At 59.7% G+C, this 56,286-nt stretch carries 57 protein-coding genes (1 of these 57 cut by a window edge); 27 read left to right on the top strand and 30 right to left on the bottom strand.

From position 1 onward, the window contains the following. Positions 1–18: 18 nt before the first annotated feature. From def to AACY52_RS00295, 3 genes are all read right to left on the bottom strand, one after another. Positions 19–558 (bottom strand): peptide deformylase, encoded by a 540-nt coding sequence (gene def / locus AACY52_RS00285; protein ID WP_339417096.1) that lies wholly within the window; start codon positions 556–558, stop codon positions 19–21. A gap of 3 nt (positions 559–561) precedes the next feature. Continuing rightward, positions 562–1,512, bottom strand: coding sequence for a YihY/virulence factor BrkB family protein (locus tag AACY52_RS00290; RefSeq protein WP_339417097.1), 951 nt, complete (start codon positions 1,510–1,512; stop codon positions 562–564). A 180-nt stretch (positions 1,513–1,692) separates the two neighbouring features. Further along, complete coding sequence (locus AACY52_RS00295; protein ID WP_339417098.1) at positions 1,693–1,878, bottom strand: CsbD family protein; 186 nt, start codon at positions 1,876–1,878, stop codon at positions 1,693–1,695. Positions 1,879–2,077: 199 nt separating this feature from the next. On the opposite strand from AACY52_RS00295, the gene AACY52_RS00300 reads away from it, so the two are divergent. Continuing rightward, entirely contained in the window at positions 2,078–2,455 is a 378-nt protein-coding gene (locus AACY52_RS00300; protein ID WP_339417100.1) for a hypothetical protein, read from the top strand. Positions 2,456–2,533: 78 nt separating this feature from the next. Here AACY52_RS00300 and fadD1 read toward each other — a convergent pair whose 3' ends face one another. Together fadD1 and fadD2 are read right to left on the bottom strand one after the other, a co-directional pair. Further along, on the bottom strand, positions 2,534–4,225 hold the full coding sequence (gene fadD1, locus AACY52_RS00305) for a long-chain-fatty-acid--CoA ligase FadD1 (protein WP_065873541.1): 1,692 nt from the start codon (positions 4,223–4,225) through the stop codon (positions 2,534–2,536). Between the two features lie 381 nt (positions 4,226–4,606). Then, complete coding sequence (gene fadD2 / locus AACY52_RS00310; protein WP_339417102.1) at positions 4,607–6,295, bottom strand: long-chain-fatty-acid--CoA ligase FadD2; 1,689 nt, start codon at positions 6,293–6,295, stop codon at positions 4,607–4,609. 234 nt (positions 6,296–6,529) lie between these two features. On the opposite strand from fadD2, the gene AACY52_RS00315 reads away from it, so the two are divergent. Together AACY52_RS00315 and AACY52_RS00320 are read left to right on the top strand one after the other, a co-directional pair. Next, positions 6,530–7,474, top strand: a complete 945-nt coding sequence (locus AACY52_RS00315) for an alpha/beta hydrolase (RefSeq protein WP_339417103.1) — start codon at positions 6,530–6,532, stop codon at positions 7,472–7,474. 71 nt (positions 7,475–7,545) lie between these two features. Further along, on the top strand, positions 7,546–8,016 hold the full coding sequence (locus tag AACY52_RS00320; protein ID WP_339417104.1) for a MaoC family dehydratase: 471 nt from the start codon (positions 7,546–7,548) through the stop codon (positions 8,014–8,016). Positions 8,017–8,161: 145 nt separating this feature from the next. Here AACY52_RS00320 and AACY52_RS00325 read toward each other — a convergent pair whose 3' ends face one another. Continuing rightward, positions 8,162–8,629, bottom strand: a complete 468-nt coding sequence (locus AACY52_RS00325; protein ID WP_339417105.1) for a PA2169 family four-helix-bundle protein — start codon at positions 8,627–8,629, stop codon at positions 8,162–8,164. 206 nt (positions 8,630–8,835) lie between these two features. On the opposite strand from AACY52_RS00325, the gene AACY52_RS00330 reads away from it, so the two are divergent. Together AACY52_RS00330 and AACY52_RS00335 are read left to right on the top strand one after the other, a co-directional pair. Next, complete coding sequence (locus tag AACY52_RS00330) at positions 8,836–9,072, top strand: DUF3820 family protein (protein WP_010208204.1); 237 nt, start codon at positions 8,836–8,838, stop codon at positions 9,070–9,072. A 9-nt stretch (positions 9,073–9,081) separates the two neighbouring features. Beyond that, positions 9,082–10,257 carry an aminotransferase class V-fold PLP-dependent enzyme gene (locus tag AACY52_RS00335; RefSeq protein ID WP_339560155.1) on the top strand — a complete coding sequence of 392 codons (1,176 nt, stop codon included), beginning with the start codon at positions 9,082–9,084 and terminating at the stop codon, positions 10,255–10,257. A 142-nt stretch (positions 10,258–10,399) separates the two neighbouring features. On the opposite strand, the gene AACY52_RS00340 is transcribed toward AACY52_RS00335, so the two are convergent. Genes AACY52_RS00340 through zwf form a run of 3 tightly spaced genes read right to left on the bottom strand, consistent with a single transcriptional unit; the run spans position 10,400 to position 13,249 of the window. Beyond that, positions 10,400–11,065 carry a bifunctional 4-hydroxy-2-oxoglutarate aldolase/2-dehydro-3-deoxy-phosphogluconate aldolase gene (locus AACY52_RS00340; RefSeq protein ID WP_065873545.1) on the bottom strand — a complete coding sequence of 222 codons (666 nt, stop codon included), beginning with the start codon at positions 11,063–11,065 and terminating at the stop codon, positions 10,400–10,402. A gap of 17 nt (positions 11,066–11,082) precedes the next feature. Then, the gene (pgl, locus tag AACY52_RS00345; protein WP_339417107.1) at positions 11,083–11,796 is read right to left on the bottom strand and encodes a 6-phosphogluconolactonase; all 714 of its coding nucleotides are present in this window, start codon (positions 11,794–11,796) and stop codon (positions 11,083–11,085) included. Next, positions 11,783–13,249, bottom strand: coding sequence for a glucose-6-phosphate dehydrogenase (gene zwf, locus AACY52_RS00350; protein ID WP_339455862.1), 1,467 nt, complete (start codon positions 13,247–13,249; stop codon positions 11,783–11,785). The genes pgl and zwf overlap by 14 nt, the downstream gene beginning before the upstream one ends. A gap of 219 nt (positions 13,250–13,468) precedes the next feature. Here zwf and AACY52_RS00355 point away from each other — a divergent pair, with 219 nt between their 5' ends. Further along, positions 13,469–14,329, top strand: coding sequence for a MurR/RpiR family transcriptional regulator (locus AACY52_RS00355; protein ID WP_339417331.1), 861 nt, complete (start codon positions 13,469–13,471; stop codon positions 14,327–14,329). A gap of 114 nt (positions 14,330–14,443) precedes the next feature. Here AACY52_RS00355 and AACY52_RS00360 read toward each other — a convergent pair whose 3' ends face one another. The 10 genes from AACY52_RS00360 to AACY52_RS00405 all read right to left on the bottom strand — a co-directional run bounded on the left by AACY52_RS00360 (position 14,444) and on the right by AACY52_RS00405 (position 25,653). Further along, on the bottom strand, positions 14,444–15,289 hold the full coding sequence (locus tag AACY52_RS00360; RefSeq protein ID WP_339438098.1) for a D-hexose-6-phosphate mutarotase: 846 nt from the start codon (positions 15,287–15,289) through the stop codon (positions 14,444–14,446). Positions 15,290–15,391: 102 nt separating this feature from the next. After that, on the bottom strand, positions 15,392–16,738 hold the full coding sequence (locus AACY52_RS00365; RefSeq protein WP_339436045.1) for a carbohydrate porin: 1,347 nt from the start codon (positions 16,736–16,738) through the stop codon (positions 15,392–15,394). 84 nt (positions 16,739–16,822) lie between these two features. Beyond that, a complete protein-coding gene (locus AACY52_RS00370; RefSeq protein WP_339436044.1) occupies positions 16,823–17,983 on the bottom strand; it encodes a sn-glycerol-3-phosphate ABC transporter ATP-binding protein UgpC in 1,161 nt (386 codons plus the stop codon). Positions 17,984–17,985: 2 nt separating this feature from the next. After that, positions 17,986–18,831, bottom strand: coding sequence for a carbohydrate ABC transporter permease (locus AACY52_RS00375; RefSeq protein ID WP_065873551.1), 846 nt, complete (start codon positions 18,829–18,831; stop codon positions 17,986–17,988). Continuing rightward, positions 18,824–19,732 carry a sugar ABC transporter permease gene (locus AACY52_RS00380; RefSeq protein ID WP_339417113.1) on the bottom strand — a complete coding sequence of 303 codons (909 nt, stop codon included), beginning with the start codon at positions 19,730–19,732 and terminating at the stop codon, positions 18,824–18,826. The genes AACY52_RS00375 and AACY52_RS00380 overlap by 8 nt, the downstream gene beginning before the upstream one ends. 108 nt (positions 19,733–19,840) lie before the next feature. After that, a complete protein-coding gene (locus AACY52_RS00385) occupies positions 19,841–21,127 on the bottom strand; it encodes an ABC transporter substrate-binding protein (protein WP_339417115.1) in 1,287 nt (428 codons plus the stop codon). 104 nt (positions 21,128–21,231) lie between these two features. Further along, on the bottom strand, positions 21,232–22,491 hold the full coding sequence (locus tag AACY52_RS00390; RefSeq protein ID WP_339560156.1) for an AGE family epimerase/isomerase: 1,260 nt from the start codon (positions 22,489–22,491) through the stop codon (positions 21,232–21,234). A gap of 208 nt (positions 22,492–22,699) precedes the next feature. Beyond that, positions 22,700–23,545 carry an ATPase gene (locus tag AACY52_RS00395; RefSeq protein ID WP_339560157.1) on the bottom strand — a complete coding sequence of 282 codons (846 nt, stop codon included), beginning with the start codon at positions 23,543–23,545 and terminating at the stop codon, positions 22,700–22,702. Between the two features lie 114 nt (positions 23,546–23,659). Beyond that, positions 23,660–24,658 (bottom strand): NAD-dependent epimerase/dehydratase family protein, encoded by a 999-nt coding sequence (locus tag AACY52_RS00400; RefSeq protein WP_339427468.1) that lies wholly within the window; start codon positions 24,656–24,658, stop codon positions 23,660–23,662. A gap of 98 nt (positions 24,659–24,756) precedes the next feature. Beyond that, positions 24,757–25,653, bottom strand: a complete 897-nt coding sequence (locus tag AACY52_RS00405) for a LysR family transcriptional regulator ArgP (RefSeq protein ID WP_339417123.1) — start codon at positions 25,651–25,653, stop codon at positions 24,757–24,759. Between the two features lie 96 nt (positions 25,654–25,749). Here AACY52_RS00405 and AACY52_RS00410 point away from each other — a divergent pair, with 96 nt between their 5' ends. The 7 genes from AACY52_RS00410 to AACY52_RS00440 all read left to right on the top strand — a co-directional run bounded on the left by AACY52_RS00410 (position 25,750) and on the right by AACY52_RS00440 (position 33,314). Then, positions 25,750–26,151 (top strand): ACT domain-containing protein, encoded by a 402-nt coding sequence (locus tag AACY52_RS00410; RefSeq protein WP_339417125.1) that lies wholly within the window; start codon positions 25,750–25,752, stop codon positions 26,149–26,151. 5 nt (positions 26,152–26,156) lie between these two features. After that, a complete protein-coding gene (locus AACY52_RS00415; RefSeq protein WP_339417127.1) occupies positions 26,157–26,756 on the top strand; it encodes a LysE/ArgO family amino acid transporter in 600 nt (199 codons plus the stop codon). 178 nt (positions 26,757–26,934) lie between these two features. Beyond that, on the top strand, positions 26,935–27,531 hold the full coding sequence (locus AACY52_RS00420) for a superoxide dismutase (RefSeq protein WP_017125974.1): 597 nt from the start codon (positions 26,935–26,937) through the stop codon (positions 27,529–27,531). A 153-nt stretch (positions 27,532–27,684) separates the two neighbouring features. After that, the gene (locus tag AACY52_RS00425; protein WP_049711790.1) at positions 27,685–27,873 is read left to right on the top strand and encodes a hypothetical protein; all 189 of its coding nucleotides are present in this window, start codon (positions 27,685–27,687) and stop codon (positions 27,871–27,873) included. Between the two features lie 208 nt (positions 27,874–28,081). After that, complete coding sequence (locus AACY52_RS00430; protein WP_339436040.1) at positions 28,082–30,133, top strand: EAL domain-containing protein; 2,052 nt, start codon at positions 28,082–28,084, stop codon at positions 30,131–30,133. A 126-nt stretch (positions 30,134–30,259) separates the two neighbouring features. Next, positions 30,260–31,603, top strand: a complete 1,344-nt coding sequence (locus AACY52_RS00435) for an imelysin family protein (protein WP_339417136.1) — start codon at positions 30,260–30,262, stop codon at positions 31,601–31,603. A gap of 256 nt (positions 31,604–31,859) precedes the next feature. Further along, positions 31,860–33,314, top strand: coding sequence for a TrkH family potassium uptake protein (locus tag AACY52_RS00440; protein WP_339417138.1), 1,455 nt, complete (start codon positions 31,860–31,862; stop codon positions 33,312–33,314). Here the strand turns inward: AACY52_RS00440 and AACY52_RS00445 are convergent. Next, positions 33,271–34,329, bottom strand: a complete 1,059-nt coding sequence (locus AACY52_RS00445) for an AraC family transcriptional regulator (protein WP_339560158.1) — start codon at positions 34,327–34,329, stop codon at positions 33,271–33,273. The genes AACY52_RS00440 and AACY52_RS00445 overlap by 44 nt on opposite strands. Positions 34,330–34,489: 160 nt before the next feature. Between AACY52_RS00445 and AACY52_RS00450 the strand changes: the two genes are divergently transcribed. The 3 genes from AACY52_RS00450 (at position 34,490) to AACY52_RS00460 (ending at position 36,653) form a co-directional block, all read left to right on the top strand. After that, positions 34,490–34,801: a DUF962 domain-containing protein gene (locus tag AACY52_RS00450; RefSeq protein WP_049711785.1), complete on the top strand. Its 312-nt coding sequence runs from the start codon at positions 34,490–34,492 to the stop codon at positions 34,799–34,801. A 367-nt stretch (positions 34,802–35,168) separates the two neighbouring features. Further along, complete coding sequence (locus AACY52_RS00455; protein ID WP_065873565.1) at positions 35,169–35,351, top strand: hypothetical protein; 183 nt, start codon at positions 35,169–35,171, stop codon at positions 35,349–35,351. Between the two features lie 105 nt (positions 35,352–35,456). Continuing rightward, positions 35,457–36,653, top strand: coding sequence for an MFS transporter (locus AACY52_RS00460; protein ID WP_339560159.1), 1,197 nt, complete (start codon positions 35,457–35,459; stop codon positions 36,651–36,653). Here the strand turns inward: AACY52_RS00460 and arfB are convergent. After that, entirely contained in the window at positions 36,650–37,063 is a 414-nt protein-coding gene (arfB, locus tag AACY52_RS00465) for an alternative ribosome rescue aminoacyl-tRNA hydrolase ArfB (RefSeq protein ID WP_016975416.1), read from the bottom strand. The genes AACY52_RS00460 and arfB overlap by 4 nt on opposite strands. Before the next feature lie 111 nt (positions 37,064–37,174). Beyond that, on the bottom strand, positions 37,175–38,596 hold the full coding sequence (locus AACY52_RS00470) for an amino acid permease (protein ID WP_339417148.1): 1,422 nt from the start codon (positions 38,594–38,596) through the stop codon (positions 37,175–37,177). 637 nt (positions 38,597–39,233) lie between these two features. Here AACY52_RS00470 and AACY52_RS00475 point away from each other — a divergent pair. Together AACY52_RS00475 and AACY52_RS00480 are read left to right on the top strand one after the other, a co-directional pair. Further along, positions 39,234–39,371, top strand: coding sequence for a hypothetical protein (locus AACY52_RS00475; RefSeq protein WP_003175756.1), 138 nt, complete (start codon positions 39,234–39,236; stop codon positions 39,369–39,371). A 73-nt stretch (positions 39,372–39,444) separates the two neighbouring features. Beyond that, positions 39,445–40,404, top strand: a complete 960-nt coding sequence (locus tag AACY52_RS00480; protein WP_339455868.1) for a leucyl aminopeptidase — start codon at positions 39,445–39,447, stop codon at positions 40,402–40,404. Positions 40,405–40,511: 107 nt separating this feature from the next. On the opposite strand, the gene rluB is transcribed toward AACY52_RS00480, so the two are convergent. The 6 genes from rluB to AACY52_RS00510 form a co-directional block, all read right to left on the bottom strand. Further along, complete coding sequence (rluB, locus tag AACY52_RS00485; protein ID WP_181080089.1) at positions 40,512–41,720, bottom strand: 23S rRNA pseudouridine(2605) synthase RluB; 1,209 nt, start codon at positions 41,718–41,720, stop codon at positions 40,512–40,514. 144 nt (positions 41,721–41,864) lie between these two features. After that, entirely contained in the window at positions 41,865–42,056 is a 192-nt protein-coding gene (locus AACY52_RS00490) for a DUF1289 domain-containing protein (protein ID WP_339417156.1), read from the bottom strand. A gap of 49 nt (positions 42,057–42,105) precedes the next feature. Next, on the bottom strand, positions 42,106–43,050 hold the full coding sequence (gene scpB / locus AACY52_RS00495) for an SMC-Scp complex subunit ScpB (protein WP_339417157.1): 945 nt from the start codon (positions 43,048–43,050) through the stop codon (positions 42,106–42,108). 12 nt (positions 43,051–43,062) lie between these two features. Continuing rightward, entirely contained in the window at positions 43,063–43,761 is a 699-nt protein-coding gene (locus tag AACY52_RS00500; RefSeq protein WP_175403020.1) for a ScpA family protein, read from the bottom strand. Between the two features lie 120 nt (positions 43,762–43,881). Next, positions 43,882–44,511 (bottom strand): L-threonylcarbamoyladenylate synthase, encoded by a 630-nt coding sequence (locus AACY52_RS00505; RefSeq protein ID WP_065873575.1) that lies wholly within the window; start codon positions 44,509–44,511, stop codon positions 43,882–43,884. 13 nt (positions 44,512–44,524) lie between these two features. Beyond that, positions 44,525–45,388, bottom strand: a complete 864-nt coding sequence (locus AACY52_RS00510; protein WP_339417158.1) for a PHP domain-containing protein — start codon at positions 45,386–45,388, stop codon at positions 44,525–44,527. An 87-nt stretch (positions 45,389–45,475) separates the two neighbouring features. Here AACY52_RS00510 and AACY52_RS00515 point away from each other — a divergent pair, with 87 nt between their 5' ends. The 7 genes from AACY52_RS00515 (at position 45,476) to AACY52_RS00545 (ending at position 51,001) form a co-directional block, all read left to right on the top strand. Beyond that, positions 45,476–46,072, top strand: coding sequence for a septation protein A (locus AACY52_RS00515; RefSeq protein ID WP_339436037.1), 597 nt, complete (start codon positions 45,476–45,478; stop codon positions 46,070–46,072). 1 nt (position 46,073) lies between these two features. Further along, a complete protein-coding gene (locus AACY52_RS00520) occupies positions 46,074–46,373 on the top strand; it encodes a YciI family protein (RefSeq protein WP_015885584.1) in 300 nt (99 codons plus the stop codon). A 106-nt stretch (positions 46,374–46,479) separates the two neighbouring features. Beyond that, complete coding sequence (locus AACY52_RS00525) at positions 46,480–46,887, top strand: translation initiation factor 2 (RefSeq protein ID WP_339417162.1); 408 nt, start codon at positions 46,480–46,482, stop codon at positions 46,885–46,887. Between the two features lie 7 nt (positions 46,888–46,894). Next, a complete protein-coding gene (locus AACY52_RS00530; RefSeq protein ID WP_339417163.1) occupies positions 46,895–47,572 on the top strand; it encodes a response regulator transcription factor in 678 nt (225 codons plus the stop codon). A 162-nt stretch (positions 47,573–47,734) separates the two neighbouring features. Then, positions 47,735–48,199 carry an LTXXQ domain protein gene (locus tag AACY52_RS00535; RefSeq protein WP_032890971.1) on the top strand — a complete coding sequence of 155 codons (465 nt, stop codon included), beginning with the start codon at positions 47,735–47,737 and terminating at the stop codon, positions 48,197–48,199. A gap of 68 nt (positions 48,200–48,267) precedes the next feature. Then, complete coding sequence (locus tag AACY52_RS00540) at positions 48,268–49,611, top strand: HAMP domain-containing sensor histidine kinase (protein ID WP_339417164.1); 1,344 nt, start codon at positions 48,268–48,270, stop codon at positions 49,609–49,611. 40 nt (positions 49,612–49,651) lie between these two features. Beyond that, positions 49,652–51,001 carry a CoA transferase gene (locus AACY52_RS00545; RefSeq protein WP_339427473.1) on the top strand — a complete coding sequence of 450 codons (1,350 nt, stop codon included), beginning with the start codon at positions 49,652–49,654 and terminating at the stop codon, positions 50,999–51,001. A gap of 97 nt (positions 51,002–51,098) precedes the next feature. Here the strand turns inward: AACY52_RS00545 and AACY52_RS00550 are convergent, their stop codons facing one another. Both AACY52_RS00550 and arcD (AACY52_RS00555) read right to left on the bottom strand, forming a co-directional pair. Further along, positions 51,099–51,962 carry a DNA-3-methyladenine glycosylase gene (locus AACY52_RS00550; RefSeq protein ID WP_339417166.1) on the bottom strand — a complete coding sequence of 288 codons (864 nt, stop codon included), beginning with the start codon at positions 51,960–51,962 and terminating at the stop codon, positions 51,099–51,101. Continuing rightward, positions 51,959–53,386, bottom strand: a complete 1,428-nt coding sequence (arcD, locus tag AACY52_RS00555; RefSeq protein ID WP_339417168.1) for an arginine-ornithine antiporter — start codon at positions 53,384–53,386, stop codon at positions 51,959–51,961. The genes AACY52_RS00550 and arcD (AACY52_RS00555) overlap by 4 nt, the downstream gene beginning before the upstream one ends. Positions 53,387–53,833: 447 nt before the next feature. On the opposite strand from arcD (AACY52_RS00555), the gene arcD (AACY52_RS00560) reads away from it, so the two are divergent. Beyond that, entirely contained in the window at positions 53,834–55,261 is a 1,428-nt protein-coding gene (gene arcD / locus AACY52_RS00560) for an arginine-ornithine antiporter (RefSeq protein ID WP_339417170.1), read from the top strand. Positions 55,262–55,302: 41 nt separating this feature from the next. After that, a protein-coding gene (gene arcA, locus AACY52_RS00565) for an arginine deiminase (protein ID WP_339417171.1) crosses the window boundary here: on the top strand, positions 55,303–56,286 show its 5' portion. It continues 273 nt past the right edge of the window; the window shows 984 of its 1,257 coding nt (coding positions 1–984); the start codon lies at positions 55,303–55,305; its stop codon lies off the right edge, out of view.

The following is a 56,286-nucleotide window of genomic DNA, read 5'->3' on the forward strand; positions in this document are numbered from 1 at the left end:
CCTCATTGGATCTGAAAGCTATTCGTCAGCAGTGGGCTCGAGCTCCGGGAACATCACGTCAATAAACCCGAACTTACTGAAATCCGTAACCCGTGACGGGTACAAACGGCCGATCAAGTGATCGCACTCATGCTGCACCACCCGCGCATGAAAACCATCGGCAAAACGCACGATAGGCTCACCCTTCGGATCGAAGCCCTCGTAGCGAATCTGCTGGTAACGGCTCACCGCGCCACGCAGGCCCGGCACAGACAGGCAACCTTCGTAGCCCTCCTCCAGCGCTGGGCTCAGTGGTGTGATCAGCGGGTTGATCAGGATGGTCTGCGGCACCGGCGGCGCGTCCGGGTAGCGTTCGCTGGACTCGAAACCAAAGATCACCAATTGCAGGTCGACACCAATCTGCGGTGCGGCCAGGCCGACGCCACCCACATGCTCCATGGTCTGGAACATGTCATCGATCAATTGCCACAGCTCGGGGCTGTCGAACATTTCCGGCGGAACCGGCGGCGCGATACGCAGCAGGCGCTCGTCGCCCATTTTCAGGATTTCACGGATCATCGATCAGACTTCGTCAGGGGTGGGCTTGGAATGGTCCCGGCCGAGGCCTGAGACGTGCTGTTTTTCAGTGGTATGAGCCGGCGCATCAAACTCTTTTTCACCCGGTTCCTTACCTTCGGCGGACATGTGTTCGATCACTGCATTCATCTCCGCACCCAGCAGCAGCACCGCGGCGGAAATATAGAAGTACAGGAGCAGCACGATAATTGCGCCGATACTGCCATACATGGCGTTGTAGTCGGCAAAGGTTTTGACGTAATAGCCAAAGCCCAGGGACGCGACGATCCACACCACCACCGCCAGCACCGAGCCTGGCGTGATAAAACGGAATTCCTGCTCGACGTCGGGCATCACGTAGTACATGAGGGCCACGGCGAACATCAGCAGGATCACGATCAGCGGCCAGCGCAGGATGGTCCACAGGGTGACCACGAATTCCTGCATGCCGATCTGCGCGGCGATCCACTCCATCACCTGCGGGCCAAGCACCATCAGCGCGGCGGCGGCCAACAGCATGCCGGCAATACCGATGGTATAGAGAATCGACAGCGGGAAACGCTTCCAGATCGGCCGGCCTTCAACCACGTCGTAGGCGGCGTTCATCGCACTCATCATCAGGCGCACGCCGGCCGAAGCCGTCCACAGCGCGATCACGATACCCACGGACAGCAGGCCACCCTTGGATTGCTGCAACTGGTCGATGACCGGGTTGACCTGCTCCAGCGCCTGGGGCGGCAACACCAGCTCCGACTGCAGGCGCAGCCAGGAGAAGAAATCCGGCAGGTGCAGGAAACCGATCAGCGCGATCAGGAACAGCAGAAAGGGAAACAGCGAGAACAGCATCTGGTAGGCCAGCGCCGAGGCGTAGGTGGGCATCTCGTCATCGACGAATTCCGTGACGGTGCGCACCAGCACTTTGTGCAGTTTGAGGCCTTGTAATACCGGAAAAAGCATAGCGTCTCCTTTCGCCGCAAAAGGTTGAGTTCGTGGGCGACTCAGGGGCCGTTTTCTACATCAAAGTAGCCCATTTGGCGACTTTGAAACAATTTCGAAAGTTTAGTTGCAACGGCGGATACAAAAACGGCCATCCGTGGATGGCCGTCGGGCTGCGTAAAGCCAGCCAGCGATTCGAAATTACTGGGTCGCTTTTTTCACAGCGTCTTTGGTATCGCCGACCGCTTTCTGCACTTCGCCTTTCTTTTCTTGTACCAGACCTTCAGCGCGCAGTTTGTCGTCGCCAGTCACTTTACCGACACCTTGCTTCACGTTGCCGGCCACTTCGTTCGCTACACCTTTTACCTTATCCGATGTGCTGCTCATGGTATTTCTCCTGGAACAATCGATGGTTTTTGGTCATCACGTAAAGATTGACCCGAGGCGGTTTGGCAGAGTTTCAATTATTTTTGCCTGTGCATTTCATCGCCATCCGCAGGTTGGGCTTTATGTTTTGTGGCCAACCCACGAGAATGCCCGGCACATTCAGGCTACAACGCTGAATAACAGATCCCGTAGGAAGGTTATGAAACTCAATAAAGCACAGGCTATCGCCCGCAGAAACACTGAACTGGGCGGTGCCGTACTCGGCGTCAACAACTGCCACTTCACCGAACTGGACCAGAAACGCAACATCTGGTGGTTCGACCTGCCGCTGGGCCGTATCGCCGTGGGCCAGTACGAGTGGATTCACTTGTTGATGCACAACGCCGAGACTGACCAGTTGCTGCACCTGAAGGTGCCGACGGTGTTTTTGCGTGAGAAGGTCGAAGGCCTGGTGGTGCGTAATGCGGGCAAGCGTAGCCCGGAGATCACCCTGGAGCTGAGTGCGGATAAGGATTCGTTCTTGAAGGACGTGCGCCCGGCGGGTGCAGGCGTGAGCTTCGCCCCGTTCGCCCTGTAAACACCGGATTAAAAATGTGGAGCAGGCTTGCCTGCGATAGCCCAATAAAAACCCCGCATTTGCGGGGTTTTTTATGGGTTACTTTTTCAGACCGAGCTTCTTCAACTCTTCATCGCGCAATTCACGCCGCAGGATCTTGCCCACGTTGGTGGTCGGCAACGCATCACGGAACTCCACCGCCTTGGGCACTTTGTAGGCGGTGACGTTGGCGCGCATATGCTCCATCACCTGCTCCTTGGTCAGGGTTGCGCCCGGCTTGACCACGATAAACAGCTTGATGTGCTCCCCGGACTTCTCGTCCGGCACGCCGATGGCTGCGCACTGCAGCACGCCCGGCAGGCCCGCCAGTACGTCTTCGAGCTCGTTGGGGTACACGTTGAAGCCCGAGACCAGGATCATGTCCTTCTTGCGGTCGACAATGCGCATGTAGCCGTCGGGCTGGATGATCGCGATGTCGCCGGTCTTCAGCCAACCTTCGCTGTCGAGCATCTCGTCGGTGGCGTCCTGGCGCTGCCAGTAACCCTTCATGACTTGCGGGCCCTTGACGCACAGCTCGCCGGTTTCGCCCAGCGCCAGCTCGGTGCCGTCGTCGGAAATGACTTTACACACAGTGGACGGCACCGGAATCCCGATGGTACCGAGCTGGATATGCTGGATCGGGTTCACCGTCGCCACCGGGCTGGTTTCGGTCATGCCGTAACCTTCGCAGATGCCACAGCCGGTCACGGCCTTCCAACGCTCGGCCGCCGCCAGTTGCAGGGCCATACCGCCCGACAAGGTGACTTTCAGCGCAGAGAAGTCCAGCTTGCGGAACGCTTCGTTGTTGCACAGCGCCACGAACAGGGTATTCAGGCCGACAAAGCCGCTGAACTTCCACTTCGACAGTTCCTTGACCATCGCCGGCAGGTCACGCGGGTTGCTGATCAGGATGTTGTGGTTACCGATCAGCATCATCGCCATGCAATGAAAGGTGAACGCATAGATGTGGTAAAGCGGCAGCGGCGTGATGAGGATCTCGCAGCCTTCGTTGAGGTTGGAGCCCATCAGCGCCTTGCATTGCAGCATGTTGGCGACCAGGTTGCGGTGGGTGAGCATCGCGCCCTTGGCCACGCCGGTGGTACCGCCGGTGTATTGCAGCACGGCCACATCACTGCTGGCCGGGCTGACTTCGTTGACCGCCTGGCCATGGCCCTTGGCGAGTACGTCGTTGAACTTGATCGCCTGTGGCAAGTGGTAAGCCGGGACCATTTTCTTAACGTACTTGATGACGCTGTTGATCAGCAGACGCTTGAGCGGCGGCAACAGGTCGGCGACTTCGGTGACGATCACATGTTTGACGGCGGTCTTGGGCACGACCTTTTCCGCCAGGTGCGCCATGTTGGCCAGGCAGATCAGGGCCTTGGCACCGGAGTCGTTGAATTGGTGTTCCATTTCCCGCGCGGTGTACAGCGGGTTGGTGTTGACCACGATCAGGCCGGCACGGATGGCGCCGAACACCGCGACCGGGTATTGCAGGACGTTGGGCAGTTGCACGGCGATTCGATCGCCGGGCTTCAAGTCGGTATGCTGTTGCAGGTAGGCGGCGAAGGCGCCGGACAGTTCGTACAATTCACCGTAGGTGATTGTCTTGCCCAGGTTGCTGAAAGCCGGTTTGTTGGCGAAGCGCTGGCAGGACTGCTTCAGTACCGCCTGAATATTCGGATACTCGTCTGGATTGATTTCTGCAGCAATCCCGGCGGGGTACTTATCCTTCCAAAAGTCTTCGTTCATGGAAGCCCACTCCTCAGCGACGCGAATTCATCATCGCATTTGATGCAATTATTATTGGTGTGTGTTTTTAGGTGAATCTGGCGCTTTAAAGCAGGCCGAGACGTCACAAAGCGCGCCGAGAGTAGCAGCTTTGCCAAGGGCCGCCTAGAGCCAAACGAGGGCCCTACGGTCATAAACATGACTCAAGAATAGCCAGTGGTCATTTTTAGAGCAAAGATTCTATAAGCTAGAAAATGGCTCTGGAATGCGCGCTACAGAGCGACAAATAAGAATGTGGGAGCGGGCTTGCTCGCGAATGCAGTGGTTCAGTCGATACATTTGGTGACTGATCCACCGCATTCGCGAGCAAGCCCGCTCCCGCATCTTTTACCCTGTTTCAAATCAGGCGATGTCGCGCAGCTCACGCCGCAGAATTTTCCCCACCGGCGTCATCGGCAACGATTCGCGCAACACAATATGCTTAGGCACTTTGTACCCCGTGAAGTTGATCTTGCAGTACGCCTTCAACTCCTCAAGGCTCACACCCTCCGCGCGCGCCACCACAAACAGCTTCACCGCCTCCCCGGTGCGCTCATCCGGCACGCCGATCACCGCGCAGTTGGCCACGGCCGGGTGGGCCATCACCACGTCTTCGATTTCGTTGGGGTACACGTTGAAGCCCGAGACGATGATCAGGTCTTTCTTGCGGTCGACGATGCGCACGAAGCCATCGTCATCGATCACCGCGATGTCACCGGTCTTCAGCCACCCCTCGGCGTCCAAGGCCTCGGCGGTGGCGGCCGGTTGCTGCCAGTAGCCCTTCATCACCTGCGGGCCTTTGATGCACAGCTCGCCGCGCTCGCCCAACGGCAGCTCGACGCCCTGATCATCAATCACCTTCATCGCCGTGGCCGGCACCGGAATGCCCACGGTGCCCAGCCGGGATTTGTTGCCGTACGGGTTGGTGCTGGCCACCGGGGAGGTTTCCGTCAGGCCATAGCCCTCACCAATCGCACAGCCGGTGATTTGCTCCCAACGCTCAGCTGTGGCCTTGATCAACGCAGTGCCGCCGGAGTTGGTGAGCTTGAGGTGGGAGAAATCCAGGGTCTTGAAGTCCGGGTGGTCCATCAACGCGACAAACAGCGTGTTTAGCCCCAACAACCCGGTAAACCGCCACTTCTTCAGCTCTTTGATAAAGCCGCCGATGTCCCGTGGATTGGTGATCAGCACGTTATGGTTGCCGGAGACCATCATGCACATGCAGTTCGCGGTGAATGCATAGATGTGGTACAGCGGCAGCGGCGCGATCATCACCTCCTGCCCTTCCTTGATCAGCGGGTGGCCGTCCTCGCCGGTCTGAGACATGCAGGCGCGCACCTGTTGCATGTTGGCCACCAGGTTGCCGTGGGTGAGCATCGCGCCCTTGGCCAGGCCGGTGGTGCCGCCGGTGTATTGCAGCACGGCGATGTCGTCCAGGGTCATCGGGTGACGGGTAAGACCCAGGCCCGAGCCCATGCGCAACGCCCGCTTGAAGGAGACGGCGCGCGGCAGACTGTAGGCCGGGACCATCTTCTTGACCTTATCGACCAAGGTATTGACCAGCCAGCCCTTGGCGGCGGGCATGAAGTCGCCCATCTTGGCTTCGATCAGGTAGTCGATCTCGGTGTCGCTGCACACTTCCTGCACCCGCGAACCGAACAGGTTGAGGTAGACCAGCGCCCGCACGCCAGCGTCCTTGAACTGGTGACGCATCTCGCGCGGGGTGTACAGCGGGTTGGTGTTGACCACGATCAGCCCGGCGCGCAGTGCGCCGAACACGGCAATCGGGTAATGCAGCACGTTGGGCATTTGTACCGCGATACGCTCGCCCGGCTTGAGGTCGGTGTGCTGTTGCAGGTAGCCGGCAAACGCCGCGCTCTGGCGTTCAAGCTCGGCGTAGGTCAGGGTGATGCCCATGTTGCTGAATGCCGGACGGTCGGCAAAAGTCTTGCACGAGCGCTCGAAGACTTCGATCACCGACTTGTAGGCCCCCAGGTCGATGTCATTGGGAACGCCCGCCGCGCGTTTGTCATTCCAGAAATCAGGTTGCATTATTCTTGTCCTCTTACCTGAGTGTGTCCGGCCGCTGCTGCTGCAAAAGTGTACAGCGATAAAAAGCGGAGCTTTGGGGACGTTAGCAGCTATGGCCAAACAGGCAAATACAGGACGGCGCTTCATTGATTGCGTGAATCTTCCTACACGTGCCCGCACTGATCAGACGCTTGCGTGGGATGAGCTATACACTGCAACGCAGACCTTGAGCAGAACGTGAGCAAAGGAACCGCCATGAACCACAGCACCTTCTGGCTGACCGCGAATGACCGCAGCCGCCTGTACGTCAACCAATGGATGCCCGACGGCTGCGCCAAGGCCGTGGTGATGCTGTCCCATGGCATGGCCGAGCACAGCGGTCGTTATGCACGCCTGGCTGAAGCCTTGTGCGGCGCCGGCTACGGTTTATATGCGCTGGACCAGCGGGGCCATGGCCGTACTGCCGATGAAGGCTCCTTGGGCCTCTACGCCGAAAAGGACGGCTGGAACAAAGTGGTGGGCGACCTCGCCAGCCTCAACCAGCATATCGGCCAACAGCAGCCGGGGCTGCCGATCATTCTGCTGGGCCACAGCATGGGCAGTTATATCGCCCAGGCGTACTTGCTGCACCATAGCGCCAGCCTGCATGGGGTGATTCTCAGCGGTTCGAATTTCCAGCCGGTGGCGCTGTATCGCGCCGCACGCGTGATTGCCCGGGCCGAACGCTTGCGCCAGGGTTTGCGCGGGCGCAGTGCGCTGATCGAATTCCTGTCGTTTGGATCGTTCAACAAGGCGTTCAAACCCAATCGCACCGCTTTCGACTGGCTCAGCCGTGACCCGGCGGAAGTTGACAATTACATCAATGACCCGCTGTGTGGGTTCCGCTGCACCAACCAACTGTGGATCGACCTGCTCGGCGGCTTGCAGCAAATCAGCAAAGCGTCCAATCTCGCGCAGATCGATCCGGGCCTGCCGATCCTGGTGATGGGCGGCGAATGTGATCCGGTGAGTGAAGGCAAGCGTCTCAAAAGCCTGGCCCATGCGTTGCGTGAAGCCGGCTGCCAGCACCTGCATCTGAATATCTACCCGCAGGCGCGCCATGAAGTGTTCAATGAAACCAACCGTGATCACGTTACAGCGGATGTGCTGACGTGGCTCGACCAGGCCCTGACATTACGCAGGCCAACTCGCTGCGAATGACCTCTTTGTGAAAATCAGCCTTTTAAAATCAGCCAATTAAATTACCGATTAGCCACAGGATGCACCTTTAGATGACCCAGGTAACCAACACCCCGTACGAAGCCCTCGAAGTCGGCCAGACCGCCAGCTACAGCAAGCGGGTGGAAGAGCGCGATATCCAGCTGTTCGCCGCCATGTCCGGTGACCACAACCCGGTGCACCTGGACGCCGAATACGCCAAGGCCACCATGTTCAAGGAGCGTATCGCCCATGGCATGTTCAGCGGCGCCCTGATCAGCGCGGCGGTTGCTTGCGAGTTGCCTGGGCCGGGCACGATCTACATTGGCCAGCAGATGAGCTTCCAGAAGCCAGTGAAGATCGGCGACACCCTGACCGTGCGCCTGGAAATTCTCGAGAAGTTGCCGAAGTTTCGTGTACGCATTGCCACCCGTGTGTTCAACCAGCGTGATGAATTGGTGGTGGACGGTGAGGCGGAGATTTTGGCGCCGCGTAAGCAGCAGGTTGTTACTTTGACCGAGCTGCCGCCAATCAGCATCGGCTGACCCAGATCTTAAGATTCACGCAATACAAATGTGGGAGCGGGCTTGCCCGCGAAAGCGATAGTTCAGTCAATAAAGATGAGACTGAAAAACCGCATTCGCAAGCAAGCCCGCTCCCACATTGTTTACAGCATTTACAGCCCGAAGCTTACGACTGAGCGCGAGCCTGGTTACGCAGGGCTTTTACTTGGTCGTGGTTGCGTTGTACGCCGTGGTACTGACGCTCAACCAGATCACGAATACCCAGCAGGTTGTGCTTGTTGATTTTCTCAATCGCTTCACGATAAGCCTTCAGTGCGTGGTCTTCACCGCGCTCGGCCTCATTCAGCACAGCTTCTTCGTCTTTACCAGTCACCATCGATTTAACATCGACCCAGCCGCGGTGCAGGGCGCCAGAAACACTGCCGGAATCTTCCGGATCGCCACCCAGGGCACGTACGGCGGTTTTCAGTTCAGCTGCAGCTGTCGCGCAATCGGTGGAACGTTTGGCAAACAGTGCTTTGAGTTCTGGGTGCTTGATGTCTTCAGCGCACTCTTTGAAACCTTTTTGACCGTCAATGCTGGTCTCGATCAGGTCGTTGAGTACGGAGATGGATTCTTTATTGATGTCAGTCATTTTTCAATTCCTTTGGCAGGTTAGAAGGTTGCAATAAGAATTGCAGCGTCCGTGCCAGCTTCTTTAAAAACTATTTATCTTTGTAAATCAACAGCTTAAAAATTCTTGAACCTTCTGTATTTGCGTTTTTTGCATGATCTGTCATTTGGCCTTCATGCAGAATGCCTGTATTTTCCACTGCTACGACTGACCCTCACGAAGCGCCCATGAACCCCGAAAAACTCGAACTACTGATCACCCGCGAAATGCCCTTCGGCAAATACAAGGGACGGATCATCGCCGACCTGCCAGGCCCCTACCTGAACTGGTTTGCCCGTGAAGGCTTCCCTCACGGCGAATTGGGCGGGTTGCTGGCATTGATGCAGGAAATTGACAGCAACGGATTGTCTGAATTGCTTGAACCGCTGCGCGCTAAACACGGTAAACCCGCCCCTCGTCATTAAGAGCGCCCTATGCCACGCAGTGCAGACAACGAACGTCACTGGCTGACCATCGCCCAGCGCTACGCCCTGGAACCCGGCCCGATCAATCTGGAAAACGGCTACTTCGGCCACATGAGCCAAGCGGTGCAAACGCAGTATCTGGAACACGTTGCGTTTATCAACCGCAGCAACTCGCTCTATGTGCGTCAGACGTTCGAAACAGGCGAAAACGTCGAGATTCGTCGGCAGTTGGCCGGGCTAATGGATGTCGACCCAGCGTCAGTGGCCTTTACCCATAACGCCACTGAAGCCCTGCAATCGCTGATCCGCAACTACAACCGCCTGCAACCGGGCGATCAAGTGCTCATCAGTGACCTGGAGTACGACACCGTGAAAGGCGCCATGCGCTGGCTGGCAGGCTATCGTGGCGTGGAGGTGATCGAACTGTCCCACACGCACCCGGCCAGTTTCGACAGTCTGGTGCACACTTATCGCGAAGCGTTCGTTAAGTACCCACGCCTCAAAATGATGGCGCTGACCCACGTTACCCACCGCACCGGGCTGGTCATGCCCGTTGCAGCGATTGCCCAGGCGGCGCGCGCGCATGAAATCGATGTGATCCTGGATGGCGCCCACGCGCTGGGCCAGATCGAGTTCAACCTCGCCGAATTGGGCATTCAGTTTGCCGGCTTCAACTTGCACAAATGGATCGGCGCGCCGTTGACCCTGGGCTTTCTGTACATCGCCCCGGAGCGCCTGGGCGATATCGACACGGACATGGGCGAGTTTCACTACCCGGCTACCGACGTACGCGCACGCACGTCCTACAGCACGCCGAACTTTCCAGCGCTGATGACCTTGCCGTTGGTGTTTGAAGAGCACCGGGAGTTGGGTGGCTCGGCGGCCAAGGGTGCGCGGGTGAACTACCTGCGGGATCGGTGGGTAAGCCAGGTGCGGGCGTTGCCGGGGATTGAAGTGCTGACACCGGATGATCCGAGGCTGTATTGCGGGATTACGGCGTTCAAGTTTGTCGGGCGGGATCAGCAGGTGATGGTGGATAGGCTACTCAAGGACTATGACTTGTTTACCACTACCCGCACCGGCGCAACATTTGGCACCTGTATCCGGGTGACGCCGGGGTTGCTGACTTCATCGGCAGATATCAATGTGTTGGTCCAAGCAATTACCCAACTGAACGCAGATTAAAAATGTGGGCGCTGGCTTGCCAGTTCCCACATCTGAACATCAGTGTTCTTGAGGTTTTCTGCAGGCAAAAAAAAGCGGCACACCGACCAAGTGCACCGCAAAAATGCCGTTAAGCACAGCAACAACGATTCGATAAATCAGATCAATCCAACAGTGCCAGCGCTTCGGCGGTGACTTCCTGGATGCGGGCCCAGTCGCCGTTCTTGATCCACTCAGGATCGAGCATCCAACTGCCACCCACGCACATCACATTTTTCAACGCCATGTAGCTTTTGATATTGGCCGGGCTAACGCCGCCAGTCGGGCAGAATTTCACTTCGCCAAACGGGCCACCGAGGGCCTTGATGGCAGCAACGCCACCGCTGACTTCGGCGGGGAACAGCTTGAAGCGGCGATAGCCCAGGCCATAACCTTCCATGATGCCCGACGCATTACTGATGCCCGGCAGCAGCGGAATCGGGCTGTGCACCGAAGCTTCCAGCAGGTCGCGGGTAATGCCGGGGGTGACGATGAATTGCGAGCCCGCCACTTCGGCCGCTTCGAGCATGTGCCGATCCAGCACAGTGCCGGCACCGGTGCACAGTTCAGGGCGTTGCTCGCGCAATACCTGAATGGCCTTGAGGCCGAACTCGGAACGCAGGGTCACTTCCAATGCGGTCAAACCGCCGGCTGCCAAGGCATCGGCCAGCGGCAGGATGTCCTGTTCGCGGGCGATGGTGATCACCGGCAGGATCCGCGCCTTCGCGCAGAGGCTGTCGATCAGGGCAACTTTATCCGCCATGGACACGGTCGGTTGAGGGCTTTTCATAGCGGCTGATCCTTGGCTCATGGGCACCAGTAAATCTCTAATGTAGGTTGCAAAAACGCGCGAATCGGCATGGCAGAGACATCGTCACTGGCCAGCGCGGCGCTCAAGGTGGTCAACTTCGAACTGCCGGAAATCGACAGGACGGTGTAATGGGCAGTGGCCAGCAGGGCGCGACTCATGGTCAGGCGCTGATGTGGCACGGTCGGCGCCAGCATCGGCCAGCAACGGCGGGTACCGTCGGCCTGCAAGGCTTCAATCAGGTTCGGGCTGTTGGGGAACAGCGATGCGGTGTGGCCGTCATCGCCCATCCCGAGCACCAGCACATCGATGGCTGGCAACTCGCCCAGCAGGCGATCAGCCTGCTCGGCAGCGTCTTCAAGATTAGCTGCGGCGCTGTACAGGCTGAGGAACCTGGCCTTGGCCGCCGGGCCCTGCAGCAGGTGTTGCTTCAACAGGCCGGCATTGCTGTCGGCGTGCTCAACCGGCACCCAACGCTCATCGGCCAGCGTGACCGTGACCTTGGACCAGTCCAGGCCTTGCTTGGCCAGGTTCTGGAAAAACGCCACGGGGCTACGCCCGCCGGAGACGACCAGGGTCGCTTCGCCACGGGCACTGATAGCCCCGCGCAGTTGTTCGGCCACGTCATTGGCCAGACCGTCCGCCAACAAGGCCGGCGTACGGTATTCATGGGCGCTGACACCCTGAGGCAGTTTCAATTCAGATATCGCCATACCACGACCTCCCATCCCGCGTGATCAGTGCAATCGAGCTCATCGGCCCCCAGGAACCCGCCGCGTACGGCTTGGGCGCATCACCGGATTTTTTCCACCCGGCGATCAGCTGGTCACACCACTTCCACGCGGCTTCGATTTCATCTTTGCGAACAAACAGGTTCTGATTGCCGCGCATTACTTCAAGCAACAACCGCTCATAAGCATCGGGAATCCGTGCGCTGCGGTAGGTGTCGGAAAAATTCAGTTGCAGTGGGCCGCTGCGCAGTTGCATGCCCTTGTCCAGGCCCTGCTCCTTGGTCATCACGCGCAAGGAAATACCTTCGTCCGGTTGCAGGCGGATGATCAGCTTGTTGCTGATCTGCAAGCGCTGCTCGGGGGCGAAGATGTAGTGGGACGGTTCCTTGAAGTGGATGACAATCTGCGACAACTTCTGCGGCATGCGCTTGCCGGTGCGCAGGTAGAACGGCACGCCGGCCCAACGCCAGTTGCGGATATCGGCGCGCAGGGCGACGAAAGTTTCAGTGTCGCTCTGGGTGTTGGAGTTCTCTTCTTCCAGGTAACCCGGCACTGGCTTGCCGGCGCTGTAGCCGGCAATGTACTGGCCGCGCACCACTTGGGTGGTCAGCCCGTCCGGGCTGATTGGCGCCAGGGCCTTGAGCACCTTGACCTTCTCGTCGCGGATGCTGTCGGCGGACAGGTCGGCCGGCGGGTCCATGGCGATCAGGCAGAGCAGTTGCAACAGGTGGTTCTGGATCATGTCGCGCAGTTGGCCGGCCTTGTCGAAGTAGCCCCAACGGCCCTCGATACCGACCTGCTCAGCCACGGTGATTTCCACGTGGGAAATGTAATTCTGGTTCCACTGGGTTTCGAACAGACTGTTGGCGAAACGCAGCGCGATCAGGTTCTGGACGGTTTCCTTGCCCAGATAGTGGTCGATGCGGTAGGTGCGGTTTTCCGGAAAATACTGCGCAACGGCGTCATTGACCTTGCGCGAGGACTCCAGGTCCGAACCGATCGGCTTTTCCAGCACGACGCGGGTGTTTTCCGCCAGGCCGACCTTGGACAGGTTCTCGCAGATCGCGCCGTAGACTGCTGCAGGCGTGGCGAAATAGGCGATCAGACGCTGCTCGGTGCCGGCGATTTCAGCCAGGACCACATAGTCATCAGCCTTCATGAAGTCAACGTGAACGTAAGTCAGGCGCGCGAGGAAACGCTGGGCGATGGCTTCGTCCAGTTCCTTGCCGACGTATTTGCGCAGTGCTTGCTCGATATGGGCCAGGTGTTGTTGCTCGGAACCGGCTTCACGGGCCAGGGCCAGGATGCGCGTGTCGTCGTGCAGCAGCCCGGCGCCATCGAGTTGATAGAGGGCAGGAAATAACTTGCGCAGCGCCAGATCACCCAAGGCGCCAAACAGGGCAAAGGTGCAGGGTTCTACGGTTATCGAAGGCATGATGTTTGTTCTTTTATCAAGTTAAGCTACAAATACCTTTTTTCAAGGCATCACTCAAGGAAAAATGTAGTAATAAACACAACATTTTCCCGAAATACGCATTGCGAGTGGTGGTGTTCAGCTACCCTCAGTAGGATAGGCCAGCGCAAAAGACCACTCATCGATTGGTCGCCACCTTTTATTTGCATCGTCGCCCGAAGGAAAGACTGAATGGACCGCGTGCGAAATCTTCTGGAACAGATCCGGAATCGCCTCGAAGAATTGAACAAGGCAGAGAAAAAAGTCGCCGAGGTCATCCTGCTCAACCCGCAGCAGGCGACCCGCTTCTCCATCGCCGCCCTCGCCCAGGCTGCCTCGGTCAGTGAACCGACGGTCAACCGTTTCTGCCGTTCGTTCGGCGTGAGCGGTTACCCTGAACTGAAATTGCAGCTGGCGCAAAGCCTAGCCAGTGGCGCGGCGTATGTCAGCCACGCGGTGGGGGCCGATGATAACCCTGAGGCCTACACCCAGAAAATCTTCGGCAGCGCCATCGCCTCGCTGGACAGTGCCTGCCAGGCGCTGGACCCTGCCCTGATCAGCAAAGCCGTGGATTTGTTGATCCAGGCACGGCAGATCCACTTCTTCGGCCTGGGCGCTTCGGCCCCGGTGGCCATGGATGCGCTGCACAAGTTCTTCCGTTTCAACCTGGCCGTTACCGCCCACGCCGACGTGCTGATGCAGCGCATGATCGCCTCGGTGGCGCACACGGGCGAGTTGTTCGTGATCATTTCCTACACCGGGCGTACCCGTGAGCTCGTAGAAGTGGCGCGGATCGCACGGGAAAACGGCGCTTCCGTGCTGGGCGTGACGGCTGAGAATTCGCCGCTGGCCAAGGCCAGCACGGTGAGCTTGAACATTCCGCTGCCGGAAGACACCGACATCTACATGCCGATGACCTCGCGGATCATCCAGTTGACGGTGCTGGATGTGTTGGCGACCGGCATGACTTTGCGTCGTGGCGTGGATTTCCAGCCGCATTTGCGCAAGATCAAGGAAAGCTTGAATGACAGCCGGTATCCGGTGGGCGATGAGTTCAACTAAACAGACATTTGCCGTGGCACTACCGGCCTGATCGCGGTCAAGCCCGCTTCCACACTGGAATGCATTCCCATGTGGGCGCCGGGCTTGCCCGCGATAGCGTCATCAGCCACACCGCTAAAACCCTGCCCGCGCCTGCAAACTCAAATGCGCCCTCTCCCCCGGCGCCAAACTGGCCCCGGGCATCGCCGACTCCACGCACACAAACCCCGACGCCTCGTTAAAGCTCACCCCCAACAGTGGCCGGCTGCCGGGATGCCACACCACCGTGTCGGCGCTGTCACCCGTATCAATGCACAGTTCACGCTGCCAGGCATGGTCCTTGAGCTGCAACTCACCGTCATGCTGAAACACCCGCTGGCACCCGCCCTCTACCCTTAGCTCACCTTCCTGCTGGCAAACCTGGCGATTGAGCTGGTCGTAACCTTGCGCGCCATCAAGCCCAGACAGCGCTACCTCATCAACGTGACCGATACGCCAATAAGCGTGCAAAGCATGGCTCAGCTGGCACGGCAGCTCGTCCTGGTGCTCGGTGCTCAGGCGCAGTTCCAGGGTCTCCCCCAGGTGCGCGTGCAAGTCCACCTGCCAGTCGCACAACTGCAATTGCCAGTGCAGGCGCACACCCTCGTCGTCAGTGCTGCTGTCGAGCAGTTTCCAGTCGATCAGCCGCGCCCAGCCATGGGACGGCCAGGCATTTTCGCTCGGGTGGCGGCCATACCACGGCCAGCACACCGGTACGCCACCACGGATGGCGCCGACCTGTGGCCACTTGGCTGCACACCACAACCAGGGTTTCTGGCCACGGGGTTGGAAGTGCAACAGCTGCGCGCCCTGGCGACTGAACACCGCCTGGCACAGCGGATGATCAATGACCAATACATCGCGCATCTGAAAGCGCTCCCAGGCGAACACTGGACGCTCGCGCAGGGATTTGAAAAAACGTTGCAGCGGTTGCTCATGCATGTGCCACGGTCCTGAATATCTTCACAATGCGACCCAAAAAAAAGCGGATAGCCATGGCTACCCGCAAAATGCGCACAGAGAGAGGAGCTTATCGCAACAGCGTTAGAACGTAGACTGAATTTTCAGACCCGCCACGAGCGCGTTGTCGACTTTATCCACGCCGCCAGGCTGGACGACGTATTGCAGGTTAGGACGCACGGTCAGCCAGTTGGTAACGTGGAAGCCGTAGTTGATTTCGAAGTTGTACTCGGTCTCGCGAATGGGCGAGAACAGCGCATTGTCGTAATCATTCACACCATTGGCGACGTTCAGCAGCTCAGCGTTCTTCTTCACGTCATCGTTGACGTGCAGGCGAGCAGCGCCAATGCCGACGTCATCTTTTGGACGTGCGTCGAATGGGCCTTTGTACACCAGCATCAACGACTGGTAGTTGTCGACCAGGTTGGTTTCTTTGTCGTGGAAGGTGGCGTTGGCCGCGATATTCAAGCCGCGGGAAGCGTCGCCGTTATGCGTGGTGAGTTGCTGTTGGGCAACAAACCAGTAGCCTTTCTTGCTGCTGCGGGTACGGTACGCGGCGCGAGTGGTAGCCGCATCGTTGCCGTTCACGTCTTCACGTACGTCGGCAGCATCAGCCGCGCTCTTGTAGTAACCCACACGGTATTCGCCCGGCAGGTTGTTGACCTTCGGCGACCAAACCAATTCCACAGGAATCACGGTGCCCTTGGTGCCGCTGCCGCTGAGCTTGAAGCCGTTGCCGTGCTCGAGCTGCGATGGGTTCTGGTTGTAGGCACCGATTTGCGCATACAGCTCAGGCGTGATGTTGTACTTCACGCGGATCGCGGCCTGGCTGACGGGCCAGTTGTACCAGGTGTTCACGTAGTTGCCGACCTGGGAGCCGCAGAACGACAGGTTCTGGAAGTCGCACGGGAAGGTGTTGAAGTCTTCGCCTTCACCGAAGTAGCCGAGTTTGACGTCCAGCTTATTGTCGAACATCTGGTGCTGGATCCAGAACTGGGTCAGACGCACCATGTGGCCACGGCCGTAGACTTCCATCGACGAACTGAGCGTGCCGGCACGTGGGTCGCCGATGCGGTCGTTGGAGATGTTCTGGCCATTACGGTTGGTGAACTGGATCTTGGCCTGGGTGTTATCCCAACCCCACAGCTTTTGCAGGTCCAGCGCTACGCCCAAACCGAACTGGTCGGCGTAACGACCCGTCTTGTCGGTGTTGTAACCGCCATGCGCGTTGTAGCCCATCTCCCCTACGTAGTCAGCCTTGATGTCGATACCTTGCTCGATCAGCTTGGTACGTTCACCGCCCCAATCGCCGGTCATCCACTTCGAATCAGCGCTGAACGCATCGGCCGCCATCGCATTGGCGGACAATACCAGGGCTGCTGCGGCTGACATTTGGCAGATCAATCGAGTGTTGTTGTGTTGCTTTTTCATCCCTACATCCTCGTCTTTATTGTTATTAAACTGTTTTTATTTAACGCGGTTAACTTTTTTATCTAAAACAACATGTTATCTGCTTCAGCGGCCTTTGAATTGGGCCACATTGTCGGCATGCCCCTGTGCAGGCAATGAGGAAGCAGTGCCCAATCGCTCGCCCGTTTGGGCGTCGAACAGCAAGACCTTGGAAGGGTCGAATTGCAACGTCAGGGTCTCGCCCACCTGGGGTGCCACGTCGGGCGACAGGCGGCAGCAGACCTTGGTGTCGTTGAGTTGCACAAACACCAGGGTATCCGGGCCGGTCGGCTCGGTGACCTGGACTTCGGCACGAATACTCGACGCTGTGTCGCCCTCACCCGCCGCCAACATCATTTGCTCGGGACGCAAGCCCAGGATCACGTCGCGGTCTTCAAGGCCCGCGTCTGTCACGTTCAGCGCCAGCTCGCAACGGGCCTGGCCGCTGTCGAGCACGGCCACCAAGCGACCGTCCTTGCGCTGCAGGCGCAGGGGCACGAAGTTCATCGGCGGCGAACCGATAAAGCTCGCCACGAACTGGTTGGCCGGGTTGTTGTAGATGTCTTTTGGCGTGCCGAACTGCTGAATGATGCCGTCCTTCATCACCGCGACTTTATCGCCCAGGGTCATCGCTTCGATCTGGTCGTGGGTCACGTAGACCGTGGTGGTCTTGAGACGCTGGTGCATCAGTTTCATTTCGGTGCGCATCTCGACGCGTAGCTTGGCGTCGAGGTTGGACAGCGGTTCGTCGAACAGGTAGATCTTCGGCCGACGCGCCAGGGCACGGCCCATGGCCACACGCTGTTGCTGGCCACCGGATAGCTGGCCCGGCTTGCGGTTGAGCAGGTGTTCGATCTGCAGCAGCTTGGCCACGCGCGCCACTTCAGCGTCGATCTCGGCCTGGGGCATCTTGCGGATCTTGAGGCCGAACTCGATGTTCTCGCGCACGCTCATGGTCGGGTACAGCGCGTAGGACTGGAACACCATGGCGATGTCGCGATCCTTGGGGCTCATGCCGCTCACGTCTTGATCACCGATCATGATCGCGCCACCGGTGATGGTTTCCAGGCCAGCGATGCAGTTCATCAGCGTGGATTTACCGCACCCCGAAGGGCCGACCAGGATCAGGAATTCGCCTTCCTTGATCGACAGTTCGATGTTCTTCAAGGTGTCGGGCAGGCCGGCGCCATAGGTCTTGTTTACATTGCGAAGTTCAAGCGTAGCCATGATTACCCCTTGACCGCGCCGGCCGTGAGGCCGCGCACGAAATACTTGCCTGCGATCACATAGACCAGCAGGGTCGGCAGCCCGGCGATCATCGCCGCCGCCATGTCCACGTTATATTCCTTGGCCCCGGTGCTGGTGTTGACCAGGTTGTTCAGCGCCACCGTGATGGGCTGGGAGTCGCCACTGGAGAACACCACACCGAACAGGAAGTCGTTCCAGATCTGGGTGAACTGCCAGATCAGGCAGACCATGATGATCGGGGTCGACATCGGTAGGATGATCAGGCGGAAAATGGTGAAGAAACCGGCACCGTCCAGGCGCGCCGCTTTGATCAGCGCATCCGGAATGCTGACGTAGTAATTACGGAAAAACAGCGTGGTGAACGCCAGGCCGTAGACCACATGGATAAACACCAGGCCGGTGGTGGTGCTGGCGAGGCCCATCTTGCCGAGGGTGAAGGAAGCCGGCAGCAGCACGGTCTGGAATGGCAGGAAGCAGCCGAACAACAACAGACCGAAGAACAACTGCGAACCCCGGAAGCGCCAGAACGACAGCACGTAGCCGTTCAACGCACCGATAGCGGTGGAGATCAGCACAGCGGGCACGGTGATCTTGATCGAGTTCCAGAAGTAGCCATCCACGGTGGCCCAGGCCTTGACCCAGCCGATGCCGGAGACCACGGTCGGCCAGCTCAGCAGGTTGCCGGTGCTGATGTCTTCCGGGGTCTTGAAGCTGGTGAGCAGCATCACCACCAGCGGCACCAGGTACAGCAGCACGGCAAGGATCAGCACCGCGTAGATCGCGATGCGACTCAGGCTGATGGGCGATTTGGAGACGAGACTAGTCATTACGTTTGGTCCTCAGCTCGGAGTAGAGGTAAGGCACGATGATCGCGAGGATCGCACCGAGCATCAGGATTGCACTGGCCGAGCCCACGCCCATCTGGCCACGGCTGAAGGTGAACGAGTACATGAACATCGCAGGCAGGTCGGACGAATAGCCGGGGCCGCCAGCAGTCATCGCCGCCACCAGGTCGAAGCTCTTGATCGCAATGTGCGCCAGGATCATCACCGCACTGAAGAACACCGGACGCAGGCTCGGCAGCACCACGCTCCAGTAGATGCGCGGCATGCTCGCGCCGTCGATCTGCGCGGCGCGGATGATCGATTGATCAACCCCCCGCAGGCCGGCGAGGAACATCGCCATGATGAAGCCCGAAGCTTGCCATACCGCGGCGATCACCAGGCAGTAGACCACGCGGTCCGGGTCGATCAGCCAATCGAGACGGAAGCCTTCCCAGCCCCAGTCACGCAGAAGTTTGTCCAGGCCCATGCCCGGGTTGAGCAGCCATTTCCAGGCGGTACCAGTGACGATCATCGAGAGCGCCATCGGGTACAGGTAAACGGTGCGGATAAAGCCTTCGCGACGGATTTTCTGGTCGAGGAAGATCGCCAGTGTCACGCCGATAACCAAGGTGATGCCGATAAACATCCCGCCAAACAGGGCCAGGTTCTTGCTCGCGACCCACCAGCGGTCGTTGTCGAACAAACGCTGATATTGCGCGAGGCCCGCCCATTTGTAGCTTGGCAGGAACGTAGATGTCGTAAACGACAGTACAAACGTCCACAGGATGTAGCCGTAGAAGCCCACCAACACGATGAACATGCTGGGCGCCAGCACCAGTTTGGGTAGCCAGCGCTGCAGTGCATCGAACGGCGAGGCTTTGCTGAACACAGCAACAGAACTCATGGGAAAATCCACTAAAAGAATAAAGGCAGCTGCAAGTTACAAGCTACAAGCTACAAGCGGCAAGAGAGGCAGCACACCAGTTGCAGCGTTTAACTTGCAGCTTGTAGCTTATTTGGCCGACTTGATCGCAGCGCCGAGTTTCTTGGCGGTGTCGGCTGGGTCAGCTTTCGGGTCGTTGATGAAGTTGGTCACGACGTCAAAGAACGCACCTTGCACAGCCAGGGTCGTGGCCATGTTGTGCGCCATGCTTGGCTGCAGGCCGCCGGTCTTGGCGTCTGCCAGGAAGTCCTTGGCGGCAGCCTGGGCGCAAGAGTCGAAGCCGTACGAATCCATTTTGGTCAGCATGTCGTTACGCACAGGGATCGAACCCTTGTTGATGCTGAACACTTTCTGGAAGTTTTCACCCAGCACGACTTTGGCGATGTCCTGCTGACCCGCCGCAGTGCCTTTGTCTTTCTGCTTGAACACCGCCAGGGAGTCGATGTTGTAGGTAAAGGCTTTGTCGGTGCCCGGGAACGCTACGCACTCGTAGTCTTTACCGGCGACTTTCTTGGCAGCGGTCCACTCGGACTTGGCCCAGTCACCCATGATCTGCATGCCGGCCTTGCCGTTGATGACTTTGCCCGCTTCGAGGTTCCAGTCTTGGCCTTTACCGTCGACGTCCATGTAAGTCGCGACTTTCTTCAGCTCGGTCAGCGACTTGACCATTTCCGGACCGGTCAGTGCGGCGTTATCCAGGTCGACCAGGGCTTTCTTGTAGCCATCGGCACCCATCACCGACAGGACGACGGCTTCGAAAACGGTGCTGTCCTGCCACGGCTGGCCACCATGGGCGAGCGGAATGAAGCCCGCGGCCTTGAGCTTGTCGCCCGCTGCGTAGAATTCTTCGAGGGTGGTTGGGTTCTTGGTGATGCCGGCTTTCTTGAAGACTTCCGGGTTGATCCACAGCCAGTTCACGCGGTGGATGTTGACCGGTACGGCAACGTAGTCACCGTCGTACTTCACGGTGTCGGAGACTTTCTTGTCGAGCAGGGAGTCCCATTTTTCGTCTTTGGCGACAGACTTCAGAACGTCGGTGTCGAGCAGGCCGGTGGACGCCCATTCCTGGATGTCGGGGCCTTTGATCTGGGCAACGGCGGGCGGGTTGCCGGCGACCGCGCGGCTTTTCAGCACGGTCATGGCCGTGGCGCCACCGCCACCTGCGACGGCACCGTCTTTCCAGGTGAAGCCGTCTTTTTCAACTTGGGCCTTCAGGACATCTACAGCCGCTTTTTCACCGCCCGAGGTCCACCAATGCACAACTTCAACCGTCCCTTTCGAGTCGGCCGCGAATGCACTGAGGGGAAACAACGAGGCAATGGAAATAGCTACGGCGAGGCGATTAATCGCGTTCATCTGAATACCTTTTCTTGTTGTTATGCATGCAAGTCTTAAGCTTGCGCTGCACGGAGTTTAAACATGGATTTTTGAGGCGCAGGTAACAAAGCGACGCCCAAATGTCACCAATTGGTGACATAACGCCCAGCCCCTATTGCACTGGCCATGCTTGGCGCTAACGGCAGCGCAGGCAGCAATACCGCTTGCCAGGCATGGTACAGGTCTGGCTTGCCGCCCCAGATGTTGCTGCTGGGCGTGTTATGGGGGCTGAGTTCGTGGTGCCAGCTGCCGTGGGTACGGTCGATAAAGTGAGCCTCGCAAAACTCCCAGAAGCGCCGGTACCACGTTTCGTAGTGCAACTCGCCGGTACGCTTGAGCAAGGCTTGGGCAGCGGCGCTGGCTTCGGCGTGGGTCCAATGCAAGCGCTCGCGCACCACCGGTCGGTAGGTCCAGTCCAGGGTGTAGACGATGCCGGGGGCGCCATCCACGGACCAGGCATATTCGCAGGCGCTGGCGAACAGGCCCTTGGCGTCGTTCACCAACCAGTCCGGCGTGGCCAACCCGGCTTGCAGGCGTGCCGCTTCCAAATGCAGCACCAACCGTGCCCATTCAAAACCGTGGCCGGGGGTAATGCCGTAGGGCCGGAAGCCGTCGGCGGGGTTGTCTTCGTTGTAACCGAGCAGCGGTTGCCAGTGCGCGTCGAAATGCTCGATCACCATGTACTGGTTGCCGGCGGCGTGGGTGTGGATCACCCGCTCGACGATCCGCATCGCGCGGTCCAGCCAGCGTGTATCGCCGGTGACATCGGCCAGGGCGAGGAAGGCTTCGGTGGCGTGCATGTTGCTGTTGGCGCCGCGATAGGCTTCGATGCCGCTCCAGTCTTGGGCGAACGACTCGAGCATCACGCCCTCCTCCTCGCTCCAGAAAAGCTGGTCGATGATATGGATGGCGTCGTTCAACAGGTTTTGTGCGCCGGGAGCGCAGGCCACCACCGCCGAGCTCGCGGCCAGGGCGACGAAGGCGTGCAGGTAAGCAGCCTTGCCACGGTTGCCATCGAGGGCGTGGGGGGCGGCGAACCAGCCTCCGTGCTCAGCGTCGCGCAGCGGGCCACTGAGGGCCGCAACACCGTGTGCGACCAGCTCGGCATACCCAGGCAAGCCCAAGGCATGAGCCATGGCGAAGCTGTGGGTCATGCGGGCGGTGTTCATGGTTTCGGCGTGGGCATCGGCTGGCAGCTGGCCTTTGTCGTCAAGGTTGCCGAAACCATCGGGCAGTCGAGATGCCTTGGCGAATGCCAGCAGGCGCTGGCCTTCAGCGGCGAGCCAAGCGCGATGGGCAGGCGCGTTCAGCCAACTGCTGGCAGGCAGTGGTTGCGTGGTCATGGGTGGCCCTTATTATTTTTTGTGGGATGACCGGAGTCTAAACAAGGGCGCGGCGGGGGCAAGTAACGAAGGGGATGGGAAATGTCACCGACTGGTGACAATGTTGCAAGCGACCATTATCGAGCGCTTGGCTGCAACTCGAATGGGGGAGTGGGCGTGCTCGCTCCCCCATTTAAATCGGTTTACACCCGTGTTATCTCAGCAACGGTCACTGGCCGCGCGGGGTGATCTTCGCCGGCGCGTTGAGCTGTTGCTGCAGGTTCCGCACCTGGCTCTGCAAGGTGGTGATGTTACGCGTGGTCTGGATGCGGAACACGTCGAACTCTTTATTCGTAGGCGCACCGCTATTGACCGGCTGGTTATCCTGCGCGCTTTTGAGCACTACCAGGTCCTGCTCGATGCGGGCGATGGCCGCACTTGGGTTGCCCTGCTTCTTCAACGCGGCCACGTCAGCGGAAAGCTCCTTGATTTCGGCATCACGCTTACCTGCGTCGCCTTGCGCCGCCTTAAGCGTCGCCACGGCGTCGGTCAGGGCCTGGACCTGGCCTTGCAGCTTGCTGTTGGCGTTAGACAGTTCAGTGGTGCTGGCTGTCATTTGCGCCAGGCGCTTATCCAACTCGGTGGCCCGGCCGGCCACGCCGACCTGCTGTCTTCCCTGCTCCAGCAACTGGCTTTCGAGTTGCTTGATCTGCAGTTTCAACGCTTCGCTACCGTTGTTGACGCTGGCTTCACTGGCCACCACCTTGCCGGAAATATCTTGCAGACGCCCCGCCGCTTCTTCGCTGATGCGCGCAAAACTTTCCTGGGTGGCAACCAATTGCTGGCCCATCAGGGAAATCTGCTGGAAGCTCCACCAGGCCAGGCCCGCAAAAGCGATCAGCAAAGCGCCGATCAAAGCCCACAACGGGCCAGTGCTGGCGCTCTTGACCTTGACGACCTTAGTGTTGCGCGAACGCACCGAGGTGGCCGGGGTAGGTTCGAAATCATCGTCATCCCCGACATCGGCCCGCAGGCTGGGAACGTTGTCGAAGTCGTCTTTAGCATCGTTGCGCATGAATCAACCCTGAATCGGTGAAGTGGCGAGCGACGGGAGTATAAACCGCCTTCCCGGCGCACTGATCGACCTGGAATGCCAGATTCGGTTCCCGAAGTATTGCCTGTTGTGTGCTTACTTGAACCCTGGGTCCTGGGCCTTCCACCAACTGCAGAACTCGTCGAGGGCGGTCCACAGGCTGACCTTGGGCTCGTAGTCCAGATAATGCCTGGCGCGGCTGATGTCTAACGTGAAATCTTTGTTCATGACTTGCATGCCCAGGCGTGACAATGCTGGCTCCGGACGCCCTGGCCACATTGCGCAGAAGGCTTCGTTGAGGGCCGCTACGCTGTAGGACAAACCGTAGGACCGATACCGCGTTACCTGCGGCAACTCCATTTGGCGCATCACGTAGTTCACCACATCCCACACCGGCACCGGCGTGCCGTTGCTGATGTTGTAGGTCTTGCCTAGCGCTGAACCGGTAGCGAGCAGGCTGCTGAGCAGCGCTTCGTTGAGGTTGTGCACGCTGGTGAAATCGACCTTGTTCAGGCCGTCGCCGACGATAGCCAGGCGGTTCTTGCGCTGCATTTTCAGCAGGCGTGGGAAGATGCTCATGTCGCCGGCGCCAGTAACGAAGCGCGGGCGCAGGGCCAGCACTTCGAGGCCGAACTCCTGGGCGCCAAATACCTTTTGTTCCGCCAGGTATTTGGTGGCGGCATAGGGATGTTTGAAGCGCTTGGGGACTTGCTCTTCAGTCAGGCCCAGGTGGTCGCGGCCGTCAAAGTAAATCGATGGCGACGACAGGTGCACCAGTCGGCCGACCCGTTGCTTGAGGCAGGCCTCGACCACGTTCTCTGTGACCAGCACGTTGCCCTGGTGAAAGTCCTGATAGCGCCCCCACAGCCCGACAGCGCCAGCGCAATGCACCACGGCTTCGACATCGCGGCACAGACCGCGCACCAGGTCGGCGTCATTCAGATCACCCTGGATAAACTCAGCGCCGCGCCTCACCAGGTGTTCCACACCTTCGGCGCGCCGCCCGTTGACCCGCACGTCCAGGCCCTGCTCCAAGGCGAAACGCGCAAAGCGCCCGCCAATGAAGCCGCTTGCGCCGGTGACCAGAACTTTCATGGAGCCTCCTACGGATGCAGCTGCAAGCTTCAAGCTATAAGCCGCAAGTTAAATACGATCTGCAAGCTCTTCTCTTGCAGCTTGCAGCTTGACGCTTGTCACTGCTGATAGGGCACCAACCATTGGCCACATGCCTGGGCCAGGTGATCGGTCAACAAGCCCAGCAGTTGCCCGCCACTGCGCCAATGATGCCAGTACAACGGCACGTCGATGGGCTTATCTGGCAATAACTCGACCAATACGCCCTTTTCCAGTTGGTCGCGCACCTGCAATTCCGGCACCAACCCCCAGCCCAGGCCTGCTTCTGTCAAACGGATGAAGCCTTCGGACGATGGGCACAAATGGTGCTCGAAACCACCGTCCACGCCGAGGGACGCCAGGTAACGGTGTTGCAGGAAATCATCCGGGCCGAACACCAGTGCGGGGGTGCGCGCCAGTTGATCAGCGCGTACGCCATGCGGAAAGTGCCGGGTTATAAAAGCCGGGCTCGCCAGCGCCCGGTAGCGCATAGCGCCCAGCAACAGGCTGCGTGCCCCTGCAACCGGGCGCTCGCTGGCGCAGATGCAGGCGGCCACTTCGCCAGCACGCATGCGTTTGAGGCCCACGGTCTGGTCTTCCACCACCAAATCCAGCAGCAAATGTTGTTCGGCGCAAAAATCGCTGACGGCCTCGGCCCACCAGGTGGCCAGGCTATCGGCGTTTAACGCGATGCGCAGACGCTCAGGCATGCCTTCCTCGTCCAGTGCCGGTACCTGACTTTGCAGGTCGCGCTCCAACAGTCGCACCTGTTGCACATGGTTGAGCAGGCGACGGCCGATCTCGGTAGGCGTCGGCGGCGTGGCCCGCACCAGGACCGGCTGGCCGATGCGCGCCTCGAGCAACTTGATGCGCTGGGAGATCGCCGATTGCGAGAGCCCCAACACTTGCGCGGCGCGCTCGAAGCCAGCCTGTTCCACCACCGCCGCCAGGGCAGAAAGCAATTTATAGTCGAACATCAGTTTCTCTAATGAGCGATCAGTAATATTTGTTTTTCTTATACAGCCTATGCCAAGAGAATAGCCAGCATCGCTTCTCTCTATAAGGAACCTCCCATGGCTGGCGAAACCGCCCTGGCAACCTTGCTGCGCAGCATGAGCCCCCATCTCAATGAGGGTGACTACGTGTTCTGCACCCTGCCCGATCACCGTGTCCCTGCCGGTTGCGAGGTGATCGGCAGCTTTCGCGAGCAGGAAGGCCTGACCCTGATCGTTGAACGCCAGCAGGCGGAACAGGCGGGCTTGGCCTTTGACTACGTTGCCGCGTGGATCACCTTGAATGTGCACTCGGCCCTGGAAGCCGTGGGCTTGACCGCCGCCTTCGCCAGCGCACTGGGCAAGGCCGGCATCAGTTGCAATGTGATTGCCGGCTATTACCACGACCACCTGTTTGTCGGGCGTGCCGACGCCGAGCGCGCCCTGCACGTTTTGCGGCAATTGGCAGCGGACGCGGAGTAAACCCTATGTGGCAAAGTTATCTGAATGGCCTGCTGGTCGCGTTCGGCCTGATCATGGCCATCGGTTCCCAGAATGCCTTTGTATTGGCGCAAAGCCTGCGTCGCGAGCATCACGTGCCGGTCGCGGCGTTGTGTGTGATCTGCGATGCCCTGCTGGTGGCTGCCGGGGTGTTTGGCCTGGCCACAGTGCTGGCACAAAGCCCTTTACTGCTGGCGATTGCGCGCTGGGGCGGCGCAGCTTTCCTGATCTGGTACGGGGCTTGCGCACTGCGTCGGGCCTGTTCAAAACAGCGAATGGAACAAGGCGACGACCTGAAGGTGCGGTCCTTGCGCGCCGTGTTGCTCAGTGCCTTGGCGGTGACACTGCTCAACCCTCACGTGTACTTGGACACTGTATTGCTGATCGGCTCTCTCGGCGCGCAGCAAACCGAACCCGGCGCCTATGTGGCCGGTGCCGCCAGCGCCTCGTTCCTGTGGTTCGCGACTTTGGCACTCGGCGCGGCCTGGCTGGCCCCCTGGCTGGCGCGCCCCGCCACCTGGCGCCTGCTGGACCTGTTGGTAGCGCTGATGATGTTCAGCGTGGCCTACCAATTGATCAGCGCCTGAGGAATATTCCAAAACGCTCTGGAACCTCTATCCCACACAGTTGTTGCGTGGTTTTGCCGCACCCCCGGTGCTATGATCCGGACCCGGCGCCGCAAAGAGTACAAACTCCCCGGCGCTTGTTTGGCCGCCCGTGATCGGCCTTGCGCTCACCGCAACTGACCTGATTAGGAGAATCATCATGGCTTTCGAATTGCCGCCGCTGCCCTACGCACACGATGCCCTGCAGCCGCACATTTCCAAGGAAACCTTGGAATTTCACCACGACAAGCACCACAACACCTATGTCGTGAACCTGAACAACCTGGTGCCAGGCACCGAGTTCGAAGGCAAGACCCTGGAAGAGATCGTTAAATCCTCTTCGGGCGGCATCTTCAACAACGCCGCTCAGGTCTGGAACCACACCTTCTACTGGAACTGCCTGGCGCCAAACGCCGGCGGCCAACCTACCGGCGCGCTGGCTGAAGCCATCAACGCTGCGTTTGGTTCGTTCGACAAGTTCAAGGAAGAGTTCACCAAGACGTCTGTCGGCACCTTCGGTTCCGGTTGGGGCTGGCTGGTAAAAAAGGCTGACGGTTCCCTGGCCCTGGCCAGCACCATCGGCGCCGGCAACCCGCTGACCAGCGGCGACACCCCGCTGCTGACCTGCGACGTATGGGAACACGCCTACTACATCGACTACCGCAACGTGCGTCCAAAGTACGTGGAAGCGTTCTGGAACCTGGTCAACTGGAAGTTCGTGGCTGAGCAGTTCGAAGGCAAGACCTTCACTGCCTAAGCAACGCTTGCAGTAGAAAGAGCCCGGCGATTGCCGGGCTTTTTTGTGCGCTCAGCATCAGCGACTTGCCCGGAATCGTGGAACCCGCACAAAGGAATGTGCCACCTACGCAGTGAGAGGAATAACCCTCTCACATGCTTCTGGAGAGTCACAATGGAAGAAATCGGAAAAGCAGGTGGGCAGATGGCGATGCAACTCATCAGCGGGCTGATGAAAGGCCTCGCCGGTGGTGCGGGTGGTGGAGGGGGCGGTGAAGGCGGTGGTGCCAATGCACCCGGCCGGCCAGGCGAAGACATGATGCCGCCACCGCCGCCAAAGATCGAGATTTCCGCGTATCAGTGAATACGCTCACGGCCTGGAAGGGCATTGACCTGACCACAGGTGAGTCGAGCACCCAGACGGCGGAGTAAATCCGCCGTTTTTTTCTGGTTTTTTCTGCGTATCCCGCATCAAGACGTCTGCGGCCCTAATGTTCCTTTGACTGCCCTCACGGGATTGCCAATACTCATGGCATATTGAAGGCCACCCGCATGAGACAAGGAATGCCCCTTTGAAGCTGGAACTCAAGAACAGCTTGTCCGTGAAGTTGCTACGGGTTGTGCTGCTGTCGGCATTGATTGTGGGCGTATCACTGAGCGTGGCGCAGATCGTTTACGATGCCTACAAGACGCGTCAGGCCGTCGTCAGCGATGCCCAGCGCATCCTCGACATGTTTCGCGACCCCTCGACCCAGGCCATCTACAGCCTGGACCGCGAAATGGGCATGCAAGTGATTGAGGGCCTGTTCCAGGATGACGCGGTGCGCATGGCGTCCATCGGCCACCCCAACGAAACCATGCTGGCCGAGAAGAGCCGCACTTTGCAGCACGCCCCCAGCCGCTGGTTGACCGACCTGATTCTTGGCCAGGAACGCACGTTTACCACGCCCCTGGTCGGCAAAGGCCCCTACAGCGAGTATTACGGTGACCTGAGTATCACCCTCGACACGGCCACCTATGGCCAGGGATTTATCGTCAATTCGGTGATCATTTTTATTTCCGGTGTATTGCGCGCCCTCGCCATGGGCCTGGTGCTCTACCTGGTTTATCACTGGCTGCTGACCAAGCCGCTGTCGCGGATTATCGAACACCTGACGTCGATCAACCCGGACCGGCCCAGCAAACACAAGATCCCGCAGCTCAAGGGTCACGAACGCAACGAATTGGGGCTGTGGATCAATACCGCCAACCAGCTGCTTGAGTCAATCGAGCGCAACACCCACCTGCGCCATGAAGCCGAAACCAGCCTGCTGCGCATGGCCCAGTACGACTTCCTGACCGGTTTACCGAACCGCCAGAAACTGCAGGAGCAACTGGACAAGATCCTTATTGACGCAGGCCGCCGACAACGGCGCGTAGCAGTGTTGTGCGTGGGGCTGGATGATTTCAAAAGCGTCAACGAACAGTTCACCTATCAAGCCGGCGACAAACTGCTGCTGGCGCTGGCAGACCGTTTACGCGCGCACAGTGGGCGCCTCGGCACCCTGGCCCGTCTGGGCGGAGATCAGTTCGCGCTGGTCCAAGCCGATATCGAACAGCCTTACGAAGCCGCCGAGCTGGCGCAAAGCATCCTTGATGACCTGGAAGCAGACTTCGTCCTCGATCACGAACAGATTCGACTGCGCGCCACCATCGGCATCACCTTATTCCCGGAAGACGGCGACAGCACTGAAAAGCTGCTGCAAAAAGCCGAACAGACCATGACCCTGGCCAAGACCCGCTCGCGCAACCGCTATCAGTTCTATATCGCCAGCGTCGACAGTGAGATGCGCCGCCGCCGGGAGCTGGAAAAGGACCTGCGCGACGCCCTCAGCCGCAATCAATTCTACTTGGTGTACCAGCCGCAGATCAGTTACCGCGACCACCGTGTAGTGGGCGTGGAAGCCCTGCTGCGCTGGCAGCACCCGGAACACGGCCTGGTCCCGCCGGACCTGTTTATCCCGCTGGCAGAGCAAAACGGCACGATTATCCCGATAGGCGAATGGGTACTCGACCAAGCCTGCCGCCAATTGCGCGAATGGCACGACCTGGGCTTTACCGACCTGCGCATGGCGGTCAACCTGTCCACCGTGCAGTTGCACCACACCGAGTTGCCGCGGGTGGTCAATAACCTGATGCAAATCTACCGCTTGCCGCCGCGCAGCCTGGAACTGGAAGTCACGGAAACCGGCTTGATGGAAGACATCAGCACCGCCGCCCAGCACCTGCTGAGCCTGCGCCGGTCCGGGGCGTTGATCGCGATTGATGACTTCGGCACCGGCTACTCATCCCTCAGCTACTTGAAAAGCCTGCCCTTGGACAAGATCAAGATAGACAAGAGCTTCGTCCAGGACCTGCTGGACGATGACGACGACGCCACCATCGTGCGCGCGATCATCCAGTTGGGCAAAAGCCTGGGCATGCAGGTGATCGCCGAAGGCGTGGAAACCGCTGAGCAGGAGGCTTACATCATCTCCGAAGGCTGCCATGAGGGTCAGGGTTACCACTACAGCAAGCCCTTGCAGGCCCGAGAGCTGGCGGCTTTTTTGAAGCAATCGGAGCGCAATAACGCCGCCATTCTCTGACCTGGCAAGATGATACTAAATATTTCCCGCGTATAACCCTTTACACAAAATGCAAATCTTTCGCATTATGTCGCAGCTTTGCGCGCCCCCGCGCGCCCTCTCAACAACCGAAGCAGGATGTTCGCCATGATTCGTATGCCCCTGGCCACCGCCAGTCTACTGGCCATTGCCATTTCTCTCGCCGGTTGCGGCGAAGGTAAAGACAAGGCCCCTGCAAACCAGGCGCCGACCCCGGCTACCAGCACCACCGCTCCAGCCGCTGCCACCCCTGCCGGTCAGATCGACGAAGCCGCCGCCAAGGCCGTGGTCGCGCATTACGCAGACATGGTGTTTGCGGTCTACAGTGACGCCGAGTCCACCGCTAAAACCCTGCAAACTGCGATCGACGCGTTTCTCGCCAAGCCGAACGACGAAACCCTGAAAGCCGCGCGTACCGCCTGGGTCGCCGCCCGCGTTCCGTACCTGCAAAGCGAAGTGTTCCGCTTCGGCAACACCATCATCGACGACTGGGAAGGCCAGGTGAACGCATGGCCGCTCGACGAAGGCCTGATCGACTACACCGACAAGTCCTACGAACACGCCTTGGGTAACCCAGGCGCCACTGCCAACATCATCGCCAATACCGAGATCCAGGTCGGCGAAGACAAGGTCGACGTGAAGGACATCACCCCGGAAAAACTCGCCAGCCTCAATGAGCTGGGCGGTTCCGAGGCCAACGTCGCCACCGGTTACCACGCCATCGAATTCCTGCTCTGGGGCCAAGACCTGAACGGCACCGGCCCAGGCGCCGGCAACCGTCCTGCGTCGGACTACCTGACCGGCGACGGCGCTACAGGCGGCCACAACGAGCGTCGCCGTGCCTACCTGAGCGCTGTGACTCAACTGCTGGTCAGCGACCTGGAAGAAATGGTCGGCAACTGGAAACCAAACGTCGAAGACAACTACCGCGCCACCCTGGAGGCAGAACCTGCCACCGACGGCGTGCGCAAGATGCTGTTCGGCATGGGCAGCCTGTCCCTCGGCGAACTGGCCGGTGAGCGCATGAAGGTTTCCCTGGAAGCCAACTCGCCGGAAGACGAGCAAGACTGCTTCAGCGACAACACCCACAACTCGCACTTCTATGACGCCAAGGGTATCCGCAACGTCTACCTGGGCGAGTACACCCGCGTTGACGGCACCAAAATGACCGGCGCCAGCCTGTCATCCCTGGTGGCCAAGGCCGATCCAGCTGCCGATACCGCGCTGAAAGCGGAGCTGGCAGCCACCGAAGCGAAGATCCAGGTCATGGTTGACCACGCCAACAAGGGTGAGCACTACGACCAGTTGATCGCTGCCGGTAACGATGCGGGCAACCAGGTCGTGCGTGACGCCATCGCTGCGCTGGTCAAGCAGACCGGTTCGATCGAAGCGGCGGCAGGCAAGCTGGGCATCAGCGACTTGAACCCGGACAGCGCTGATCACGAGTTCTGATCAGTAGCGAATTGGAAAAGGCGGCCTTTGGGTCGCCTTTTTTGTATGCGCCTGTCGACAATCAATCAGGCGCCACAAAACCAATGTGTGCGGGCTTGCTCGCGAATGCGGTGGATCAGCAAGTGAATCCGTTGACTGACACTGCGCATTCGCGAGCAAGCCCCACATTCGACTTACATCGCTTCCAAGCCCCGGTTTACAAGACCTGCACCGCAGGTAGAATGGCGCCTCTGCCCAATAACCCCGAGCTCACTTCATGGCGTTGCCGACCCTACGCATTATCGGTTTCATCATCGGCATCTTCCTGATCACCCTCGCGATCGCCATGGTCGTGCCAATGGCGACCCTGGTGATCTTCGAACGCACCAGTGACCTGCCCTCTTTCCTGTGGGCCAGCATGATCACCTTTCTTGCCGGCCTGGCCCTGGTGATTCCAGGTCGCCCCGAGCATGTGCACCTGCGCCCGCGGGACATGTACCTACTCACAGTGACAAGCTGGGTGGTGGTGTGCATCTTTGCGGCGTTGCCGTTTCTGTTGACCCAACACATCAGCTACACCGACTCGTTTTTTGAAAGCATGTCCGGTATCACCGCCACCGGCTCCACCGTGTTGAGCGGCCTGGACGCCATGTCGCCAGGCATCCTGATCTGGCGCTCGCTGCTGCACTGGCTGGGTGGCATCGGCTTTATCGGCATGGCGGTGGCGATCCTGCCACTGCTGCGCATTGGTGGCATGCGCCTGTTCCAGACCGAATCCTCGGACCGCTCGGAAAAGGTCATGCCCCGCTCGCACATGGTGGCGCGGCTGATCGTGGCGGCCTACGTCGGCATCACCATCCTCGGCAGCCTGGCGTTCTGGTGGGCCGGGATGGGCCTGTTCGATGCGATCAACCACGCGATGTCGGCGATTTCCACCGGGGGCTTCTCCACTTCGGATGAGTCCCTGGCCCACTGGAAACAACCTGCCGTGCACTGGGTGGCGGTGGTGGTGATGATCCTCGGCAGCTTGCCGTTCACGCTCTATGTGGCCACCTTGCGTGGCAACCGCAAGGCGTTGATCAAGGATCAGCAAGTGCAGGGTTTGCTCGGTTTGTTGATCGTGACCTGGCTGGTACTGGGCACCTGGTACTGGTGGACCACCAACCTGCATTGGCTGGAAGCCTTGCGTCATGTGGCGTTGAACGTGACCTCGGTGGTCACCACCACGGGTTTTGCATTGGGGGACTACAGCCTGTGGGGCAACTTCTCACTGATGCTGTTCTTTTACCTGGGCTTTATCGGTGGTTGTTCAGGCTCTACGGCGGGTGGGATCAAGATTTTCCGCTTTCAGGTCGCCTATATCCTGCTCAAGGCCAACTTGAACCAACTGATTCACCCGCGCGCGGTGATCAAGCAGAAGTACAACGGCCATCGCCTTGACGAAGAGATCGTGCGTTCGATCCTGACGTTCTCGTTTTTCTTCGCCATTACCATCTGCGCCATCGCCCTGGCCTTGTCGCTTCTGGGCCTGGACTGGATGACCGCCTTGACCGGCGCAGCCAGTACCGTCTCCGGCGTCGGCCCTGGCCTTGGCGAAACCATTGGCCCTGCGGGTAACTTCGCCAGCCTGCCGGATGCGGCCAAGTGGATCCTGTCACTCGGCATGCTGCTGGGCCGACTGGAGATCATTACGGTCTTTGTTCTGTGCATTCCGGCGTTTTGGCGCCACTGATGGCCGACGCTTCCAGCAACCGCGCCCGGTATTCGCCGGGCGTGGCGTCGAACCAACGACGAAACGCGCGAAAGAAGTTGCTCGGGTCGGCAAAACCCAACAGGTAGGCGATTTCCAATAACGTCATGCTGGGCTGCGCCAGGTACTGCTCGGCCAATTCGCGGCGGGTGTCATCGAGCAGGGTCTGGAAGCTGGTGCCCTCCTCCTGTAGACGCCGCTGCAAGGTGCGCTGGGAAAGGTGCAACGTCTGGGCCACCACTTCTCGTTTGGGCTCACCCTGGGGCAACAGCCGGCACAACACCTGCCGTGCCTTGTGGGTCACGCGGCTCTCCGAAAAACGCGCCAGGTATTCGCCGGCAAATCGATCATGCAGCAGCGCCATGGCCTCGTTGGCCGTGGGCAACTGCGCGTCCATGTCGGCCCGCTCGAAAATCAGCGCGTCATAGGGCGCGTTGAATTCCAAAGGCGCATGGAAGGCTTGTTTGTAGGGCGACAGGTCCGCCGGCTGATCACCTTGCAACACCACCTTGCGCGGCTGCAGGCTACGACCGGTCAGCCAACCGCACAGGGCCAAGGCGCTGGCCAGCGAAGCTTCGGCGCTTTGCCGGGTGGGCGGCAGGTGATCGCCATGCACCGTCAGAATCAGCGCATAACCTTCGGGGATCAGTCGGAAACTCAGGTCTGCACTTTCGGCGATGATGCGCTGGTAGCGCACCAGGCGCATAAAGCCCTCGGCAAGGGTATTGCTGGACATCAGTGCATAGCCAGCCACATGAAACGACGCCGGGCGCACCACTTTACCCATGTTCAGGCCGATCGCCGGGTTGCCTGAAAGCTCTACCGCCCGTTGCCACAGGCGCGTCATGGAGTCTTGCGGAAACCGCGCATCGGGGTCATTCAGGGCGGCGTAGTCCAGGCCGAGCTGCTTGAACAAGGCGCGGCAATCCAAGCCGTCCATTTCCAATGCCTTGACGATCCCCATCGCCCAGCTTGCAGAAGTTGTTCGTTCGCTCATGGCGTCTTCTTAAAAAAGCAGGTTCAAATGGCAGCCAGGAAGCCAAGGATACTAAAGTGGCATCTATTGTCACTGGCCGTTACCACTGATCACTCTAGACTCAAATAAGCTCCCCGCCGAACACCTGTTGGGCGGCATAACAATCAAAGGGCCGGTCACTGTGGAAAACGTCAAGCAATTCAATAGCTTCGCTGAGTTCTACCCTTATTACCTGAGCGAGCACGGCAACAGCACGTGCCGGCGCCTGCATTTTATCGGCACCACGCTGGTGATCGGGATTTTGGCGTACGCCATCGGCAGAGGCTCGCTGGGCCTACTGATTGCCGTGCCGATTGCTGGCTACAGCTTTGCGTGGATCGGTCACTTCTTCTTCGAAAAAAACCGCCCGGCGACGTTTCAGCACCCGTTCTACAGCTTGCTCGGGGATTTTGTGATGTATCGCGACATGATCCTGGGCAAAGTGCCTTTCTAAAGGTAAGTGTGACCCCATGTCACTTGCGTTTGCAGGATCAAGGGTTACCTATTCGTCGAGATAAAAGTCTATTTGTCATTTACAGTGCTGTATCCTGCCAAGGCTTTTTGAGAGCGCGGAATCACCTGCGATTGAAAAAACAGACCTTGCGAGGAGCGACGACAATGCACGAGATACCTAATCTCCCCTTCCCAAGCCTGCACCCTACAGAGCAGCCAACACCGCAGCAGGCCAGCGACAAGCAGCCTGAGGCCAGAGAAGCAAAACCAGTCGACAGCAAAAGCCAGGACTGACGCCGTACCAGACCGTGTGGAAAGCGCAGCTTTGAGCGCTTTCCACACTGCCTGAATCATCCGAGATACCTGCCATGACTGACTCCTCCCCCACTCCCCCGGACACCGCCGTACTCGATGCTGCCCTGCAGATGGTCGAGGTCTGGAACCGCCTCAGCGCAGACAAACAAGCCGTGCTGCTCAAGCGCTTCGGCACCCAGGAAAACGCGCTGGCCGCCCTGGTCACTACGCAATTGCTGGCCCCTGCGCAAACCTGAGTTCTTTGTGACCTGAGGTTTTTGCGTTTTACCGCCCTGCGCGGGCCAAACCACCGGTATCATTAGCAGCCTATCTTTACCTGCTGCGACAGTGGACCTCTCCCCATGCCAGATACCCAGCGCCCCATGGCGGTCACGCTGCACGTTGTTTCCATCGTACTGTTCACCTTTATCGGCTACCTGAATATCGGCATTCCCCTGGCCGTATTGCCAAGCTATGTCCACAGTGAACTGGGCTACGGCGCGGTGATTGCCGGCCTGGTGATCAGCGTGCAATACCTGGCCACCCTACTGAGCCGCCCCTATGCGGGCAAAATCATCGACAACCTGGGCAGCAAGCGTGCGGTGCTGATCGGTTTAGCGGGCTGTGGCCTGAGCGGCGTGTTCATGCTGCTCGCGGCGTGGTTTTCAAGCGTGCCTGCCGTGAGCCTCTGCAGCCTGCTGATTGGCCGCCTGGTCCTAGGCAGCGCTGAAAGCCTGGTGGGGTCGGGCGCCATCGGCTGGGGCATCGGCCGGGTCGGTGCGGCAAATACCGCCAAAGTCATCTCCTGGAACGGCATCGCCAGCTATGGCGCCTTGGCCGTAGGAGCACCTATGGGTGTGCTGCTGGTGAGAAACTTCGGGCTGTGGAGCATGGGCGTCAGCATCATTCTGCTGGCGGTCGTCGGCTTATTGCTGGCCTGGAACAAAGTCGCAGCGCCGATCGTCGCTGGCGTGCGCCTGCCGTTCATGAATGTACTGGGCCGGGTATTGCCCCACGGCTGCGCGCTGGCGTTGGGCTCCATCGGTTTTGGCACCATCGCCACGTTTATCACCTTGTATTACACCACCCAGCACTGGGATAACGCGGTGTGGGCCCTGAGCCTGTTCGGCGCCAGTTTCATCGGCGCGCGCTTGCTGTTCGGTAACCTGATCAACCGGATCGGCGGCTTTCGCGTGGCGATTGCCTGCCTGTCGGTAGAAATCCTAGGGCTGCTGTTGCTGTGGCTGGCGCCGGACGCCAACCTGGCCCTGGCCGGCGCGGCGTTGAGTGGCTTCGGCTTTTCCCTGGTGTTTCCGGCGTTGGGGGTGGAGGCAGTGAACCTGGTACCGGCGTCCAGCCGTGGCTCGGCGGTGGGGGCCTATTCGCTGTTTATCGATTTATCGCTGGGCATCACCGGCCCGCTCGCCGGGGCCGTGGCGGCTGGCTTCGGCTTTGCGTCGATCTTCCTGTTCGCCGCCCTCGCCGCCCTGGGTGGTTTGCTACTGAGCGTGTACCTGTACCGCCAGGCACCCAAGGCCCGTGAAGCGCGCGGCGACTAAAAGTCGACCTTGCCGCGCCCGGCCTTGATGCTGCCACGCTTGGTCTTGGATTCGAGGCGACGCTTTTTCGAGCCCAGGGTCGGCTTGGTCGGGCGGCGCTTCTTCTCGACCTTGGTGGCGCTGAGAATCAACTCCACCAAACGCTCCAGCGCATCCGCGCGATTCTGTTCCTGGGTCCGGTATTGCTGGGCCTTGAGCACCAGCACGCCTTCGCTGGTGATACGGCTATCGCGCAGCGCCAGCAGCCGCTCCTTATAGAACTCCGGCAGCGACGACGCCGGAATGTCAAAGCGCAGGTGCACCGCGCTCGACACCTTATTCACGTTCTGCCCACCGGCGCCTTGGGCGCGAATGGCGGTCAGCTCGATCTCGGCGTCGGGCAGGTGCACGTTGTTGGAAATCACCAGCATTGGGCAAAGGGTTCCGGTCGAAGGTATCCAAGGATACGCGAATGCGCCTTGCCCTTGCCCCTGAAACAGCAAACCCGGCGCAGGTCCGGGTTTGCTCAACACGCCAAAGGGTTACTTCGCGGCTGGCGTTACCACGTGAGGGTACGGCTGCGCAGCGCGCTTGTTCTTGATCCAGTAACACACCGCCATAAACGCCACCCACACCGGGATCGCGTACACCGACACCTGAATCCCTGGAATCATCAGCATGATCACCAGGATAAACACCACGAACGCCAGGCACACATAGTTGCCATACGGGTACCACAGCGCCTTGAACAACGGCACTTGGCCGGTGCGGTTCATGTGCTGGCGGAACTTGAAGTGGGAGAAGCTGATCATCGCCCAGTTGATCACCAGCGTAGCCACGACCAGAGACATCAGCAGTTCCAGTGCGTGTTGCGGGATCAGGTAGTTCATCAACACCGCCACCAGGGTGATCGCCGCCGAGGCGAGGATGGAGCGCACTGGCACGCCGCGCTTGTCGATCTTCGCCAGTGCTTTGGGCGCATCACCCTGTTCGGCCATGCCCAGCAGCATGCGGCTGTTGCAGTAAGTGCCGCTGTTGTATACCGACAGTGCCGCCGTCAGGACCACGAAGTTAAGAATATGCGCGGCGGTGTTGCTGCCCAGCATCGAGAACACCTGCACGAACGGGCTGCCGCTGTAGGCATCGCCGGAGGCGTTGAGGGTTGTCAGCAGGCTGTCCCACGGTGTCAGCGACAACAGCACGACCAGAGCACCGATGTAGAAAATCAGGATGCGGTAGATCACTTGGTTGATCGCTTTCGGGATCACGGTGCGTGGCTGGTCCGCTTCGGCAGCGGTGAAGCCAAGCATTTCCAGGCCACCGAAGGAGAACATGATGATCGCCATGGCCATCACCAAACCGCCGACGCCGTGAGGGAAGAACCCACCGTGCTCCCACAAGTTAGTCACCGAAGCCTGCGGCCCGCCACTGCCGCTGACCAGCATGTAGCTGCCCAGGGCGATCATGCCGACGATGGCCACCACCTTGATGATGGCGAACCAGAACTCAGCCTCACCAAAGACTTTGACGTTGGCCAGATTGATCAGGTTGATCAGCACGAAGAACGCTGCCGCCGAGACCCAAGTCGGAATCTCCGGCCACCAGTAATGCACGTATTTGCCGACGGCCGTCAGCTCCGACATGCCCACCAAAATGTACAGGAGCCAGCAGTTCCAGCCCGACAGGAAGCCAGCGAAACCGCCCCAGTACTTGTGGGCAAAGTGGCTGAAGGAACCAGCGACCGGCTCTTCAACGATCATTTCGCCGAGCTGGCGCATGATCATGAAGGCAATGAAGCCGCAGATGGCATAACCCAGGATCATCGAAGGGCCGGCGGATTTGAGCACCCCGGCAGAGCCCAGGAACAGGCCGGTGCCGATGGCGCCACCGAGGGCGATCAATTGGATATGCCGATTTTTCAAGCCGCGTTTCAGCTCGCCTGAAGAGGAATGGGGTCCGCTCATGAAAAGGATCTCACGCAAGGTTTGATGATGTTGAATGCACGTTGCTGCCTTGAATCTCGACTCAAGCAGCGCTGCTCAAACCCCAGCGCAGGCACCAGGAGTACAGCGTCTTTCTAACGGTCATGCGTCACCTGTTTATTTTTATCTGTGACGAAATCGAACCCGTCTGGCTCGTGGCCGGGCGGAGTGATCAGGGTCGATAACCCTGAGGTCTTGGCCTTTTGCGTGGGTACGCAAGGGCGTCACAGTAAAACGCGGCGGATTGTACACCGCTCGACAGCTTGAGGCCGCACCGCAACGGTGCGTGCGACGATCTGTCAGGCATTTCTTACAGGGCTTCACCGCTCAACAAGCACGCGGTCTTATCGTCAATTAATCGTTACAGCGCGGAAAATCTACGTTACAAGCGTGAACTCACGGAAAATTGGCGGCGGGGAACTTCTTAAAAATCATCCTGATCAGCCTGCTGTTTTTTATGGAAAAAAAGCAGACGCCCCCAAATAGAAAAAATTGTGCAATTGGAACCGTGTCAATAAATATTTTGCATTCTGAAACAGGCTCTCCTAGGTTCATCCCACTTGCCCAGCGCAGCCCGTTGGCAAGCCGTTCTCAAACAACGTCCTCTAGGAGCTACACCATGCAAGCACTGGAAAACGACCTGGAAACCGAACTGCAACTCGACGATTGGTTTGAAGCGCCGACCCATGAGGCCGCCGTTGAAATGATGCAAGCCGATGCCGTCGTGCCGTTCGGCACCGCGATGTGGCCTTTCTAAAATCGGCAGGTATCCGGCAGGTGCTGTGCACGGCACCTGCCACCCTTACCCAAGGCAAAAAAGGATGCACGTCATGGACAAGGCCCGCGCCGTCGAACACTTTCTCTACTACCTTGCGCACCACCCGGCCCTCAGCGGCCTGAATCGTCCCACCGTGTTACTGGGCCATACCGAGCGCTACGACGCCATTGCCCAGGCGATCACCCACAGCAGCGCAGCCCGTTTCAATTTCCAGGTGCAGCGCCTGGACCTGGCCGCCAGCGACGCGCTGGCCCAAGCCATCGAAGCCTGCGACCTCTATCTGTTTTTCTACGATTCCTCGACCTTGCCCAACCCACGCGCCGAAGGCCCGGACTTTATCCGCGCGCTGCAGGGCGTGATGGCCGAGCACTGGAAGAAATCCCTGCTGTTCAAGGATTACGGCGACTATTTCTACGACACCTTCAGCGTCGAGCCACAGCGCATTGCCGACCTCAATGCCACGTTGATCCGGCGCATGTCCCAGGCCAATGTGCTGCGCTTCACCGACAAGCACGGCTCGCGGCTGGAGGCGCCGCTGAGCAGCATCAAGAAGTGGACCAATATCAACGGCATCGGCAACCACGACCTCGCACCCGGCGAGATCGCGACCCACAGCGAAGCCATCAATGGCCAGGTGCGGTTTGTCGGCACCTTTCTCAGCACCATCCCGTTTGCACGCAAATATGGCGTGCTGCAATCACCGTTGCAGCTGTGGATCGAGCACTCGACCGTCTGCAGCGTAGCCAGTGAGGTGCCGGGGTTGGCCGATGACTTCAACAAGTACCTGAATGCCAACCCGTCCAACCGGCGCGTGGAGGAATTGGGGATTGGTACCAATGAAGGGGTCAAGGATTTGTATGCGCGCAATGCCGGGTTTGAGGAGCGCCATTGTGGGTTGCATTTGGGCTTGGGAGGTGGGCAGAAAGGCAGCCATCACCTGGACCTGATCTTTGCCAGTGGGACTTTGGCCCTGGACGATAAACCGTTTTTTGATGGGAGATTTGCGTTTTAGGGCCAGCTACACGTCGTAAGCTATAAGCTTCAAGCAAAAAAAAGCGCCAACCTGTGAGGGCCAGCGCGTCTCTCTTGCAGCTTGAAGCTAAAAGCTTGCCGCTGCTCTTAAGGCTTCTTACGACCAAAACCAGGACGCTGACCCGAACCGGCCGGAGCGCCACGGCGCTTGCCCGACGGCTCGTCCGCGACCAGTTTCGGGCCGGGGCGCTTGTTTGCAGCCGGCTTGGCCGGACGCTTGGTGCTGGCGCTGTCGGCGGGGCGATCCGCTTCACCGCGATTGCTGCGACCACCGGCCGGAGCTGGGCGCGGCGTGCGAGGAGCACGCTCGCCTTCCTGGCGCGATGGCGCAGTTGGACGACGCTCGCCTTCGATCTGCGGCTCACGGGAAATACGACCGCCGGTAGCCGGTGCATTCAGCGCAGGGCGCAGGGTGCGGGCAACGCGCTCGGTACGAGCAACCGGACGCGACGATTTACGCTGCATACGCTCAAGCTTGTCTTTGCTCTTGGCGTTCATCTGCGGCATCGCGACTGGTGTCAGGCCGACTTCGGCGCTGAGGATGTCGACTTCGTACTGGCTCATTTCGCGCCAGCGGCCCATCGGCAGGTCGGAGTTCAGGAACACCGGACCGAAACGCACGCGCTTCAGGCGGCTGACCACCAGGCCCTGGGATTCCCACAGGCGACGGACTTCACGGTTACGACCTTCCATCACCACGCAGTGGTACCAGTGGTTGAAACCTTCGCCACCAGGGGCCTGCTTGATATCGGTGAACTTGGCCGGGCCGTCTTCCAGCACCACGCCGGCTTTCAAGCGCTCGATCATCTCGTCATCGACTTCGCCACGCACACGCACAGCGTATTCGCGGTCCATCTCGTAGGACGGGTGCATCAGGCGGTTGGCCAATTCACCGTCAGTGGTGAACATCAGCAAGCCGGTGGTGTTGATGTCGAGACGACCGATGTTGATCCAACGGCCTTCTTTTGGCTTAGGCATCTTGTCGAACACGGTCGGACGGCCTTCCGGGTCGTCACGGGTGCAGATCTCGCCATCGGGCTTGTTGTACATGATCACGCGGCGCACCGATTCGGCGGCCTCTTCACGCTTGATGACCTTGCCATCAATGGTGATTGCATCGTGCAGGTCGACGCGCTGGCCGAGGGTGGCCTCGACGCCGTTGACCTTGATGCGCTTCTGAGTGATCCAGGCTTCGACGTCGCGGCGCGAGCCCACGCCGATACGCGCCAGCACCTTTTGCAGTTTTTCACCTGCTGGGCCGATTTCCTGGCTGTCGTTCTGGTCTTTGTCGTTCATCTTAAGCACCTCCCGGTGGGTCGATTCAGGCGTGGCCTGAAGAGTGTTGAAAGCGGGGCTTTGGCCGAATAGCTCGGCAAAGGGTCGCGAATCATACGCACATGACGCGCGTTGCGCATCACAGACTAGTCGATATGACCCAAGTCATTTGCTTTTCCGCCGACCGGTGGCGCCCAGCGCCAGCAATCGGAGCTCGGCCTCGGCCAACACTGTGCGCTTGTCGACCTTGTCGAGTTTCTTCCAGGCACGGATTTCGCGCTTGTTGCGGCCACAGCCGACGCAAATGTCGTCGCTGAATTTGCAGACGCTGATGCAGGGGTCTTTGGTTGAACTCATATGATTTCTCCCTGGCAACAATAATCAAATGTGTACGGGCTTGCTCACGTCAGTCTTCGAACTCGCGGCGCTCGTTTTCGATGGCTTCGGCCAGGGCGCGGGCTTCGTCTTCTTCGTCGCTCAGCGGCGGCTGTTCGAGGGCGGCGACGGCGGCCAGGAGTTTCTCGCGGGCTTCGGCGACGCCGAGGCTATCTTCCTCGGGCTCAGGCTGAACCTCAATCTCAGGTTCGACTTCAGGCTCAACTTCAACGTTCAGCTGGGTTTCAGGTTCAACCGCGCCGTCACGCAGCAAATCGTCGAAGTCGGTCTTGATCCCCTGCTCCATGTCGTCCAGTTCCAGCAACAACGTGTGGAAACTGGTCTCGTCCTTCGGCTCTTCCGGCTCGGCACTGGCATCCGCCAACGCTTGCAAACTGGCGGGCACGGGGGCGTCGTCGAAGTCCAGCACCGGGTCTGGCTCCATTTCGCGCAGTTCGGCGAGCGGCGGCAGGTCGTCGAGGTTTTTCAGGTTGAAATGGTCGAGGAACACCTTGGTGGTGGCAAACATCGCCGGTTTGCCGGGAACGTCACGGTAGCCAACGATGCGGATCCACTCGCGCTCCAGCAAGGTCTTGACGATATGGCTATTGACCGCCACGCCACGTACGTCCTCGATCTCGCCTCGGGTGATGGGCTGGCGGTAGGCGATCAGCGCCATGGTTTCCAGCATTGCCCGCGAATAACGTTGCGGGCGCTCTTCCCACAAACGCCCAACCCACGGGGAAAACTTCTCACGGATCTGAAGGCGATAACCCGACGCCACCTCGCGCAGTTCAAAGGCACGGCCGTCGCAGGATTTGCGCAATATCTCCAGCGCCTTCTTGAACACCGGCGGCTCAGGGCGCTCGGACTCTTCAAAGAGTTCGAACAAGCGCTCCAGGGATTGCGGTTTACCCGAGGCCAGGAGAAAAGCCTCCAGCAGCGTCGCCAATTCGCGGGGTTCAGTCAGATTCATCGATTCAGCTCTTTATTCGGCTCGCGCCCGCACGTGGATAGCCGCAAAAGGCTCATTCTGGACCAGCTCGACCAAGGATTCCTTGACCAATTCAAGGATCGCCATAAACGTCACCACCACCCCCAGGCGCCCTTCTTCTTTCGTAAACAGTTCGACAAAAGGCACAAACCCGCCGCCCTTGAGGCGATCCAGCACATCACTCATGCGCTCGCGGGTCGACAACGCTTCGCGGCTGACCTGGTGGCTTTCAAACATATCCCCACGGCGCAATACCTCGGCCATGGACATCAATAATTCTTCCAGGCTCACGTCCGGCAACAACTTGCGCGCACGGGCCTCGGGCGCGTCGAGTTTGGGCACCACCACGTCACGGCCGACCCGGCTCAAGCCATCGATGCCTTCGGCGGCCGCCTTGAAGCGCTCGTATTCTTGCAGGCGACGGATCAGTTCGGCGCGCGGGTCGTCTTCTTCGGCCTCAACCGTCTCCGAGCGCGGCAGCAGCATGCGCGACTTGATCTCGGCAAGCATGGCGGCCATCACCAGGTACTCGGCGGCCAGTTCCAGGCGCACCGACTGCATCAACTCGACATAGCCCATGTACTGACGGGTGATTTCCGCCACCGGGATGTCGAGGATGTTGATGTTCTGCTTGCGGATCAGGTAGAGCAGCAAGTCCAGCGGGCCTTCGAAGGCTTCAAGGAAGACTTCCAGGGCGTCCGGCGGGATGTACAAGTCCAGCGGCATTTCCAGCACGGCCTGGCCATACACCATTGCAAATGGCAGTTCCTGCTGGGCGCCGGCCTGGCTGTCGACGGTTTCCACAGACGACATTCAGGCCTCAACCATAAACGGAGCCGGGTCACCGCACCCCACACGGATTACCTCCGGTTCGCCGTCGGCCAGGTTGATCACCGTAGAGGCTTTGCCACCCCCGAAGCCACCGTCGATGATCAGGTCCACCTGTTTTTCCAGGAGCTGGCGCATTTCGTACGGGTCTTCCAGCGGTTCGCTGTCGCCGGGCATGATCAACGACACGCTCATCAGTGGCTCACCCAGCTCGGCCAGCAGCGCCAGGGCAATCGGATGCTCCGGCACGCGCAGACCGATGGTGCGTTTCTTCGGGTGCAGCAGCAGGCGCGGCACTTCACGGGTGGCGTTGAGAATGAACGTGTAGGGGCCCGGCGTGTGAGCCTTGAGCAGGCGGAAGGTGCCGGTGTCGACCTTGGCGAACAGCCCTAGTTGGGACAAGTCGCTGCAGATCAGCGCAAAGTTGTGGTTCTTGTCCAGGTCACGCAGTCGCCTTACACGCTCTACCGCGCCCTTGTCGCCGATCTGGCAACCAATAGCGTAGGACGAATCCGTCGGGTAGATCACCACGCCGCCGGCGCGAATGATCTCGACGGCCTGTTTAATCAGGCGCGCCTGGGGGTTTTCCGGATGAATCTGGAAAAATTGACTCACGTGTTCTACCTGTTCAGACGGTGGCAATAATGGGGTCATGCTTGAATCGCCCCCACAAGAGCGGCAAGTCCTCCGGGACCTGGCGATACTCGCCGATCTCGGACCAGCCGCCTGGGCCATGAAAGTCACTGCCGGCGCTGACCAGCAGACCAAATTCGCGAGCAAGAATCGCCAGGCTGCCCACCTGTTCGGCGGGTTGATGCCCGTTGACCACTTCAATCGCGTGGCCACCCGCACCAATATAGTCGCTGATCAGCTTGCGGCGCTTACTGCGGGTGAAATCGTAATGCCAAGGGTGCGCCAGGCTGACCCAGGCCCCGGAGGCGCGCAGGGTCTCGACGGTGTCTTCCAAGGTCGGCCAATGCAACTTCACATCCCCCAACTTGCCGGCGCCCAGCCATTTGCGAAAGGCTTCGGCACGGTCTTTAACAAAACCTTCACGTACCATCCAGTCGGCAAAATGCGGCCGGGCCGGTGCGTTGCCGCTGTCGCCCAGTTGCTGCTGGATGGCGCGGGCGCCGTCGAGGGCATTGGGCATGCCTTTAAGGCTGAGTTTGCGGCTTATTTCTTCTGACCGCAGCCAACGGCCATCGTGCAAATTAGCGATGGACTGCACCAATGCCGGGGCTTTCTGATCAAACCCGTAGCCAAGCACATGAATGGTGGCGCCGCCCCAGGTGCAGGACAATTCCACACCGTTGACCAGCTGCATGCCCAGCGCCTGCGCGGTTTCGCGGGCTTCGTCCAGCCCTTCGAGGGTGTCGTGGTCGGTCAACGAAAGGACTCGCACGCCTTTTTCAAACGCACGCGCAACCAGTACCGCAGGCGCCAGGGCGCCGTCGGAGGCCGTGCTGTGGCAGTGCAAATCAACATTCACGGGGCTTTGTAACCTCAAGTCAGCTGGCGCTTTCGCTACCAAGGATGTTTGTTATTATGCCGCCACATCCAGCTTCTGGCTCTTACTGTGAAACAATTCATCGACTTCATCCCGCTGTTGCTGTTTTTCATCGTTTACAAACTCGACCCCAGGGTCATTGATCTGGCCGGCCATGAGCTGACGTTCGGGGGCATCTACAGCGCCACCGCCGTGCTCATCATCAGCTCACTCGTGGTCTACGGCGCCCTCTTCATCTCCCAGCGCAAACTGGAAAAAAGCCAATGGCTGACCCTGGTTGCGTGCCTGGTCTTCGGCAGCCTGACCCTGGCCTTTCACAGCGAAACCTTCCTTAAATGGAAAGCCCCGGTGGTGAACTGGCTGTTCGCCCTGGCGTTTATCGGCAGCCATTTCATCGGTGACCGCCTGCTGATCAAGCGGGTCATGGGGCATGCCCTGACCCTGCCAGAGCCGGTGTGGGTGCGCCTGAACATCGCCTGGATCGTGTTTTTCCTGTTCTGCGGCGCCGCCAACCTGTTCGTGGCGTTCACCTTCCAGGACTACTGGGTCGACTTCAAAGTCTTCGGCAGCCTTGGCATGACCGTGCTGTTCCTGGTTGCCCAGGGTATTTACCTGTCGCGCCATCTGCATGACACCGACCCTACCACGCCAAAAACCGAGGACTGACATGCTCTACGCCATCATTGCTACCGACGTTGCCAACTCGCTGGAAAAGCGCCTTTCCGTGCGCCCGGCGCACGTCGAGCGCCTCAAACAGCTGCAAGCCGAAGGCCGTATCGTATTGGCTGGCCCGCATCCGGCGGTGGACAGCAATGACCCAGGCGATGCCGGTTTCACCGGTAGCCTGATCGTCGCCGAGTTCGCCTCCCTGGCCGATGCCCAGGCTTGGGCCAAGGCCGATCCTTACGTTGCAGCAGGCGTTTACGCTGACGTCGTGATCAAGCCGTTCAAGCAAGTCCTGCCTTGACTCAGGTCGCGCCGAACCATTTCAGTTCGGCGCGCTCCTAATTGCTCATTATTCTGAGTAACCTGCCGACAACGTTCTGAATATTCGTGTGGAATCAGGAGTTCCGATGCGCTTACGTCAGTTGTGTCTGTTGGCAGTGTTAATGATCGGGGCTACGGCCCACGCTGAAGAAACCTCGAACACCGGCAGTTCCACGCCCCTGTCCTTGAGTGCCGGCGCCCAGATCACCGAGTTGCAGCAACGTTTGAAAGAAAGCGAACGCCAGCGTGAAGAACTGGGCAAGCAGCTGCAAAGTGCGGAGGCCTCCCGCGAAAGCGCCCAATTGAGTCGCCTTCGCCAAGAGAATCAACGCCTGGCCCAGCAACTCAAAGATTCACAGGGCGGCGCCTTGACCCGCTGGCTGACCGAGCAACAGCAATGGTTTGTCACCGGCGGGGCCGTCGCTCTGATCGCCCTGCTGTGCGGGATCTTCGCCAGCGGTGGGCACCGTCGCCGTCGACAATGGCTAAATTGAGTGAGTCATGAGCGAGCTGTTACTGATAGATGATGACCAGGAGCTCTGCGAGCTGCTGACCCGTTGGCTGAGCCAGGAAGGCTTCCAGGTGCGCGCCTGCCATGACGGCTTGAGCGCCCGCAAAGCCTTGGCCGACAGCGCCCCGGCGGCGGTGGTGCTCGACGTGATGCTGCCCGACGGCAGCGGGCTGGAGCTGCTCAAGCAATTGCGCAACGACCACCCGGAGCTGCCGGTGCTGATGCTCTCGGCCCGCGGCGAACCCCTGGACCGCATCCTCGGCCTGGAACTGGGCGCCGACGATTACCTGGCCAAGCCCTGCGACCCCCGCGAGCTTACCGCTCGCCTGCGCGCCGTGCTGCGCCGCAGCCACCCGGCCGCCGTGTCCTCACAGCTGGAACTGGGCGACTTGTGCTTCAGCCCGGTGCGCGGCGTGGTCAGCATCGATGAACAGGAATTCACCCTCACCGTCTCCGAAAGTCGTCTGCTGGAAGCCCTGCTACGCCAGCCCGGCGAGCCACTGGACAAACAGGAACTGGCGCAGATCGCCCTGGGCCGCAAGTTGACCCTTTACGATCGCAGCCTGGACATGCACGTCAGCAACCTGCGCAAAAAGATCGGCCCGCACCCGGATGGCCGGCCGCGGATCGTGGCATTGCGTAGCCGTGGTTACTATTACAGTCTTTAAAGCAGCTGCAAGCGAAAAGCTCTTACTTGCCGCTTGCAGCTAAAGACTTGCAGCTGCCCCCTCCCCCTTACCAAACCTTTACCCTCTCCTGACGGCGGCTGACCTTGATCTCCGTAATCTACTCACATCCGGACTCACCGGAATAGAGACAGGAGAATCACCATGCGCAAGACCCTTATCGCTTTGATGTTCGCCGCTGCCCTGCCGACCGTTGCCATGGCAGCAATGCCAGAAGGCCCAGGCCCGATGGGTGGCCCGGAAGGTCACATGATGGGTGGCCCGGGCCACGGCGGTGAACACGGTCCGCGTGGCAAAGGCGGCCCCTTCAGCCAACTGGACCTGAGCAAGGAACAGCGCCAGCAGATCGGCAAACTGATGGGCGACCAATGGCACGCTCGCAAAGACTTGACCAAGAAGTACTTGGACAAACTGCCAGCCGCTGACCAGAAAGCCATGCAGGACGAAATCGCCGCCGGCAAGCAGAAAACCCAGGCCGATATCCGCGCGGTACTCAAGCCTGACCAGCAGAAAAAGTTCGACGAGATCGTCAAGAAGCAAGAACAGCGTCGTGCCGAATGGAAGGAATTCCAAGCCTGGAAAGCGCAACAGCCGCAAAAAGCGCAATAATGCCCTCCCATTAACGTTCCCAGCCCAGTGGCCTGCGCCACTGGGCTTTTCCTGTTTGAGGGTTTCCTGTGCGTTCACTGTTCTGGCGCATCCTGGCCAGTTTCTGGCTGGCCATCGCCCTGGTTGCCGGGTTGTCGATCCTGATTGGGCACATGCTCAATCAAGATGCCTGGATTCTCAGCCGTCACCCCGGCCTCAATAACCTGGCGCAAGAGTGGACCCAACGCTACGAAGCCCAGGGTGAGGTCGCTGCGCAGGATCTGCTGCAGCAGCGCAAACGCCAGTACCACATCGACGTGCAAGTGCTCAACGAAAGCGGCGACCCGGTGGTGCGCGGTACTTTCCCACGTCGCGCCGCCGCCTTCGAAGCTCGCCAGAATGACAGCCAGGACGGCCATCTGCCCTGGCGCCGCCTGACCGCCGAATACACCAGTGCAAAAACCGGCGACACCTACCTGTTGATCTACCGCATCCCGCACCCGGAACTGGACGAATGGCACCGCAGTAGCCTGACGTGGCCGTTGAGTGCACTGGCAATTGCGCTGGTAGTGCTGACCCTGTTCAGCCTGCTGGTGACGTTGTCCATCACTCGCCCGCTCAGCCGTCTGCGCGGTGCAGTGCATGACCTCGGCCAGGCCACCTACCAGCAAAACAGCTTGGCGCAACTGGCTAACCGGCGCGATGAGTTCGGCGTGTTGGCCACCGACTTCAACCGCATGGGCGCGCGCCTGCAAAGCCTGATCGGCAGTCAGCGCCAATTGCTGCGGGACGTGTCCCACGAACTGCGCTCGCCCCTGGCCCGCTTGCGAATCGCCCTGGCCTTGGCCGAACGCGCCAACCCCGAAGAGCGGGAAAAACTCTGGCCACGCCTGACCCGCGAATGCGATCGACTGGAAGCGCTGATCAGCGAAATCCTGGTATTGGCCCGTGTCGACGCCGACAATGCCAGCGCCGAAGACATCGACCTCAACCCGCTGCTCAAGACCCTGCAGAAAGACGCGCAACTTAGCGCGCCGGACCAAGCAGTGAAACTGATCACTCACACCGACCTGCACCTCAAGGGGTGGCCGACCATGATCGAACGTGCTGTGGATAACTTGCTGCGCAATGCACAGCGCTTTAACCCGCCGGGATTGCCGATCGAGTTGCAGGCCCAGCGCCTGGGCGAGCGCATCCTGATCAGCGTGCGCGACCACGGCCCAGGCGTTGAAGCCGAACACTTGAGCCAGTTGGGCGAACCGTTCTATCGCGCTCCCGGCCAAACAGCACAAGGCCACGGCCTGGGCCTGGCGATTGCCCGTCGCGCCGCCGAACGCCACGGTGGCAGCCTGATCCTGGCCAACCCTGCAGAGGGTGGTTTTATCGCCAGCATCGACCTGCCGTTGGTGCCTGGGGTTGTCACACCGGGCTGATCATCTCTTATAGTGGCCCTTCTCTTACGGAGGGCCTTCGATGACTGACCTGCTGACTCCCATCCAAGCTGCACTCGACCTGCCGCAAACGCCCCTGACCTTTACCGAAGCCGGCGCCCTGCCCTCGACTTTCGCCGTGACCGAACTGGCCAGCGCCAGTATCGGCGCTGCCGGCCAGGCCTTGGCCCAGTTGATCCAGCAACAGACCGGGCGCTTGCCCGGCGTCAGCGTGGACCGGCGCCTCGCCTCTTTCTGGTTTTCATCCTCGATTCGCCCGGTGGGCTGGCAAGTGCCGCCGCTGTGGGATCCGGTAGCCGGTGACTATGCCAGCGCCGATGGCTGGATTCGCCTGCACACCAACGCCCCCCATCACCGAGGCGCCGCCGAGCGGGTGTTAGGCAAAGTCACTGACCGTGCCGAGATGGCTGCCCGCGTTGCCCCATGGAGCGCCGCTGAACTGGAACAGGCGATTGTCGATGAAGGTGGCTGTGCGGCGCAGATGCGTGCCTGGCAGGCCTGGCAAGTGCACCCGCAAGGGTTGGCGGTGAATGCTGAAGACCTGGTGCAGCGCCAGACCTTTGAACCCGACGCCGACAAACCCTGGCTCGGCTCGGTGACGCGGCCACTCGCGGGCATCAAGGTGCTGGACCTGACTCGCGTGCTGGCCGGCCCCGTGGCCAGTCGTTTTCTCGCGGGCCTGGGCGCCGACGTGCTGCGTATCGACTCGCCGACCTGGAACGAACCCGGCGTAGTACCGGAAATGACCCTCGGCAAACGCTGTGCCCGTCTCGACTTGAAGACCCCAGAAGGCCGTCGGATTTTCGAAAGCCTGCTCAAGGAGGCCGACATTCTGTTCCACGGCTACCGTGCCGACGCCTTGGAGCAATTGGGTTACACCGCCAACGAACTGCAAACCCTCACCCCCGGCCTGATCGACGTGAGTCTCAACGCCTACGGCTGGAGCGGCCCGTGGCGAAATCGCCGGGGTTTCGACAGCCTGGTGCAAATGAGCAGCGGGATTGCCGACGCGGGCATGGCCTGGAAACAATCGGATAAACCGGTGCCGCTGCCGTTGCAGGCGCTGGATCACGCGACCGGGTATTTGATGGCGGCCAGTGCGATTCAGGCATTGAGCGAACGGTTGAAAACCGGGCGCGGCGGTTCGGCGCGGTTGTCGTTGGCACGTACGGCGAAGTTATTGGTGGAGGCGGGACAGGTGCCGGAGCAACCGGGGTTGCGCACTGAAGAGCCAGGGGATCAGGGTTTGGTGATGGAGCAAACAACCTGGGGCCAGGCCCATCGGTTGTTGGCGCCGCTGACCATCAGCGGCACGCCGTTGCAGTGGGATTTGCCGGCTGGGGAATTGGGGTCGCACCGGCCGCAGTGGTGATCTGACCTGCGCTATCGCAGGCAAGCCAGCGCCCACACTTGACCGCATTCCAACTGTGGGCGCTGGCTTGCCTGCTATAAGGCCCGTACAGACACTATCAATCTGACCGCTGCAACGACGTCCACAAATGCTGCGCCGCATAAGCCCTGAGCGGCCGCCAAGCCTCGGCCCGCGCCGACAACTGCCGCGCCGAAACCGGCCCACCCGCCAACGCTGCCAGCGCATTAATCAGCCCGATATCCCCCGTCGCAAACGCATCCGCCTCACGCATCTGGCGCATTGCGATGTACTGCGCCGTCCAATCGCCAATCCCCGGTAAAGCCACCAGCCGTGCCACGCCTTCCTTGAGGCTGGCCTTGGGTTCGAACACTTCAGGATCATCCAGCAACGCCTGTGCGACACCCGACAACGTGCGCCCACGCGCCTTGGGCATGCCCAAGGTCGCCAGGTCCGCAGCCGCCAATACCTCGGGCGTGGGAAAAACATGCGTGATACCCGCATACGGTGTTTGCAGCGGCTGACCGTATTGCGCCACCAGCTTGCCCGCCAAACGAATCGCGGCCACTACCGTGATCTGCTGGCCCAGCACTGCCCGAATCGCCAGTTCCAGGCCATCCCAAGTGCCCGGCACGCGCAGGCCGGGACGCGCCGCCACCAACTGCGCCATCAACGGGTCCGTCGCCAATTGCGCGTTGATCAACTGAGGCTGGGCATCCAGATCAAACAGCTTGCGCAGGCGCCGTTCGATCTCAGGCAGCGCCGAACCCTCTGGAAACTCCACCGCCACGTCCAACCAATCGCCAGCCCCCGGTACCACGCTGAGCCAGCCGTGCTGGCCGCTCACGCTGATACTGCGCCGGTACATGCCAGCTTCGACCGTCTCCATCCCAGCGATAGCGCGCGCCGATAGAAAACCCACCATCGCCGCCCAGTCATAAGGCGGCTGATACGCCAGTCTCACAGCGACAGCACTCCGCTATACAGCCCATACGCCGCCAACCCGGCGCCCGCGATCACGCAGCTGAAAATGCCTTTTTCCAGGTGGGTAAACAGAGGCTGGCCCTGCTCACGCTTGGCGAGGGCAAACAGGATCACGCCCGGTGCATACAGCAGCGCCGACAGCAGCAGGTACTTCAAGCCGCCAGCGTAGAGCAGCCACACCGCATAGCCGAGGGCGATCAGGCCCACCAGCAAGTCTTTCATGCGCTGGCCGTGAGCGCCCTCATAGGTTTCGCCACGCCCGCTCAACAACACCGCATACGCCGCCGACCACAGGTACGGCACCAGAATCATCGACGAGGCCAGGTAAATCAGGGTGGTGTAGGTGCTGTGGGAAAACAGTGTAATCACCAGGAAGGCCTGGATCATCACATTGGTCAGCCACAACGCGTTGACCGGCACCTGGTTGGCGTTTTCCTTTTTCAGAAAGGCCGGCATGGTCTTGTCATGGGCGGTGGCGTAGAGAATTTCCGCGCAGAGCAGCGCCCAGGACAGTAAGGCGCCGAGCAGTGACACCGCCAGGCCAATGCTGATTGCCATCGCGCCCCAGGGCCCGACGATATGCTCCAGCACACCGGCCAGGGACGGGTTTTGCAACTGCGCGAGCTCCGGCTGGCTCATGATCCCCAGGGACAGCACATTCACCAGCACCAGCAACGCCAACACGCCAAGAAAGCCGATCAGCGTGGCGCGGCCCACGTCCGAGCGTTTCTCGGCGCGCGCCGAATACACGCTGGCGCCCTCGATGCCGATAAACACAAACACGGTGACCAGCATCATGTTGCGCACCTGGTCCACCACATTGCCGATGCCCGGATTACCCAGGCCCCAGATGTCCCGGGTGAAAATATCCGCCTTGAACGCTACGGCGGCGATCACGATGAACATCAGCAACGGCACGATCTTGGCCACCGTGGTGATCTGGTTGATGAGGGCCGCCTCCTTGATCCCGCGCATTACCAGGAAATGTACGCCCCACAGCAGCAACGACGCACAGCCGATGGCCACTGGTGTGTTGCCCTGGCCAAACACCGGAAAAAAGTAACCGAGGGTGCTGAACAGCAACACGAAGTAACCGACGTTGCCCATCCATGCGCTGATCCAATAGCCCCATGCGGAGGAGAAGCCCATATAGTCGCCGAAACCCGCCTTGGCGTAGGCATACACCCCCGAGTCCAGATCGGGTTTGCGATTGGCCAGGGTCTGGAACACAAACGCAAGGGTCAGCATGCCGACGGCGGTGATCGCCCAGCCGATCAATACGGCACCTACCTCGGCGCGCGCGGCCATGTTCTGCGGTAGGGAGAAGATCCCGCCGCCGATCATCGAGCCCACTACCAAGGCAATCAAAGCACTGAGTCGAAGTTTTTGGGCCGGTTGGGACATGAACACTCCTGAATAAATAATAATTCGAGCTAACAACCGTGCACTCAACTAATTAACTCAGCCAGTGTATCGTTTATTAGAGACTGCGATAAAAACGCTACGCTCATAACCCAACGGCATGACAGCTTGTATAGTTTAGGCTTACTTATAATTTAAATACGGCGACTACCTTGTCGCTTCCACGCTACTTGCTGTCGCATTTTCGCAAAGTTTGCACATTCGAGAAAACGGTCTAGCTTCAAACGCCCATAGGCAGCACTAAATGATTAATCAAAACGCAGGGATCGCTCTGGGAAGCGGCTTTGCGCGGAAAATTCGTGCCTGAAGCTTTCAACCTCAAGTTATTAATTCACACAGGTATCTGCCAATGAAGTGATCTGAGTCAGATGATTGATTAGCGCACGGCATTATTCTGCGGCCTCTCTTCTCCTGCATTGGAGTTATGCGATGTCTGAATCTCCCGGAAAACTTCGATTAGGCGCACTGGTTGCACTTGTCGTCGGTTCAATGATTGGTGGCGGGATCTTCTCACTGCCGCAAAACATGGCCGCCAGCGCCGATGTCGGTGCGGTGTTGATTGGTTGGGTGATTACCGCCATCGGCATGCTGACCCTCGCGTTTGTCTTTCAAACTCTTGCCAACCGCAAGCCCGACCTCGACGGCGGGGTGTACGCCTACGCCAAGGCCGGTTTTGGCGACTACATGGGTTTCTCCTCCGCGTGGGGCTACTGGATCAGCGCCTGGCTGGGCAACGTCGGTTACTTCGTGTTGCTGTTCAGCACCCTCGGCTACTTTTTTCCGATCTTTGGCGAAGGCAACACGCCGGCCGCAGTGATCGGTGCGTCGGTACTGCTGTGGGCCGTGCATTTCCTGGTGCTGCGCGGGATCAAGGAAGCGGCGTTCATCAACCTGGTGACCACCGTCGCCAAGATCGTGCCGCTGGTGCTGTTCGTGTTGATCGCAGTGTTCGCGTTCAAGCTGGACATCTTCACCGCAGACATCTGGGGCGTGAAAAACCCTGACCTGGGCAGTGTGATGAACCAGGTGCGCAACATGATGCTGGTCACCGTGTGGGTGTTCATCGGCATCGAAGGCGCAAGCATCTTCTCCTCCCGTGCGGAAAAACGCTCCGACGTGGGCAAGGCTACCGTGATTGGTTTTATCACCGTGTTGCTGTTCCTGATGCTGGTGAACGTACTGTCGCTGGGGATCATGACTCAGCCAGAACTGGCCAAGCTGCAGAACCCGTCGATGGCCGCCGTGCTGGAGCATGTGGTGGGCCACTGGGGCGCGGTACTGATCAGCGTCGGCTTGATCATCTCGCTGCTCGGGGCGTTGCTGTCATGGGTGCTGCTGTGTGCGGAGATCATGTTCGCCGCTGCCAAGGACCACACCATGCCGGAGTTCCTGCGTAAGGAAAACGCCAACCACGTGCCGGTCAATGCCCTTTGGCTGACCAACGCGATGGTGCAGATTTTCCTGGTGATCACACTGTTTTCCGCCAGCACCTACCTGTCGCTGATCTACCTCGCCACCTCGATGATCCTGGTGCCTTACCTGTGGTCGGCGGCCTACGCCCTGCTGCTGGCGGTGCGTGGCGAAACCTACGAAAACGCCCTGGCCGAACGCAAGAAAGACCTGTTCATTGGCGCGGTCGCCCTGATCTACGCGATCTGGCTGCTCTACGCCGGCGGCACCAAATACCTGCTGCTCTCCGCCCTGCTCTACGCCCCCGGCGCGATCCTGTTCGCCAAGGCCAAGCGTGAACTGGGCAAACCGATTTTCACCCTCGTCGAGAAGCTGATTTTCGCCGCAGTGGTCATTGGCGCCCTGGTGGCGGCGTATGGGCTCTACGACGGCTTTTTGACCTTGTAGCTTTTTACCCAAAGAAACTGTTGTTCCTTGGAGGATCTGTAATGACCACGGAAAAAGTAAAGTACGGCGTACATTCCGAAGCCGGCAAACTGCGCAAAGTCATGGTGTGCTCCCCAGGCTTGGCCCATCAACGACTGACGCCCAACAACTGCGATGAACTGCTGTTCGATGACGTGTTGTGGGTGGCCCAGGCCAAGCGCGACCATTTCGACTTCGTGACCAAGATGCGCGAGCGGGACATTGATGTGCTGGAAATGCACAACCTGCTGACCGACATCGTTGCCAACCCTGAAGCGCTCGACTGGATCCTGGCGCGCAAGATCACCTCCAACACGGTCGGCCTGGGCCTGGTCGATGAAGTCAGCTCGTGGCTGCGCAGTCTGGAGCCGCGCAAGATCGCTGAGTTCCTGATCGGCGGCGTATCGGCGGATGACCTGCCGAGCAGCTTTGGTGGCAAGACCATCGAGATGTTCCGCGACTTCCTCGGCCACGCCAGTTTCATCCTGCCCCCGCTGCCCAACACTCAGTTCACCCGTGACACCACCTGCTGGATCTACGGCGGCGTGACGCTGAACCCGATGTACTGGCCGGCGCGACGCCAGGAAACCCTGTTGGCCAGCGCCATCTATAAATTCCACCCTGAGTTCACCCACGCGGACTTCCAGATCTGGTACGGCGACCCCGACCAGGAACACGGTGCCGCCACGCTGGAAGGCGGCGACGTGATGCCCATTGGTAACGGCGTGGTCTTGATCGGTATGGGCGAACGCTCGTCCCACCAAGCCATCGGCCAATTGGCGCGCAACTTGTTCAAAAACAAAGCCGTGGAACGCGTGATCGTTGCCGGTCTGCCGAAATCCCGCGCGGCGATGCACCTGGATACCGTGTTCAGCTTCTGCGACCGCGACCTGGTCACCATCTTCCCCGAAGTGGTCAACCAAATCGTCCCCTTCACCCTGCGCCCTGACGAAAGCAAGCCGCACGGTATCGATATCCAACGCGAGAAAACCAACTTCCTTGAGACC

It is taken from the genome of Pseudomonas sp. EA_65y_Pfl1_P113, from assembly GCF_963970525.1.
GTDB classification, from domain to species: domain Bacteria; phylum Pseudomonadota; class Gammaproteobacteria; order Pseudomonadales; family Pseudomonadaceae; genus Aquipseudomonas; species Aquipseudomonas tritici.

What these genes read in the sequence shown, in the direction of transcription:
- AACY52_RS00365 (WP_339436045.1), bottom strand. Translation starts at nt 16,738, where the DNA reads ATGAAAAAGCAACACAACAACACTCGATTGATCTGCCAAATGTCAGCC.
- AACY52_RS00375 (WP_065873551.1), bottom strand. Translation starts at nt 18,831, where the DNA reads ATGACTAGTCTCGTCTCCAAATCGCCCATCAGCCTGAGTCGCATCGCG.
- def (WP_339417096.1), bottom strand. Translation starts at nt 558, where the DNA reads ATGATCCGTGAAATCCTGAAAATGGGCGACGAGCGCCTGCTGCGTATC.
- AACY52_RS00490 (WP_339417156.1), bottom strand. Translation starts at nt 42,056, where the DNA reads ATGAGTTCAACCAAAGACCCCTGCATCAGCGTCTGCAAATTCAGCGAC.
- AACY52_RS00330 (WP_010208204.1), top strand. Translation starts at nt 8,836, where the DNA reads ATGAACCCCGAAAAACTCGAACTACTGATCACCCGCGAAATGCCCTTC.
- AACY52_RS00425 (WP_049711790.1), top strand. Translation starts at nt 27,685, where the DNA reads ATGGAAGAAATCGGAAAAGCAGGTGGGCAGATGGCGATGCAACTCATC.
- arcD (WP_339417168.1), bottom strand. Translation starts at nt 53,386, where the DNA reads ATGTCCCAACCGGCCCAAAAACTTCGACTCAGTGCTTTGATTGCCTTG.
- AACY52_RS00295 (WP_339417098.1), bottom strand. Translation starts at nt 1,878, where the DNA reads ATGAGCAGCACATCGGATAAGGTAAAAGGTGTAGCGAACGAAGTGGCC.
- AACY52_RS00385 (WP_339417115.1), bottom strand. Translation starts at nt 21,127, where the DNA reads ATGAACGCGATTAATCGCCTCGCCGTAGCTATTTCCATTGCCTCGTTG.
- AACY52_RS00530 (WP_339417163.1), top strand. Translation starts at nt 46,895, where the DNA reads ATGAGCGAGCTGTTACTGATAGATGATGACCAGGAGCTCTGCGAGCTG.
- AACY52_RS00535 (WP_032890971.1), top strand. Translation starts at nt 47,735, where the DNA reads ATGCGCAAGACCCTTATCGCTTTGATGTTCGCCGCTGCCCTGCCGACC.
- AACY52_RS00360 (WP_339438098.1), bottom strand. Translation starts at nt 15,289, where the DNA reads ATGCATGAGCAACCGCTGCAACGTTTTTTCAAATCCCTGCGCGAGCGT.
- AACY52_RS00520 (WP_015885584.1), top strand. Translation starts at nt 46,074, where the DNA reads ATGCTCTACGCCATCATTGCTACCGACGTTGCCAACTCGCTGGAAAAG.
- AACY52_RS00545 (WP_339427473.1), top strand. Translation starts at nt 49,652, where the DNA reads ATGACTGACCTGCTGACTCCCATCCAAGCTGCACTCGACCTGCCGCAA.
- rluB (WP_181080089.1), bottom strand. Translation starts at nt 41,720, where the DNA reads ATGAACGACAAAGACCAGAACGACAGCCAGGAAATCGGCCCAGCAGGT.
- AACY52_RS00335 (WP_339560155.1), top strand. Translation starts at nt 9,082, where the DNA reads ATGCCACGCAGTGCAGACAACGAACGTCACTGGCTGACCATCGCCCAG.
- fadD1 (WP_065873541.1), bottom strand. Translation starts at nt 4,225, where the DNA reads ATGAACGAAGACTTTTGGAAGGATAAGTACCCCGCCGGGATTGCTGCA.
- fadD2 (WP_339417102.1), bottom strand. Translation starts at nt 6,295, where the DNA reads ATGCAACCTGATTTCTGGAATGACAAACGCGCGGCGGGCGTTCCCAAT.
- AACY52_RS00440 (WP_339417138.1), top strand. Translation starts at nt 31,860, where the DNA reads ATGGCGTTGCCGACCCTACGCATTATCGGTTTCATCATCGGCATCTTC.
- AACY52_RS00460 (WP_339560159.1), top strand. Translation starts at nt 35,457, where the DNA reads ATGCCAGATACCCAGCGCCCCATGGCGGTCACGCTGCACGTTGTTTCC.
- AACY52_RS00525 (WP_339417162.1), top strand. Translation starts at nt 46,480, where the DNA reads ATGCGCTTACGTCAGTTGTGTCTGTTGGCAGTGTTAATGATCGGGGCT.
- AACY52_RS00370 (WP_339436044.1), bottom strand. Translation starts at nt 17,983, where the DNA reads ATGGCTACGCTTGAACTTCGCAATGTAAACAAGACCTATGGCGCCGGC.
- AACY52_RS00470 (WP_339417148.1), bottom strand. Translation starts at nt 38,596, where the DNA reads ATGAGCGGACCCCATTCCTCTTCAGGCGAGCTGAAACGCGGCTTGAAA.
- scpB (WP_339417157.1), bottom strand. Translation starts at nt 43,050, where the DNA reads ATGAATCTGACTGAACCCCGCGAATTGGCGACGCTGCTGGAGGCTTTT.
- arcD (WP_339417170.1), top strand. Translation starts at nt 53,834, where the DNA reads ATGTCTGAATCTCCCGGAAAACTTCGATTAGGCGCACTGGTTGCACTT.
- AACY52_RS00300 (WP_339417100.1), top strand. Translation starts at nt 2,078, where the DNA reads ATGAAACTCAATAAAGCACAGGCTATCGCCCGCAGAAACACTGAACTG.
- AACY52_RS00380 (WP_339417113.1), bottom strand. Translation starts at nt 19,732, where the DNA reads ATGAGTTCTGTTGCTGTGTTCAGCAAAGCCTCGCCGTTCGATGCACTG.
- AACY52_RS00435 (WP_339417136.1), top strand. Translation starts at nt 30,260, where the DNA reads ATGATTCGTATGCCCCTGGCCACCGCCAGTCTACTGGCCATTGCCATT.
- AACY52_RS00290 (WP_339417097.1), bottom strand. Translation starts at nt 1,512, where the DNA reads ATGCTTTTTCCGGTATTACAAGGCCTCAAACTGCACAAAGTGCTGGTG.
- zwf (WP_339455862.1), bottom strand. Translation starts at nt 13,249, where the DNA reads ATGCCTTCGATAACCGTAGAACCCTGCACCTTTGCCCTGTTTGGCGCC.
- AACY52_RS00315 (WP_339417103.1), top strand. Translation starts at nt 6,530, where the DNA reads ATGAACCACAGCACCTTCTGGCTGACCGCGAATGACCGCAGCCGCCTG.
- AACY52_RS00400 (WP_339427468.1), bottom strand. Translation starts at nt 24,658, where the DNA reads ATGAAAGTTCTGGTCACCGGCGCAAGCGGCTTCATTGGCGGGCGCTTT.
- AACY52_RS00410 (WP_339417125.1), top strand. Translation starts at nt 25,750, where the DNA reads ATGGCTGGCGAAACCGCCCTGGCAACCTTGCTGCGCAGCATGAGCCCC.
- AACY52_RS00475 (WP_003175756.1), top strand. Translation starts at nt 39,234, where the DNA reads ATGCAAGCACTGGAAAACGACCTGGAAACCGAACTGCAACTCGACGAT.
- AACY52_RS00455 (WP_065873565.1), top strand. Translation starts at nt 35,169, where the DNA reads ATGACTGACTCCTCCCCCACTCCCCCGGACACCGCCGTACTCGATGCT.
- AACY52_RS00480 (WP_339455868.1), top strand. Translation starts at nt 39,445, where the DNA reads ATGGACAAGGCCCGCGCCGTCGAACACTTTCTCTACTACCTTGCGCAC.
- AACY52_RS00415 (WP_339417127.1), top strand. Translation starts at nt 26,157, where the DNA reads ATGTGGCAAAGTTATCTGAATGGCCTGCTGGTCGCGTTCGGCCTGATC.
- AACY52_RS00340 (WP_065873545.1), bottom strand. Translation starts at nt 11,065, where the DNA reads ATGAAAAGCCCTCAACCGACCGTGTCCATGGCGGATAAAGTTGCCCTG.
- AACY52_RS00445 (WP_339560158.1), bottom strand. Translation starts at nt 34,329, where the DNA reads ATGAGCGAACGAACAACTTCTGCAAGCTGGGCGATGGGGATCGTCAAG.
- AACY52_RS00320 (WP_339417104.1), top strand. Translation starts at nt 7,546, where the DNA reads ATGACCCAGGTAACCAACACCCCGTACGAAGCCCTCGAAGTCGGCCAG.
- pgl (WP_339417107.1), bottom strand. Translation starts at nt 11,796, where the DNA reads ATGGCGATATCTGAATTGAAACTGCCTCAGGGTGTCAGCGCCCATGAA.
- arfB (WP_016975416.1), bottom strand. Translation starts at nt 37,063, where the DNA reads ATGCTGGTGATTTCCAACAACGTGCACCTGCCCGACGCCGAGATCGAG.
- AACY52_RS00420 (WP_017125974.1), top strand. Translation starts at nt 26,935, where the DNA reads ATGGCTTTCGAATTGCCGCCGCTGCCCTACGCACACGATGCCCTGCAG.
- AACY52_RS00390 (WP_339560156.1), bottom strand. Translation starts at nt 22,491, where the DNA reads ATGACCACGCAACCACTGCCTGCCAGCAGTTGGCTGAACGCGCCTGCC.
- AACY52_RS00325 (WP_339417105.1), bottom strand. Translation starts at nt 8,629, where the DNA reads ATGACTGACATCAATAAAGAATCCATCTCCGTACTCAACGACCTGATC.
- AACY52_RS00395 (WP_339560157.1), bottom strand. Translation starts at nt 23,545, where the DNA reads ATGCGCAACGATGCTAAAGACGACTTCGACAACGTTCCCAGCCTGCGG.
- AACY52_RS00405 (WP_339417123.1), bottom strand. Translation starts at nt 25,653, where the DNA reads ATGTTCGACTATAAATTGCTTTCTGCCCTGGCGGCGGTGGTGGAACAG.